At 73.6% G+C, this 56957-nt stretch carries 49 protein-coding genes, 1 pseudogene and 1 riboswitch (1 of these 51 only partly in view); of the genes and pseudogenes, 24 read left to right on the top strand and 26 right to left on the bottom strand.

The genetic code is table 11. The annotated features are described in order from the left end of the window. Positions 1-159: 159 nt before the first annotated feature. The 4 genes from ACZ6RC_RS17985 to ACZ6RC_RS17970 all read left to right on the top strand — a co-directional run bounded on the left by ACZ6RC_RS17985 (position 160) and on the right by ACZ6RC_RS17970 (position 5378). A complete protein-coding gene (locus ACZ6RC_RS17985; protein ID WP_391137026.1) occupies positions 160-387 on the top strand; it encodes a DUF5133 domain-containing protein in 228 nt (75 codons plus the stop codon). Positions 388-643: 256 nt separating this feature from the next. After that, a complete protein-coding gene (gene bdeA, locus ACZ6RC_RS17980) occupies positions 644-1606 on the top strand; it encodes a bis(hydroxyethyl) terephthalate hydrolase (protein WP_391137029.1) in 963 nt (320 codons plus the stop codon). Positions 1607-1723: 117 nt separating this feature from the next. Beyond that, positions 1724-4786 (top strand): LuxR C-terminal-related transcriptional regulator, encoded by a 3063-nt coding sequence (locus tag ACZ6RC_RS17975; protein WP_469584027.1) that lies wholly within the window; start codon positions 1724-1726, stop codon positions 4784-4786. 151 nt (positions 4787-4937) lie between these two features. Beyond that, complete coding sequence (locus ACZ6RC_RS17970) at positions 4938-5378, top strand: ATP-binding protein (RefSeq protein ID WP_469584024.1); 441 nt, start codon at positions 4938-4940, stop codon at positions 5376-5378. A gap of 205 nt (positions 5379-5583) precedes the next feature. On the opposite strand, the gene ACZ6RC_RS17965 is transcribed toward ACZ6RC_RS17970, so the two are convergent. After that, a complete protein-coding gene (locus ACZ6RC_RS17965; RefSeq protein WP_469584021.1) occupies positions 5584-5745 on the bottom strand; it encodes a DUF5670 family protein in 162 nt (53 codons plus the stop codon). A gap of 215 nt (positions 5746-5960) precedes the next feature. On the opposite strand from ACZ6RC_RS17965, the gene ACZ6RC_RS17960 reads away from it, so the two are divergent. From ACZ6RC_RS17960 to ACZ6RC_RS17945, 4 genes are all read left to right on the top strand, one after another. Then, positions 5961-6134, top strand: a complete 174-nt coding sequence (locus ACZ6RC_RS17960; RefSeq protein ID WP_391137042.1) for a CsbD family protein — start codon at positions 5961-5963, stop codon at positions 6132-6134. Between the two features lie 162 nt (positions 6135-6296). Further along, a complete protein-coding gene (locus ACZ6RC_RS17955) occupies positions 6297-7565 on the top strand; it encodes a PP2C family protein-serine/threonine phosphatase (RefSeq protein WP_469584378.1) in 1269 nt (422 codons plus the stop codon). Positions 7566-7567: 2 nt separating this feature from the next. Next, a complete protein-coding gene (locus ACZ6RC_RS17950; RefSeq protein WP_469584016.1) occupies positions 7568-7921 on the top strand; it encodes an STAS domain-containing protein in 354 nt (117 codons plus the stop codon). 135 nt (positions 7922-8056) lie between these two features. Continuing rightward, positions 8057-9556, top strand: a complete 1500-nt coding sequence (locus ACZ6RC_RS17945; RefSeq protein WP_391137050.1) for a bifunctional phosphatase PAP2/diacylglycerol kinase family protein — start codon at positions 8057-8059, stop codon at positions 9554-9556. Positions 9557-10026: 470 nt separating this feature from the next. Here the strand turns inward: ACZ6RC_RS17945 and ACZ6RC_RS17940 are convergent, their stop codons facing one another. Together ACZ6RC_RS17940 and ACZ6RC_RS17935 are read right to left on the bottom strand one after the other, a co-directional pair. Continuing rightward, a complete protein-coding gene (locus ACZ6RC_RS17940) occupies positions 10027-10293 on the bottom strand; it encodes a DUF3885 domain-containing protein (protein ID WP_469584012.1) in 267 nt (88 codons plus the stop codon). Next, positions 10196-10423 carry a hypothetical protein gene (locus ACZ6RC_RS17935; RefSeq protein WP_469584009.1) on the bottom strand — a complete coding sequence of 76 codons (228 nt, stop codon included), beginning with the start codon at positions 10421-10423 and terminating at the stop codon, positions 10196-10198. The genes ACZ6RC_RS17940 and ACZ6RC_RS17935 overlap by 98 nt, the downstream gene beginning before the upstream one ends. A 217-nt stretch (positions 10424-10640) precedes the next feature. Between ACZ6RC_RS17935 and ACZ6RC_RS17930 the strand changes: the two are divergent. Further along, positions 10641-10998: pseudogene (locus ACZ6RC_RS17930) on the top strand (transposase); the annotation flags it as partial. A gap of 489 nt (positions 10999-11487) precedes the next feature. Here the strand turns inward: ACZ6RC_RS17930 and ACZ6RC_RS17925 are convergent. From ACZ6RC_RS17925 to ACZ6RC_RS17895, 7 genes are all read right to left on the bottom strand, one after another. Beyond that, on the bottom strand, positions 11488-12441 hold the full coding sequence (locus tag ACZ6RC_RS17925; protein WP_469584006.1) for an aldo/keto reductase: 954 nt from the start codon (positions 12439-12441) through the stop codon (positions 11488-11490). A 96-nt stretch (positions 12442-12537) separates the two neighbouring features. Then, positions 12538-12717: a hypothetical protein gene (locus ACZ6RC_RS17920; RefSeq protein WP_391137056.1), complete on the bottom strand. Its 180-nt coding sequence runs from the start codon at positions 12715-12717 to the stop codon at positions 12538-12540. Positions 12718-12891: 174 nt separating this feature from the next. Continuing rightward, positions 12892-13338: a DUF6328 family protein gene (locus tag ACZ6RC_RS17915; RefSeq protein WP_453617115.1), complete on the bottom strand. Its 447-nt coding sequence runs from the start codon at positions 13336-13338 to the stop codon at positions 12892-12894. Positions 13339-13676: 338 nt separating this feature from the next. After that, a complete protein-coding gene (locus ACZ6RC_RS17910) occupies positions 13677-14267 on the bottom strand; it encodes a VanZ family protein (RefSeq protein ID WP_469584003.1) in 591 nt (196 codons plus the stop codon). 125 nt (positions 14268-14392) lie between these two features. After that, positions 14393-17071: a hypothetical protein gene (locus ACZ6RC_RS17905; RefSeq protein ID WP_469584375.1), complete on the bottom strand. Its 2679-nt coding sequence runs from the start codon at positions 17069-17071 to the stop codon at positions 14393-14395. A gap of 458 nt (positions 17072-17529) precedes the next feature. After that, entirely contained in the window at positions 17530-18270 is a 741-nt protein-coding gene (locus ACZ6RC_RS17900; protein WP_391137061.1) for an NPP1 family protein, read from the bottom strand. Positions 18271-18544: 274 nt separating this feature from the next. Further along, positions 18545-18727: a DUF6381 family protein gene (locus ACZ6RC_RS17895; protein WP_391137064.1), complete on the bottom strand. Its 183-nt coding sequence runs from the start codon at positions 18725-18727 to the stop codon at positions 18545-18547. 544 nt (positions 18728-19271) lie between these two features. On the opposite strand from ACZ6RC_RS17895, the gene ACZ6RC_RS17890 reads away from it, so the two are divergent. After that, positions 19272-19496, top strand: coding sequence for a hypothetical protein (locus ACZ6RC_RS17890; protein WP_453616773.1), 225 nt, complete (start codon positions 19272-19274; stop codon positions 19494-19496). Positions 19497-19859: 363 nt separating this feature from the next. Here ACZ6RC_RS17890 and ACZ6RC_RS17885 read toward each other — a convergent pair whose 3' ends face one another. Next, on the bottom strand, positions 19860-21017 hold the full coding sequence (locus tag ACZ6RC_RS17885; RefSeq protein WP_453616775.1) for a baeRF2 domain-containing protein: 1158 nt from the start codon (positions 21015-21017) through the stop codon (positions 19860-19862). A 512-nt stretch (positions 21018-21529) separates the two neighbouring features. Here ACZ6RC_RS17885 and ACZ6RC_RS17880 point away from each other — a divergent pair. Next, the gene (locus ACZ6RC_RS17880; RefSeq protein WP_469583997.1) at positions 21530-23650 is read left to right on the top strand and encodes a SpoIIE family protein phosphatase; all 2121 of its coding nucleotides are present in this window, start codon (positions 21530-21532) and stop codon (positions 23648-23650) included. Between the two features lie 108 nt (positions 23651-23758). Here ACZ6RC_RS17880 and ACZ6RC_RS17875 read toward each other — a convergent pair whose 3' ends face one another. Next, on the bottom strand, positions 23759-24550 hold the full coding sequence (locus ACZ6RC_RS17875; RefSeq protein WP_469583994.1) for a VOC family protein: 792 nt from the start codon (positions 24548-24550) through the stop codon (positions 23759-23761). Positions 24551-24980: 430 nt separating this feature from the next. On the opposite strand from ACZ6RC_RS17875, the gene ACZ6RC_RS17870 reads away from it, so the two are divergent. Further along, the gene (locus ACZ6RC_RS17870) at positions 24981-25895 is read left to right on the top strand and encodes an AurF N-oxygenase family protein (protein ID WP_391137079.1); all 915 of its coding nucleotides are present in this window, start codon (positions 24981-24983) and stop codon (positions 25893-25895) included. A 79-nt stretch (positions 25896-25974) separates the two neighbouring features. Beyond that, positions 25975-27624: an FAD-dependent oxidoreductase gene (locus ACZ6RC_RS17865; RefSeq protein WP_469583988.1), complete on the top strand. Its 1650-nt coding sequence runs from the start codon at positions 25975-25977 to the stop codon at positions 27622-27624. 112 nt (positions 27625-27736) lie between these two features. Here ACZ6RC_RS17865 and ACZ6RC_RS17860 read toward each other — a convergent pair whose 3' ends face one another. Next, positions 27737-28504, bottom strand: a complete 768-nt coding sequence (locus ACZ6RC_RS17860) for a class I SAM-dependent methyltransferase (protein WP_469583985.1) — start codon at positions 28502-28504, stop codon at positions 27737-27739. A gap of 206 nt (positions 28505-28710) precedes the next feature. Here ACZ6RC_RS17860 and ACZ6RC_RS17855 point away from each other — a divergent pair, with 206 nt between their 5' ends. Beyond that, a complete protein-coding gene (locus ACZ6RC_RS17855; RefSeq protein WP_469583980.1) occupies positions 28711-30069 on the top strand; it encodes a cytochrome P450 in 1359 nt (452 codons plus the stop codon). A gap of 216 nt (positions 30070-30285) precedes the next feature. On the opposite strand, the gene ACZ6RC_RS17850 is transcribed toward ACZ6RC_RS17855, so the two are convergent. Together ACZ6RC_RS17850 and ACZ6RC_RS17845 are read right to left on the bottom strand one after the other, a co-directional pair. After that, positions 30286-32460 carry an elongation factor G gene (locus ACZ6RC_RS17850; protein WP_469583977.1) on the bottom strand — a complete coding sequence of 725 codons (2175 nt, stop codon included), beginning with the start codon at positions 32458-32460 and terminating at the stop codon, positions 30286-30288. Positions 32461-32868: 408 nt separating this feature from the next. Continuing rightward, the gene (locus tag ACZ6RC_RS17845) at positions 32869-33249 is read right to left on the bottom strand and encodes an ATP-binding protein (RefSeq protein ID WP_453616796.1); all 381 of its coding nucleotides are present in this window, start codon (positions 33247-33249) and stop codon (positions 32869-32871) included. Positions 33250-33526: 277 nt separating this feature from the next. Here ACZ6RC_RS17845 and ACZ6RC_RS17840 point away from each other — a divergent pair, with 277 nt between their 5' ends. Further along, on the top strand, positions 33527-33760 hold the full coding sequence (locus ACZ6RC_RS17840) for a DUF397 domain-containing protein (protein ID WP_391137110.1): 234 nt from the start codon (positions 33527-33529) through the stop codon (positions 33758-33760). Positions 33761-33845: 85 nt separating this feature from the next. Further along, the gene (locus ACZ6RC_RS17835) at positions 33846-34748 is read left to right on the top strand and encodes a helix-turn-helix domain-containing protein (RefSeq protein ID WP_391138523.1); all 903 of its coding nucleotides are present in this window, start codon (positions 33846-33848) and stop codon (positions 34746-34748) included. Between the two features lie 67 nt (positions 34749-34815). On the opposite strand, the gene ACZ6RC_RS17830 is transcribed toward ACZ6RC_RS17835, so the two are convergent. Next, positions 34816-35625: an SAM-dependent methyltransferase gene (locus tag ACZ6RC_RS17830; protein ID WP_391137113.1), complete on the bottom strand. Its 810-nt coding sequence runs from the start codon at positions 35623-35625 to the stop codon at positions 34816-34818. A 252-nt stretch (positions 35626-35877) separates the two neighbouring features. Between ACZ6RC_RS17830 and ACZ6RC_RS17825 the strand changes: the two genes are divergently transcribed. Beyond that, complete coding sequence (locus ACZ6RC_RS17825) at positions 35878-37239, top strand: NAD(P)/FAD-dependent oxidoreductase (RefSeq protein WP_469583972.1); 1362 nt, start codon at positions 35878-35880, stop codon at positions 37237-37239. 34 nt (positions 37240-37273) lie between these two features. Here ACZ6RC_RS17825 and ACZ6RC_RS17820 read toward each other — a convergent pair whose 3' ends face one another. The 3 genes from ACZ6RC_RS17820 to ACZ6RC_RS17810 all read right to left on the bottom strand — a co-directional run bounded on the left by ACZ6RC_RS17820 (position 37274) and on the right by ACZ6RC_RS17810 (position 41497). Next, complete coding sequence (locus ACZ6RC_RS17820; protein WP_469584371.1) at positions 37274-39283, bottom strand: prolyl oligopeptidase family serine peptidase; 2010 nt, start codon at positions 39281-39283, stop codon at positions 37274-37276. Between the two features lie 119 nt (positions 39284-39402). Continuing rightward, the gene (locus ACZ6RC_RS17815; RefSeq protein ID WP_469583969.1) at positions 39403-39756 is read right to left on the bottom strand and encodes a hypothetical protein; all 354 of its coding nucleotides are present in this window, start codon (positions 39754-39756) and stop codon (positions 39403-39405) included. 238 nt (positions 39757-39994) lie between these two features. Continuing rightward, entirely contained in the window at positions 39995-41497 is a 1503-nt protein-coding gene (locus tag ACZ6RC_RS17810; RefSeq protein ID WP_469583966.1) for a carboxylesterase/lipase family protein, read from the bottom strand. Between the two features lie 302 nt (positions 41498-41799). On the opposite strand from ACZ6RC_RS17810, the gene ACZ6RC_RS17805 reads away from it, so the two are divergent. Further along, positions 41800-43839, top strand: coding sequence for a phosphocholine-specific phospholipase C (locus ACZ6RC_RS17805; protein WP_469583963.1), 2040 nt, complete (start codon positions 41800-41802; stop codon positions 43837-43839). A gap of 54 nt (positions 43840-43893) precedes the next feature. Here ACZ6RC_RS17805 and ACZ6RC_RS17800 read toward each other — a convergent pair whose 3' ends face one another. Both ACZ6RC_RS17800 and ACZ6RC_RS17795 read right to left on the bottom strand, forming a co-directional pair. Continuing rightward, positions 43894-44466 (bottom strand): hypothetical protein, encoded by a 573-nt coding sequence (locus ACZ6RC_RS17800; protein WP_469583960.1) that lies wholly within the window; start codon positions 44464-44466, stop codon positions 43894-43896. Beyond that, on the bottom strand, positions 44463-44909 hold the full coding sequence (locus tag ACZ6RC_RS17795; RefSeq protein ID WP_453616807.1) for a PadR family transcriptional regulator: 447 nt from the start codon (positions 44907-44909) through the stop codon (positions 44463-44465). The genes ACZ6RC_RS17800 and ACZ6RC_RS17795 overlap by 4 nt, the downstream gene beginning before the upstream one ends. A 383-nt stretch (positions 44910-45292) precedes the next feature. Then, positions 45293-45452: riboswitch (cyclic di-AMP (ydaO/yuaA leader) on the top strand. 2 nt (positions 45453-45454) lie between these two features. On the opposite strand from ACZ6RC_RS17795, the gene ACZ6RC_RS17790 reads away from it, so the two are divergent. After that, positions 45455-46357, top strand: coding sequence for a LysM peptidoglycan-binding domain-containing protein (locus ACZ6RC_RS17790; RefSeq protein WP_469583956.1), 903 nt, complete (start codon positions 45455-45457; stop codon positions 46355-46357). 67 nt (positions 46358-46424) lie between these two features. Here ACZ6RC_RS17790 and ACZ6RC_RS17785 read toward each other — a convergent pair whose 3' ends face one another. The 5 genes from ACZ6RC_RS17785 to ACZ6RC_RS17765 form a co-directional block, all read right to left on the bottom strand. Further along, a complete protein-coding gene (locus ACZ6RC_RS17785; protein ID WP_469583953.1) occupies positions 46425-47195 on the bottom strand; it encodes a hypothetical protein in 771 nt (256 codons plus the stop codon). 216 nt (positions 47196-47411) lie between these two features. Next, positions 47412-47990 carry a Type-2Aa cytolytic delta-endotoxin gene (locus tag ACZ6RC_RS17780; protein WP_469583949.1) on the bottom strand — a complete coding sequence of 193 codons (579 nt, stop codon included), beginning with the start codon at positions 47988-47990 and terminating at the stop codon, positions 47412-47414. Positions 47991-48125: 135 nt separating this feature from the next. Next, complete coding sequence (locus ACZ6RC_RS17775; protein ID WP_469583946.1) at positions 48126-49457, bottom strand: phosphoribosyltransferase family protein; 1332 nt, start codon at positions 49455-49457, stop codon at positions 48126-48128. Positions 49458-49630: 173 nt separating this feature from the next. After that, positions 49631-50545, bottom strand: coding sequence for a phosphatase domain-containing protein (locus ACZ6RC_RS17770; protein WP_469583944.1), 915 nt, complete (start codon positions 50543-50545; stop codon positions 49631-49633). A 3-nt stretch (positions 50546-50548) separates the two neighbouring features. Further along, complete coding sequence (locus ACZ6RC_RS17765; RefSeq protein ID WP_469583941.1) at positions 50549-51763, bottom strand: RNA ligase; 1215 nt, start codon at positions 51761-51763, stop codon at positions 50549-50551. Positions 51764-52183: 420 nt separating this feature from the next. Here ACZ6RC_RS17765 and ACZ6RC_RS17760 point away from each other — a divergent pair, with 420 nt between their 5' ends. The 5 genes from ACZ6RC_RS17760 to ACZ6RC_RS17740 form a co-directional block, all read left to right on the top strand. After that, positions 52184-52798, top strand: coding sequence for an ankyrin repeat domain-containing protein (locus tag ACZ6RC_RS17760; protein WP_469583938.1), 615 nt, complete (start codon positions 52184-52186; stop codon positions 52796-52798). Further along, entirely contained in the window at positions 52795-53973 is a 1179-nt protein-coding gene (locus tag ACZ6RC_RS17755; RefSeq protein ID WP_469583935.1) for a YncE family protein, read from the top strand. The genes ACZ6RC_RS17760 and ACZ6RC_RS17755 overlap by 4 nt, the downstream gene beginning before the upstream one ends. A 228-nt stretch (positions 53974-54201) precedes the next feature. Continuing rightward, positions 54202-55152 (top strand): endonuclease/exonuclease/phosphatase family protein, encoded by a 951-nt coding sequence (locus ACZ6RC_RS17750; RefSeq protein WP_469583932.1) that lies wholly within the window; start codon positions 54202-54204, stop codon positions 55150-55152. A 93-nt stretch (positions 55153-55245) separates the two neighbouring features. Next, positions 55246-55962 (top strand): flavodoxin family protein, encoded by a 717-nt coding sequence (locus ACZ6RC_RS17745; RefSeq protein ID WP_469583929.1) that lies wholly within the window; start codon positions 55246-55248, stop codon positions 55960-55962. Between the two features lie 46 nt (positions 55963-56008). Continuing rightward, on the top strand, positions 56009-56957 hold the 5' portion of the coding sequence (locus tag ACZ6RC_RS17740) for a VWA domain-containing protein (RefSeq protein ID WP_469583926.1). 329 nt of this gene lie beyond the right edge of the window; only the first 949 of its 1278 coding nucleotides appear in the window; its start codon is at positions 56009-56011; its stop codon lies beyond the right edge, outside the window.

Raw genomic sequence — 56957 nt, 5'->3', positions numbered from 1 at the left:
ACTCCCCCCGTGATCGTCCAGAGGGAGACGGTAGTGAATCACGGAAGCGGACCGACGCTATCCGGACCCCTCCCTTCGGCGCGCATGGATGCCGGAAGCGGGGGTACGCGGCGGATCGAACCGGGCGGTCGGCGCCCTGACGGCGAGGGGAGACCCACAGTGTTGATGGCCCATCCCGCGGTCCTGAGCAACCTCATCGAGCAGTACACGACGCTGAGGATGCTCCATGCCGAGGACGGGAGCGAGGAGGTACGGCAGCGGATGGACGACATCGCGTACACGCTGTGCGTCTCCACCGGCACGCGAGATGTGGACGCGGCGCTGATCGCCGCCCGGCACCGCCTGCCGGGCGCGCGCACGAAGGACGACTCGGTGCTGATGGCCTGAATCGGGCGGACCGAAGCCGGCACACCCTGAGCGGGGGGTGTGCCGGCTTCGTGGTGCACGGGGTCTTTCGAGGACGGGGGGCGCCTCTCGGCCTCCGGCCGGGGGGCTGACAGTCGGATTCATCACATGAACGATCGCTCGCGTCGCGACACGGGCGGTCGGCTTCGTTGCACGAACGCTCGGCCGCGTCCCGTCACGGGCGGTCGGCTTCGTCCCCGCGTGTGGGCGGTGACACCGGAGACCGGTGATTCTGCCGATGTCTTCGTCTCTCGTGGCCCGGACAGTGACCGGGCCAGTCACTCCACGGCCGCTCCCGTCTCCCCGGCGGCGGCCGTACACGACACGAGAGGACGACTCCGTCGTGAAACGACACCTCGCCGCCGCCGCGGCCGTCTGCTGCCTGACCGTGCTCACCGCCCCCGGCGCCCGGGCCGCGGACAACCCCTACGAGCGCGGCCCCGCCCCGAGCGTCGCCAGCATCGAGGCGCTGCGCGGGCCCTACTCCGTCTCCGAGACGAGCGTCTCCTCCCTGGCCGTCACCGGCTTCGGCGGCGGCACCGTCTACTACCCCACCTCGACCGCCGACGGGACCTTCGGGGCCGTGGTGATCTCGCCCGGGTTCACCGCGTACCAGTCGTCCATCGCCTGGCTCGGGCCCCGGCTCGCCTCGCAGGGCTTCGTCGTCTTCACCATCGACACCAACACGACCCTCGACCAGCCGGACAGCCGCGGCCGGCAGCTCCTCGCCGCGCTCGACTACCTCACCCAGCGCAGCTCCGTGCGGGGCCGGATCGACAGCACCCGGCTCGGGGTGATGGGGCACTCGATGGGTGGCGGAGGCACGCTCGAGGCGGCCAAGAGCAGGCCTTCGCTGCAGGCCGCGATCCCGCTCACCGGCTGGAACACGGACAAGACCTGGCCCGAGATCTCGACGCCGACGCTCGTCATCGGCGCGGACGGCGACACGGTGGCGTCCGTCGGCTCGCACTCCGAGCCGTTCTACGAGAGCCTGCCGAGCTCGCTCGACAAGGCGTACCTGGAGCTCAACGGCGCCACGCACTTCACCCCGAACACGGCGAACACGACGATCGCGAAGTACAGCGTCTCCTGGCTCAAGCGGTTCATCGACAACGACACCCGCTACGAGCAGTTCCTCTGCCCGGCACCCCGGCCCAGTCTGACGATCGAGGAGTACCGGGGCACCTGCCCGCATTCCTGACGTCCCGTCCGCCCGCTGTGCGGGCTCACAGAGCCGCGCCCCCGGGTGTGGGCCGGGAACCACCGGTCCGCGCCCGGGGGCTGTGCCCGTAGGCTACGGCGCAGTAACGTGACGGCTGTGAGCGGAGGGACGAGCCCGGCGGCCACCGGTCTGCACGGCCGCACGCACGAACTCGCCGCCGTGGAGGCCCTTTCGGCCCGTATCGGCGCCGGGGCGAACGGTGTTCTGCTCGTCACCGGCGGCCCGGGCACGGGTCGCACGGCCCTGCTGCGCCACGCGGCGCGGTGTTTCGCCGGTACGGCCCTGCTGGTCCTGTCGCCGCCCGGCAAGCGGGTGCCGTGGAGCGGTGTGCGCTCGCTGCTGGCAGCGTTCGGCCCGGGCCCGTCGGCGGCCCGGCGGGCCCTGCGCGTCGCCCGGGGGGAAGAGGGGGTCGGCGCGGCGGTGGCGGAGCTCGCGCCCGGGCGGCCCCTGCTGCTGTGCGTGGACGACCATCATCTGTGGGACGCCCACTCGCGCGCCGCGCTGGCCTCGGCGTTGCGGGGCGGCGGGGAGCCGGCGGGTATGGGCTGGCTCGTGTCCTACGCCCGTCATCACCGGCCCCCGGACGTGCCGGGCGCGCCGGTGGTACGGCTGGGGCCGCTGGGCCCGGAGGGCGCGGGCCGCCTCCTCGACGACCTCGGCCGCCGCGCGGTGGCTCCACCCGTGCGGGCCCGGCTGCTCCGGGAGGCCGAAGGCCATCCCGGTGTCCTGGCCGCCACGGCCCGGCGGCTCTCGGCCGCGCAGCTCGCCGGGGAGGCTCCCCTCCCCCGCCCCCTGATCGACGGCTCGGTGCTGATCGAGGTCTACGGCGGGCTCCTCGACTCGTTGCCGGTCGAGAGCAGACGGCTGCTGTCGCTCGTGGCCGTCGCGGGCGAGGCGGCCGGCCCGGACGCCTCGGCGCGGCCGACGGTGGAGGCGGACGCCGTCCTGGCCTCCGCCCGGGCCACGCGCACGTCGCCGGAGGCGCTGGACGGGCTCCTCGCGGACGGGCTCCTCGGCGGTGCGCGTTCCGCGCTGCGCTTCGAGGACCCCTTCCTGCGGTCCGCGGTGCTCGCGGTGGCACCGGCGGCCTGGCGCCGCTCCGCCGGAGCGCTGTTCGCCCCTCCGTCGGACGCGGCGGAGGCGCGCGGGGCCGGAGGCGGCGCGCGCCGGGCGGCGGGGCCGGAGGCCTTCCCCCTCCTGCGGGCGCTGAGTCACCGCCAGGACCGCCTGCACGCCGCCGAGGAAGTGCGCGCGCTGCCGGACGTCGTACGCGGCCGGGCCGAACTGCTGCGAGGCCTGGCCGACCTCGCCGACGGCCCGGTGGGCAACGCTCACCAGGCCCTGCTCCTGGCCTCCGACCTGCTGCGCTCCGCCGCACCCCTGGAGGCCGCCGACGCCCGCTTCCTCGCGATGGAGGCCGCCTGGGCGGCGGGCGATCCGGCCGCCTGCCTGACCGCCTTGGCCGCCGATAGCGTCGGGGAGACCACGGGCCCGCACGACACCGGCGACGACTGCGACAGCAGCGACAGCAGCGGCAGCAGCGACGACGGCGGGGCGTGGGTCGCCGCCCCCGCCCCGGACGGTGGCGGTGCGCTCGGGCGGCACGGCGACGGCGACGGCGACGGCGACGGCGACGGCGACGGCGACGGCGACAACGGCCACGCTCGCCGGGCCGGCACGGAAGACGGACACGCTCGCGGGCCCCGCGCGGAAGACGGCCACCGGGGCGACACCCCGGCCGGCGGCTCCGGCAGGGTCTCGGCCGTCAACCGGGACGTCGACGGCCGGCGGACCTCCGGCCGGGGCGGCCACCACCTCGCCGTCGACCCGGACACGGGCCGCGACCCGGCCGCCGACGCCCCGTACGGAGGTCCTATCCCGGTCGCCGTCCGCCCCCCGAGGGCAGCCCCCGGCAGCGCCTCGGTGAGCGGCCCGGAGTGGTCCGACGACGGAGAGCGGGATTTCACGGAGGGGATGCGGGCGGCTCTTTCCGCCCGGTTGGGTGAGGCCCGAGGGCCGCTCGCCCGGGTCGTGGCGCGGGACGGCGCCGCGGACGAGCCGCGGTCGCTGCTGCGGGCGGGGTCGGCCGCTCTGGTGATCGGGGACATGGCGGCGGCGGCCCGGGTCTATGGCCGGGCCCTCGCCCGGGTCCGTGCCGAGGGGCGCGACGCCATGATCCCCCGCGTGCTGGAGCACCTCGCCTATGCGGAGTTGCGGGCCGGGCGCCACGGCCGGGCCGGTACGCACGCGCGGGAGGGGCTGCGGGCGGCGGAACTGACCGGTCAGCACAATGTCGCCGCCCACCAGCACGCCGTCCTGGCCCTGGTGGCATCGGTCGCCGGCGATGTCGAGTCCGTCGAGGACCACGCCGGGCGGGCGCTGGCCGTGGCGCGCGGCCACGGTCTGGCGCAGGCGGCCACGCTCGCCGAATGGGCCCTGGCCCGCGCGGAACTGGGCCGGGGTCTCGCCGCCCAGTCCGCCGCGCGCCTGGCGCACCTGGTGCTGCCTGGCCCCCGCTCCGGTCACTTCGCCCTCCGTATGCTCGCCGTTCCGTGCTTCGTGGAGGCGGCCGACTCGACGGGCCGGTCCGCCGAAGCCCGCCTCGCGGCCGAGGAGTTCGCGGTGTGGGCGGCCCAGGGGGTCGACCCGCAGGCGCCGGCGCAACTGGCCCGCTGCCGTGCGCTGCTGACCGCGCCGGAGGACTCGGCGTACTGGTACGGCGAGGCGATGCGCCGGCACGACGCGTCCGGCAACGACTTCGAGCGGGCCAGGACCCTCCTCGCGTACGGCAAATGGCTTCGTCGGCGCAGGCGTTCGCTGGAGGCGCGTGGGCCGCTGAGCGACGCGCTCGTCACCTTCGAGCGGGCGGCCGCCGGGATCTGGGCCGACCAGGCACGGGCGGAACTGCGGGCCACGGGCGGGGCGGCGGCGGGTGCGAGCGGGGCGGCGGCGCCGGAGGAGCTGACGCCCCAGCAGCAGCGCATCGCCGCGCTGGCCTCGGAGGGGGCGACCAACCGGGAGATCGCCGACCGGCTGTCCATCAGCCCCAGGACCGTCGACCACCACCTGCGGAACGTCTTCGCCCGTCTGGGCGTCCGCTCGCGCGTCGAGCTGTCGGGGGTGCTGAGCCGGGCGGCGAGGGGGGTGGAGGGGCGGTGATCCGGGGGCCCGATGCGGCGGGGAGCGGGGCGTCCCGGCACCCCCTGCCGCGGCCCGTCCTCGCATACGGCCGTACGCTCGTGTGTCACCTCGGCCACGGCGGGAAGGCGATCGGGGAGCGAATGCCTGGAAAACGGGAGGAAGGGGAACCATGATGCAGCCTCATGACGAGGCCTGGTCCCATACGACGACCCGCACGCGTACCCAGGGAGCCTTCGCCGGTGACTCCGGCGGGGGTGGCGGGGTGCGGACCTCCGCCGAGGCCCGGGAGGCGACCCGCCGAAGGCTCGCGCGGATCCGGCCGGTGGACCGAGCGCAGGTGGACGATCTGCTGCTCGTGGTCTCCGAGCTGGTGGCCAACGCCGAGCGGCACGCCGGCGGGGCCACGGAGTTCCGGCTGGACCTCGGGCGCGACAGCGTCACGGTGTCCGTCACCGACCCCAGCGACGAGCCGCCGGAGAACCGGCGCGGCGAGGCGCTGACGCCGGGTGGTTACGGCTGGCCCATCGTTCTGCGGCTGTGCCGCGAGGTGACCGTCTCGGTCCACGAGGGCGGGAAGACGATCCGCGCGGTCGTCCCCTTGGAGCAGTAGATGGGGCGCGCGTGTTCCCCCGGGGCCGTGGCCCCGGGGGAACGAAGGCGTTGCGTCGAAAGGCCCGGTGCAGACAACGCCCGGGCGGTTGCGCCGAAAGGCCCGGGGAAGACAACGCCCGGGCGAGGGGTGGCAGGCCTGTGGGCGCCACCCCCGAGGGGGTGGCGCCCACAGGCCCCGCGTTCCGCGCGTTCTTCTGACGCCGCTACCAGCGGTACCAGCGTCCTGAGCCGCCCTTCGGCCGGGCCACGAAGCCCAGCAGCCAGAGCACGAGCACGATGACGGCGATCCACCAGAGCGCCTCCACCGCGAAACCCGCGCCGAAGAGGATCAGAATCAGCAGAAGTACCAGCAGAAGAGGAACCATTCCTATCAACCTCCCGGCAGCCGCTTACCCCCCGCCCTGGGGAACATCCCTTCGAATGCGCGCGTTTTTCCCTGTCGATCCGGGGAATTGAAGGGGGTTTTACCGGGGCGGTCTCCTTTCTCTGGAAGCAGCGTCTTTCTCGCTGGTTTAGCGTCGCGAATCCCGGTCAGGCGCCTTGTTGTCAGACATGCCTAGCGCACAGGGAGTGATCGGTTGTGTCCGGTGAGCAGAAGATGAAGGCCAAGGGCGAGCAGGCCAAGGGCAAGCTCAAGGAAACGGCCGGGCGGATGACCGGCGACGAGCGTCTCGAGGCGGAGGGCCAGGCCGAGCAGGCCAAGGGCGACGCGCGTACGGCCAAGGAGAAGACGAAGGACGCCTTCAAGCACTGACCTCGTCCGCGCAGAGAGGGGCGGCTCCGCTGACCGGAGCCGCCCCCTCCGCCGTGTCGGCCCGCGCCGGGTCGGCCGCTTCAGGAGCCTTCGATGAACCACGGGACCACGCGCCACGACCAGCCCGGCCTCCGTTCGCCCGCCGTCGCCCTCGAGTCCTACATGGCCGTCCTGGAGGACAGCGCCGAGGAGCTGTACGACACCGCGCCGTGCGGGTACGTCTCGATCCTGCTGGACGGCACCGTCGCCCGGGTCAACACCACTCTGCTCCAGTGGCTGGGGATCGACCGGGGCTCCGTGGTGGGCCGCGTGGAGTTCGGCGAGCTCCTGACCCCCGCCGGGCGGCTCTCCTACGAAGCCCAACTCGCCCCCGCCCTGCGGCTGAACGGCGAGGTGGGCGGCGTCCCCCTGGAGCTGGCCTGCGCCGGCGAACCACTTCCGGTCCTGGCCAGCGCCATAGTGCGGTCGAGCCCCGACGGACGGCCGCTGCTCGCCCGGATCACACTGACCGACGCGCGGGACCGGCGCGCCTACGAGGCGGAGCTGCTGCACAACCGCAAGGAGGCCGAGGCGGCCCGCCGCACTGCGGAGGCCGACCGGACCCGGCTCCAGGACGCCCTCGCGGTGCTCCAGCGCAGCCTGTTGCCGGCCCGGCTGCCGTCCGTACCCGGCCTGGACGCCGCTTCGTACTACCACACGGCCTCCCCCGACCGTCTCGGCGGCGACTTCTACGACCTGTTCCCGCTCGACGGGAAACGGTGGGCGTTCTTCCTCGGCGACGTCTGCGGCAAGGGACCCGAGGCCGCCGCCCTGACCTCGCTCACGCGGTACACGCTGCGGGCGGCCGCGCTCCACGACCCCGATCCCGTCGCCGCGCTCCGTACGCTCAACACCGCGCTCACGGAGCACTATCCGGCGGGAGAGACCTGCTACTGCACCGCCGTTTTCGGGGTGCTGGAGCCGGCCGGGGACGACGGGTCCTACGCGCTCGAACTCGCCTCGGGCGGCCATCCGCCGTCCCTCGTCCTCCGCGGCGACGGCCGGACGGAGTTCCTGTCCACGCCGGGCGGACTGCTGGTCGGCATCCTGCCGGACGCCCGGTTCGTCGCCGCCCGAACGACCCTCCACCCCGGGGACAGCGTGCTCCTCTACACCGACGGTCTCACCGAGGCCCGCACGGGAGCCGCCCGTGACCTGTTCGGCGACGAGGCCCTGCGGGACTTCGTCGCCGCCCGCACCCCCGCCACACCGGCGGGTATCGTCACCGCCCTGACCGGACTCCTCGAAGGCTTCGGCGACGGCCTGGGCGACGACACCGCGCTGCTCGCCCTCGGGGTGCCCGCCGACGCCTCCTCCGGCGACCGTTACGCCCGGGACCCCACCCCGGACGGGCCGGCGCCCCCCGCCCTGCCGTCGACCCACCGAGACTGATCATGACCATGCTGGACATCACCACACGCACCACGCCCGCGGCCACGGTCCTCGCGCTGACGGGCGCACTCGACTACGAGACCGCCCCGCACCTGCGCGAACAGGTGCGGGCCGTCGATCTCTCCCCCGGCCGCCTGCTCGTCCTCGACCTCGCCGGTCTGGACTTCTGCGACTCCAGCGGGATCAACACCTTCCTCACCGCCCGCAACGCCGTCACCGCGGCGAACGCCTCGATCGCCCTCGCCTCCGTGCCCTCACCGGTGGCCCGGGTCCTCGGCATCGTCGGCCTCGACCTGATCTTCGCGATCCACCCCGACAGCGACGCCGCCCTGGACGCCCACCCGGCCGCGTCCTGACCGAGACCCGGCGGGACGGCGCACGGAGGCACGACGGGTGGTCCCCGGCGCGACGCGCGTGTCATTCCGGCTCGGGCGGGTACGTTGGCGCTGGCCGGGCGCGTGTTCGACCCGGACCGACGACGAGGAGATGTGATGAGCCAGGTCGCCAGAGGACGCATGACCGGCGCGTTCGGACGACTGGACCGCAAGGTCTTCGCGCACGTGGCGAAGCGTTCCTGGCCCGGCGCCGAGCCCGTCCTCCCCCGGCTGAGCCGGAGCGCGAACCACGGTCTGCTGTGGTTCGGCGTCGCCGCCGGGATGTGGGCCCTCGGCGGGCCGCGCGGCCGGCGGGCCGCCGTCCGCGGGATGACGTCCCTGGCTCTCGCGTCGGCCACCGTCAACACCCTGGCCAAGGGGGCCGTGCGCCGCGAGCGTCCGCTGATCGACACGGTGCCGCTGGTCCGCAGGCTGCCCCACCAGCCGTTCACCAGCTCCTTCCCCTCCGGGCACACGGCCTCCGCCGCCGCCTTCACCGCGGGCGTGGCCCTGGAATCGCGCGGTCTGGCGGCGGCCGTGCTGCCGGTGGCCGCCTCGGTCGCCTTCTCCCGCGTCTACACCGGCGTCCACTACCCCAGCGACGTCCTCGTGGGCGCCGGTCTGGGCGTGGGCGCCGCGTTCGCCGTCCGGGGCCTCGCCCCCACCCGCGATCTGGTCCCGACCCCCGCCCGCCCCCGGGTGGAGGCCCGAGCCCTCCCCGAAGGCGACGGGCTCGTCGTCTTCGTCAACGCGGCTTCCGGCGCCCAGCCGCAGCTCCTCGATCCCGTACGCCAGATCAGGACGCTCCTCCCCCGGGCCGAGATCGTCCTGTACGACGACGAGGCGGGGCCGCTGCCCGAGGTGCTGGACGCGACGGCCGCCGAGGTGGCCGAGCGTGGGGGCGTGCTCGGTGTCTGCGGCGGTGACGGAACGGTCAACGCGGCGGTGGAACCGGCCCTCCGGCACGACGTGCCCCTGCTCGTCGTACCCGGCGGCACCTTCAACCACTTCGCGGTGGACCTCGGCGTGGACACGGTCGCCGACGCCTGCGCGGCGCTGGCCGAGGGACACGCGGTCCGCGCCGACGTCGGCCGGATCACCAGCGAGGAGGACGACTCCCGCGCCTACTTCCTCAACACCTTCAGCCTGGGCGTCTACCCGGAGCTCGTACGGCTCCGCGAGCGGTGGTCGCCCCGTCTCGGCGGGCCGCTGGCGTCAGTGCTCGGCGTGGTCCACGTCCTGCGGACGTCCCGGCCCCTGCGCGCCGAGGTCAACGGCCGGCCCGAGTCGCTGTGGATGCTCTTCGCCGGCAACGGCGCGTACCGCAGCGCGGGGCTCGCCCCGCTGCGACGCCACGACATGGCGGACGGCGTCCTGGACGTCCGCATCGCCCACGGCGGCCGGTTCGCCCGCACCCGCCTCCTCGCCACGGCGGTGGCCGGCGGGCTGGCACGGACCCGGCTCTACGCGGCGGCCCGGCTCACCACCCTGCGCGTCTCCGGCCTGCCCGAGGACACGCACATGGCCTACGACGGCGAAGTGGTCCCGGCCCCGGCGGCGTTCCGTCTGGACAAGCTGCCCGACGCACTGACCGTCTACCGCCCGCTCACCGACTGATCCTCCGGGCCGGACGGGGCTCTTCGAGCATGCTCGTGCCATTCAGCCTCGGCGCGAGACGAGTCGGGCGAGTGCCTCTGTAGGCCGGCAGAGCCATCCGAGAAGTGGGCTCGTGGCCACGAACCAGTGGACGCTGATGCGGCCTTGCTCCTTGTCCAGGATCGCTGGAGCCGCATCCCGGTGGACGTAGCGGAGGTATCGGCGGCGGATGGGTGCACCGGCTATCAGGAGCACCGGTGAGCTGAGAAGGATGGCTGCCGGGGCCAGGGCTCTCGCGGCGGTGAGCCGTGCCTTCTCCTCGTATCGCATGTGCTCAGTGTGCTGATTCTCGATGCGTCCTGTCAGCTTGCTCTGCGGGGTTGGGCGTCAAGGCTGTGGTGGACGGGTCGGGGATACGCCTCGCCGGGGGCGAGGACGCGTCCGAGGATCACCGATCGCAACCGGCTACCGCTGTTCCCTGGGTATCTCCGTCAGAGCCCCGACGGGTGACGGGAAAGCCCATCGGCATGCCGAGCGCGCGTCTGTTCCCGCTCCTCTGGCGTGGCGAGGAAGACATCGGCGCCACCGTCATAGGGGTAATAAATGCGTCCCATCTGGGTGTCGGTGATGAGAACTCCCGCTACCTTCTCGTCCGCGATGTCACGGAGCAGTTTGTCGAGGCAGCCGTACCGCCAGGGCCGGCGGACGGCGAAGAGGTGGCAGTAGGTACGGAACTCCGGGTCTGGATCGTCCCGCACCAGCAGGGTCTGCCAGTAGCCGGCACCTGGCTGGAATGGCGCAACCTCGGCTTCGGTCGCCCACGGGGGTGATCACGTAGACATGCCTACCGGCGAACAGCTCATCGAGGACGGTGTTGTGCCGCTCCAAGACGACGGTGTACTCGCTCTCGTCCTCCGCGTACCGCTTCGACTCCGGCAGGGCGCCCTCTCACCAAGAGAAACGATTTCTCAAAGAACGTTTTATCCCGTCCGGGGTACTTCATCACCGTTCAGGTGGCAGACCGTTTCGGGTCGGCTGGGGCAGTAGACGTTTTTTGTGGCAGGTGAGGCGGATGACAGCCGTCGAAGGTCCGTTTCGATCCCTTCGCACCGGGATCCCCTGGCGGTACCTGCCACACGGCTTCCCTCCATCGGAGACGGTTTACGGCTACTTCGCCGCCTGGCAGAAGGACGAGATCTTCGACCAGCTCAACGGTCTCCTGCGTCGCCTGGTCCGGAAGGCGGAAGGCCGCGATGCCGAGCCGAGCGCCTGCGTCCTCGACGCTCGCCGCGACCCTGCCCGGAAGGGCTTCGAGGTGTCTCCGCGGCGCTGGGTCGTCGAGCGGACCTTCGGCTGGCTCATGCATAACCGCCCGCGACTACGAAACCCACCCCCACCGCTCCGAAGTCATCTTGATGAGCCGCAGACCTACCCGAGAATCGACTCCGAACTGGAAGAACTCATGGCCGCCGAGCCACACTGACCCGCGCGTCCTCACCCCTCCTCGCCCGAGGCCAGCGGTCATCGATGACACCCGCCGCTTCCCGACAGGCACCACAGGCGTCTCCCCGCTCCGACTCCCACTTGTGGTCGAATGACGGCGACATACTGGCTTCCTGGATCCCGCACAGCGTCCTGCCGGAGCTACCGAAGGCGTGGGACAAGTCGGAGGGAAGGCCGTCCGCGACCGCCAGGTCCCAACGCTTCTGCACGGGCAGGTATGGCGACCGCACCACCTCGAACCACTCACCACCCATATACGTGGTGGCGTGGCACCAGGAGCAGGACCAGATCTCCGAGTGCGTCACCGCCGGCAGCGCCGGCCATCGCCACATCGCCCGTCCACACACATCGCACTCCACAGGCGCATCCTCACACGCCTCCATACGCGGACCCAATCCGCTGACACCATGCGACTTAATAACAACACCCCCTTCGGGGCGAAACGCTCTTTAAGGCAAGGCGGCGCCCCGCGCCGAGACCCAGAGGGTGTACCACTCGTCGTGGGTCAGGTCGGGTTCGTGCAGGGCCGCGTCGCGGCAGGCGCGGATGCGGGGCGGGCGGGACGAGCCGATGACGGGGGCGATGCGGGCCGGGTGGCGCTGCAGCCACCAGAGCACGATCGTCTCCGGTGTCGTGCCCTTGGCCTCGGCGAGGGAGGAGACGAGCGCGGCCGTGGCGGTCTCCGCCGGGCTCTGCTGGGCCCCGGTGTAGCGCCCTTGGGCGAGCGCGCCCCAGGCCTGGAGTCCGATGCCGTGGGTCAGGCAGTGCTCGACGGTGCCCGCGGGGAAGCCGTTGGCGGCGGACTCGGGGGTGTTGACGAGGACGCCGTCCTCCAGCCAAGCCCGCCGGTGGAGGCTCATCTCCAGCTGGTCGGCGACGATCGGCAGGTCCAGGTGGGCCTGGAGCCGGGCGATCTGGGCGGAGTTCATGTTGGAGACGCCGAACCGGCGGACAAGCCCCTGGCGGTGGAGCGAGGTGAGGGCCCCGGCGATGTCGGCGGGGTCGGCGAGCGGGTCGGGGCGGTGCAGGAGCAGGACGTCGAGGACGTCGGTGCGCAGCCGCAGCAGGCTCTCCTCGACCCGGCGGACGAGGGTCGGGCCGCGCAGGTCGTACAGGCCGGGGCGGTCGCCCTCGGCGAGGCGGATCCCGCACTTGGTCTGCAGGGTGATCCGCTCGCGCAGTCCGGCCGAGCGGGCCAGCACCTCTCCGAAGACCGCTTCGGACTTGCCGTGCCGGTAGATGTCGGCGTGGTCGAAGGCGGTGATGCCGCTGTCGAGGGCCGCCTCGACGGCGGTCTCCGCCGCGTCGATGTCGGCGGCGGTGTGGGGGCTGGTGTCCCAGGCGCCTCCCAGGCCCATGCAGCCGAAGAGGAGGCGGTGGTCGGTCTTCGCGGGCGTGGTCACCGGTTCACCTTCGCATGCGTACGGCCGACCGGACCGGCGGCGCGTCCCCCTCAGGACGGGCGCCGTCGGTCCGCTCGGCCGGGCCGGGCGACGAGTTCACTCGCCGGTCGAGGACTCCTGCTCGACGTCGACGGTCTCGCTGATGTGGATGGATCCGACATGGACCTCGAAGGTATGGCTGTACTCCGTCTCCCGTTCCTCGGCGGCGGCGGGGACGGCCGACGCGAGGGAGAGCGCGGCGAGGGCGAGAACGGCGGTGACGGCAAGGCGACGCATGGGTTCCTCCTCGGTGTTGCGGACTGGTGGGGGACGCATTCCACGCCCCGCGCCGGTCACACGGCGCTTCACCCGAACCGGTACCGTCCTCGGCCTGTCGGCGGGGACCGCATGCGATCCGGGCGCCCGCCGGTGTAAGGCGGGCGCCCGGAGGGCAGGACGGCGGTCGGCCGGTCAGTCGCCGCTGGTGTAGCGGATGCGGACCCACACGGGCAGCACGAACCAGCAGAGCAGGTACCAGAGGAGGACGCCGGAGACGAGCCACGGCACGTAGGGGTCGTGGGTGGCCACCCGCAGGATGAGGAAGAGCGCCGACGTCAGGGTGGCGAGGAGCAGCAGGAGGCCGGTGAAGGTGAGCCGCGAGGCCCAGGCGACGGCCTGGTGCTTGATCCGCCGACCGGAGACGATCCGGTGGAAGGGGACCGGGCCTATCAGGGCGCCGGTGGCGAGGGAGCCGAGGACGACGGTGACGATGTAGATCGTCTTGTCCGTCTGCTCCAGCCCCTGGAAGAGCGGGGTGAAGGCCACCGTGAGGAGGAAGCCGAGGAGGATCTGGACGCCGGTCTGGGCGACGCGGATCTCCTGGATGAGCTCCTGCCAGCGGCGGTCGGCGCGCTCCACCTCGGTCTCGGCCCGCCCGTCCGACCCTGCGTCGGGCCGGTCGTCGGAGCGCGTCGCGGGGCGGCCGTCGTCGGCCCGGGCGTCGGGCCGCCCTGCCGGGGAGTGCTCGGCGGACCGCGTTCCGGGCCGGCTCTCCGGCCGCTCGTCGGTCCGTCCGGTGGACCCGCCGGTCCGCTGTCGCAGCGGCCCGCCGGATCTCTCGACGGCAGGATCGCCATGCCGCTCGGGCGTCGGCGTCGCGACGTTCTTTCCTTCGTCCATTGGAAGCCTCCTCGGGGAGATGCGGTCGGTCAGGGGCACGTGCGCCGGGGGGGCGGGTGCATGGGGGATGACGAGTGTCAGGTGCGGCGCGGTGTCCACCAGTGGCGCTTGCGCCGCGGGTGGACGGCCCTGCCCAGGCGGCGGCCCACCAGGGCGTAACCGAGGAGGGCGCCCGCCGTGTTGAGCAGCACATCGTCGATGTCGAAGGCGCGGCCGGTGATGAGGGCGCCCTGGACCAGCTCGACCAGGAGCATCGTCGCCACCGTCAGCAGCGCGATCCGTACGAACCCGCGGGTGCGGGGGGACACGACCGGCAGCAGCAGGCCGAACGGCACGCCCAGCAGGATGTTTCCGCCGAGCTGCTTGAGGGTGTCCCGGAAGGCGGGCTGCGAGAGGTAGGCGCGGATCGAGTCGCCCGGCCGGAGGTTCGAGTGGGTGAGCGCCTCGGAGGCCGGCGACGGCTGGAGGGTCAACCGGGCGAGGACGACGGCGAAGGCCACCATCGCCGCGAGGGCCAGCACGGTGAGGACGAAGCGGAAGAAGGGGCCGGGCCCGGTTTTCGGGGTCGGGGCCGGGGAAGTCTCCTCCGCCGGCTTCGTGGTCGGCTTCAGGGCCGCCTGCCGCGGTGCCTCGGCCGTGGCGCGGCGCCATCCGATGCGTGTCCTCATGGAACCCCCCAAGTGCGTCGTGCTTCAGGAAGGTTGCGCGTACCCCGGATGCGCGTTCGGACACGCGTCGGCGCACGGCCCCCGGCGAGGTTCCGTGCGCCGACGGCGGGGCGGTGTGCCGAGGGCTACGAGGCGTCCCGTACCGATCCGGTGAACTCGGGTCCGGGGCGCGGCTCCCCGGCCTCCGCGTACGCGATCAGCCGTCCCCGCATCGACTCCTTCGGCTCACGGAGCCGGTCGGTGACGGTGGGGACGGTGATCTCGATGCCGGTCCTCCCGGCCGGTATCGTGACCGGCAGCGACGGCTGTTCCGTGATCCGGGACAGGGGCCGCGCGGGGTTCGGTACCTCTCCGAACCGCTCTTCCAGCCAGCCGCGGTCGACATCGGCCGTGGACAGTTCCGCGCCGGAGGCGACGGGCAGCAGGGAGAGTTCGGCGTAGATCTCCGCGTCGGCGACGGCGGAGAGGCTCACCTTCCAGGTCAGCGGCTTCCCTTCGGTGACGTCGGCGGCGACCGGGGTCAGCGTGACCGCGGGCATGGGGTCGTCGTCGCGGGCGGTCACGCCGCCGTGGTGGGCGCCGACCGCCGCGCCCCGTACCGCCTTCACGAACACCTCCTGGGAGCCGCCGTGGCCGTAGCGGTCGTTGCCGCGGACGGTGAAGGGGACGTCGATGGCGCGGCTGCCCGGGCGGACGGTCACGATCCGGTGCGCTACTTCCTCCGTGCCCGGCCGGGGGACGAAGACGCGGACCTGACCGCTGCCGCTCCCGGTGACGTGCACGGGGACGCGGTACGTCCGGACGCCCGCGTCGCCTTCGGCGACCGTGAGACGGCCGATGTCGACGCGCGGCATCGCGGCCGGGCGGACGGCCGGTGTGCCCGGGCGCCATCCCCAGGCGTCCATGAGCCAGGCGCTGCCGGTGCGGGTGCGCGGGGTCAGTTCCAGGGCCTTGACCCGCTTGAGGTCGAATCCGGAGCGGGCGGCGGCGGCCAGCGGGACGCGGATCTCGCGCGCCCAGTGGGAGGCGGTCCGCTCGCTGCCCGGGAGGCCGTCGGCCTTGGCTTGGCCGAGGTGGGCGCGGCGGCCCGAGGTGTCGACGAGCGCGATGTCGAGCAGCGTGCCGGAGGAGCCCGGCGGCACGATCAGCCGGAGGGCGAGGTCCTGGCTGCCGGCGAGGGAGACGGGGTGTACGCCGCGGACGACGGTCGGGGAGCCCGCGCTCGTCCACCGCATCGCGATCGCGTCCCGGCCCGGCTCGGGGGACGCCTCCCAGGAGGCGAAGTGCGGTGACGTGCCGCCCGCGTCGAGCGGCAGGCAGGCGCGTGCCGGGTCGGGGTCGACGTGGGCGCAGGTCCGGCCGCCGGAGACGGTGACCGACGGGCCGGGCAGGAAGGCCGGGACGCGGTGCGCGCCGACGGCGTGGGTGAGCACCTGGGCGGGGCCGGCGGAAGGGGCCCGGCGACCGGTGCCGTCGAGCAGCGGGCGGACGCGGTCGTCGCCGGCGACGAACAGGCGGGCGGACGCGGCGATGTAGGTGGCGCCCGCGGCCTGCTGCTGGGTGGCGGTGAGCCGGGTCTTCGTCCCGGGCGTGCAGACCGGGTCCGGGGTCTCGTCGGACCAGAAGTCGTCGTCCGCCGGTGCCTTGGCCTGGCCCGGGGTCCACTCGCTGTTGAAGAAGTTGTGGTTGGCGCCGATCATGTACACCGCGCTGTGCAGGGCGGTGCCGCGGCTGACACCGCGGGTGCCGTCGACATAGATCTCGCCCTGGAGGTCGGACACGTCGCCGTCGCAGCCGGGCAGGAGCGTGGTCGAGGGCACGTCGGGGACCGGGTTCTGTCCGAAGACGGTGGGGCCGATGAGGACGTTGCCGCGGATGGTCCAGCGCACGGGTCCGCGGTGGCCGTCCTGGTCCGCGGGCGGCCGGGAGAGGCTGTCGAGCGCGGCCCGGTTGACGCCTTCCCCGCCGCGCGAGTGGCCGACGAGCAGGACCCGGGAGAGGTCGGCGGGCACAGCCGCGCGGACGGCGGCCGGGGCACCGGAGCGGTGGGCGGCCCAGTCCGCCCAGCGGGCCAGGTGGAGCCGGACCAGCGACGAACGGGCCTGCGCGCCGCCGTCCTCGGTGAGGTGGTCCTGGCCGTTGATGCCGTTGGCGGCGATGGACACGGTTACGTATCCCTGCGAGGCGAGGAGGCGTTGGGCCCGCAGATAGCCCTGGTGACTCGGGATCGGTCGGGCTCCGGCGGCGCAGGGCCAGTCGCCGGTGACCTCTCCCGCGGTGTCGTAGCAGGTGGCGTGACGGCCGTGGAGGAAGAGTGCCAGCGGGCGCCGCCCGGGCGCGTCGGCCGGTCCGACCACGGTGGCGCGCATCTCGACGGGGGCGGGCAGGCCGGGAAGGCGTACGGCGTCGAGCGCGTATTCGCCGGTGACCGGGCGGAAGCGGCCCGGTACTCCGGGGTCGACGGGGTTGGCGGGCGGCTCCTCCCGGCGCGCCGATCCCGGGCCGGTGGCCTCCGAGCGGACGGCCCCAGGACCGGTCGCCTCCGGACGCACGGACCCAGGACCGGTCGCCTCCGGACGGGCCGCCTCGGGGCGGGCGGACGGCGGCGGTGTGGGCGGGCTGTGCGGGGCGCGGTCGGCGCCGGCGGCGTCCAGGCGGCGGCCGCCGGCCGTCACGCGCAGCTCCGTGGCCGCGCCCAGCGGGGTGTCGCCGAGAGCGAGCCGGTACGTCCGCCGGTCCCGCGAGGCATCCGGCCGGCCGAGCAGGCGCTCGCCGGCGTGGAACTCGATCCGCGCGTCGCCCATGGGCACGGGCTCGGGCGCGGTCCAGACGAGCTGCCGGGTGGCGCCGGTGCCGCTGAACCGCCAGCCCGCCGGCAGGGTTTCGCCGTCGGGGAGGGCCTGGAGGCTCCGGGGCGCCGTCGGCCGGGGGCCCGGGGAGGGCTGGGCATGCGCCGGCCCCGGCGCCGCGGCGGTCAACGCCAGTAACGCCAGGGCCGTGGTCACCACGCGTGTGACACGTACACGTATCAAAGCGGTCGTCCTCATCGTCGGTCACGTCGAGGCACCGCGGTCCCCCCGGGGCGCCTCCCTCGCCCCCGGAGGACGGCAACCTACGGGCGGGGGTTGCCTGGTGTGACGCACGTCGGCGCATGTCGGCGCATGTTGGCGCGTGGTGCGGCGCGTTGACGCGTGTGGGCGCGGAAACGACGGAACGCGGGCGGGCGGCGGGGGGCTCCCCCTGCCGCCCGCCGCGGAAGTCGTCAGGCGTACGGGTCGAAGGGGATGCCGGACGGCTTCGCCTCGGCCAGGTGGGAGGCGAAGCTGCCGTCCTTCAGGCCGAAGTGCGCGCTGCCGAAGTCGGCCTGGACGAGCTTGTCGCGGAGGCCGGGGGGATAGCCGTTCCAGCCGATGAGGGTGGGGAACTGCCAGGCGCGGTCGTGGTTCTCGGGCGGCTCGTCGTTGGTGTTGGCGGCGCGGAAGCAGTGGGTGCCGATGCCGTCCTTGTGGTAGACGATCTTGGGGTGGGTGCCGTCCCAGCGGATCCGGTCGCGCCCGTGGATCACGAAGGAGCCGTGGGCGGAGGTGGCGACGTAGCGGGCATCGTTGTCCTGCACCCACACCACGACGTGTTCCCAGTCGTGGCGGTGGCCGCCGAGCCCGATGCCGGGGACCGCCTGGTCCTTCTCGAAGTAGAGGCCGTAGAGGATCGCGCACCAGCCGTTGTTGCACAGGGAACGGGCGTAACCGTTGGTGTTGCGCAGGTCTCCCGCGTCACGGCACTGGCCGTTGAGGGCCCCGGACGGCTTGAGGCCGCCGTTGAGGGTTCCGTCGGGCCCGATGGCGGGAGTGGGGTAACAGCCGTCGGTGTCGTAGTCGTAGGCGGGTTGGAAGGTCCGCTCCAGGCCGTCCGCGTTGCCGGGCAGACCCGGCGGGGGCGCGGCGAACGCGGTGCCCGGCACGGCCACGACCAGGGCGACGGCCGCGCCCAGGGTGAACGACACCTTGCGGAGCCGCGAACGGGTTCTCGGGCGGGGCGATTTCGGGCGGAGCGCTGCCAGGCGGCTCTTCGAGCGGGGCGACTTCTGCCCGGGCGATATCGGTCGGGGCGGCTGCAACGGGGCCTCCGGTGGGGAGCGGCGTGATGCGTCGCGGCTGACATGCCCAGATCAGCCTTGTCGAACCGCGTCGCCCCGTGCCGTTCCGGGGGCCTCCGCACAACGGCCGGCCGGTGGCCGCCCCCTCGGGGCTGCCACCGGCCGGTTCGGGCACGAGACGTCACATGGGGTCCGTCATGCCCATCTCCGACTCGCGCCTGCTCTGCTCCTCGAGCCGGCGGGCCCGGTCCTTGAGTCGCTGACGCTCGTCCGGGTCCGAGGCACGTTCGGCGGCCTGCTCCATCTCCTGCGCCTTCTGGCGCAGCTGCTGCACACGACCGCCGGACTCTCCTGCAACGCTCATGATCACTCCTTGATCTGGGGGTGAGCGGACGCCCTCAGAGAAGCAGCGGCGCGGCACGCCCGCATCCCAGAGCGTCACCCACCGTCATCGCGGCAGTACAGCGCGGCGGACTCGGGTGAGCCGGCAGGGAGTCGGGCGCGGCGGCGCGGGCGGTGAGCGCCAGGATCTCCCGTACGGGCGACAAGGCGATGCCGGCGAAGCGGGACGCCTTCGGGGGGGGCAGAGGCGCGGGCGCGGAGGCAGGGGCGGAAGGAGGATGCGTCTTGCGGGGAGGGGAAGGCGGGTGCCTGACCAGGGGTCCATCGAGCCCTACTCCCCTGCCCGGCAGGCGACTTGTCCGGTGGCCCGGTGCGCCCGACTGCCCGGCCGACGGAGGCGGGGCGACGATCCGCGCGGCGGGAGGCGGTGGCCCGCCGGATCGCGCCGGCGCCGTTACGACACGTACCACCGCCTCCGCCGAACGGAGCAGCGGGCGGCGTCGCGGCGGGAGCCCCGGGTGGGCGGTCGGGCTGCGCGGACGGCGGACGCGTGGTCCGATCTGCTCATGGAGCGAGCAGAAGGCAACGAGCGGACCCCGTCGACCACGGCCGCCCAACGACGTGCCGCCCGGCTGGCCGTCGCCCAACGGGCCACCGGGCCCGACGATCTGGCGCGGCTCCTCGACATGCTCGACCTGCGCCAGGAGGGCGACCCCCGCTACTTCGGCACCGACGCCGACCGACCGCTCTCGGCGACCGATCCGGCGTCGACCGACGGCCGCCCACTCTGAGGCACGTGCGCCGGAGAGGAAGCCGCGGCGCCGGACCGGAGCGATGGCCGGGAGCGTCGGCGGGTACGCGGCGGGTCAGCGGGCGCGCGGCGGCTCGGCGGGCGCCGACGAGTACGCGGCTCGCCTGCCGGCGCCGGCCGGCACGTCACGTGTCAGCGCCCTGCCGGTGCGTCACGCGTCGGCGCCCGCCGGCCGGGGCGCGGCGTGTCGGGCGCCCGCCTGCCGGTGCGTGGCCGTGTCGGGGCCCCTCTGCCGTCGACGTACCGGCCGCACCCACCGCCGGTGCGTGGCGTGTCGGCGCCATCTGCCGGTAGGCGGCCGGCCACATCCACCGCCGATACGCCGCCCGCCGGGCGATCGCGCTCAGAGGGCGTAGCGCAGCACCGCTCCCAGCCCTCCGGCCGGTCCCGGCATGTCCTCCGGGACGAGCAGGACCTCGCCGCCCGCCGCCGCGGCGGACCGGAGCAGGGCGTCGTCCGCCCGCGCCCGTTCGGGCTTGGCGACTCCCATCGCCAGCGCCTCGCCGCGCTGCACGGCGACGTCGTCCACGCCCGGCCCGATCCACACTTCGCGCCGGGCGTCGGAGGCGTCCGGCGCGAGGAGCAGGGTCGCGACCTGGTGGTTGCGTACCGCGTCCACGACGGCGGGCATGCCTTCGGCGGCTTCGCCGGGCCCGGTGTCGACGGTGGAGGCGCGGTGCTCCCCCGGCCTGCCCCGGCCCTGACGGAACCGTTCGAGGGCGCCTTCGAGCCGCTCGCGCGCGAACTGCCGCCGTACGCGCGCGATCTCCTCGTCCACCGGGCCGCGCGCGGCGCCCTGCGCCCTGCTGCCCGCGACCTCGACGGCGACGGCCCGCAGGGGTTCGGGCAGCCGCTGGTGAACGGCCCTGCGTTCGCGGGGATCGCCGGTCAGCACGACGAGATCCGCCTCGCCCCCTGTCCACCGGCGGGCGAGTTCGGCCGCGATGACGTCGGCGGTCTCGTCCCAGGCGTTCTCCACTTTGTTGCGGTAGTGCCACTCGTGCCGGTCGGCGGGGACTCCGCGATGGCCGCGGCCCTGGTCCTCCTTGCCGTGGGCCTCGCCCAGGGCCTCCCGGTGGAGGGCGTCACACCGTTCCAGATCGGCGCCGGTACGGTCGATGTACGCCACGAGGCAGCTCGGCTCGTCGCCGCGCAGCCGGGCCAGCGGAGAGACGTGCGGGAGGAGCGACCAGGTGGCCTCGACGGTGGGCGGGCTGATCGCGAGCGGGAGGTCGAGCACCACCTCGGCGCCCGAGGCGAAGAGCGCACGGCCGGGCGGCGCCCCGGAGGCCGGTTCGCGGGACAGTCGCTCCATGACCGCCCGGGTGGTGTAGCCGTCGGCGCCCGCGTCGATGAGCTGGGAGGCGACCGAGCGCTCGCGCAGCTCCTGGATCTTCAGCGCGTCCTCGGTCGCGCGGGAGGTGTCGATGTAGACCGAGGCCCAGGGGCCCAGCCGGGTGAAGAGTGGGCGGAGGAAGCCGAGTTCCATGATGTTCCCCATGCCTTCCGTGACGGATGCGCAGGGCGTGAGCAGGTCGGGACCGCTTGCGTCCGTACCCGTGCGGTGCCCGTGCGCCCTTCCCGCAAACCGGATGCTCCGCTTCCACAAGCCGTGGCCGGGCGGGTACGCGCCATAATGGGCTCCAGGAGTCCGGCGGTCCTTCGGGACGGCGGGAAGGGGAGGAAACCGGCCGCGACGCTGGAGGTGCCTCCGTGACGCATACGAGCGATCCGGCGGATGCCGCCGATCCTCACGGCGGGGCCGCTCCGGACGGCGGCGCCCCCCGCCCCGGCAGGGGTACGGAAACCGGACCGGCCGCCCGACCCGGCGCGGCGCCGGACGCCCTCCCAGCCGCCGGCGCGGGGCCCGGATCCGACGCCCTCCCGCCCACCGGCACCGGGCCCGGATCAGCCCCGCCGCCCTCCGGCACCGGGCCCGGGTCCACCGCCCTGCAACCCCCCGGCACCGTTCCCTCCGCCGACAACGATCCGTCCGTCGGCGCCCCTCCGCCGGTGGCACCGGCCGCCGCCGCCAACCCGGCGGCCGCCGCCCTGGACGAGGCGCTCGCGGAGACGACCCGCAGGACCGGGGCCTCCATCGGCGCCGTCTACCTCCTCGCCCCGGACGAGCAGGTGCTGTGCCTGGAGACGCTGTGCGGTGCCCCGGTGGACTTCGCCGCTCCCTGGGCGCGGGTCCCCATGACCGCCCCCGCCCCGGTGGCCGAAGCGGTCCGGGACGGTCACATGGTGTGGGTCGGCAGCCAGCAGGAGATGGCCCGCTCCTACCCCCGTACCGCCATGGCGCTGCCGTACCCGCTCTCGCTCGCCGCCGCTCCGATCACCGGCAGCCGGTCCTGGGGGTCCCTCCTGCTGATGTGGCCGCCGACCCGGCCCGCGCGGATGAGCGACCGGGAGCGCGGGCACATCGCCTCCCACTGCCGGCGCCTGGCCCGGCTCCTCGACGAGGCGGTCGAGTCGGGCAGGCCGCTCGACGGGAGCGCCGGGCCCCGAGCCATCCCCGTGGAGGCCGGGGGCAGGCCGGCGAGCCCGGTGCGGGCGGCCGCCGACTTCGCCGAGCGGCTGCCGGGCGGCTCCTGCGCCCTGGACCTGGAAGGGCGCATCACCTACGTCACCTCCGGCGGCTGCGAGCTGCTGGGGCGCGATGCCGCGCACCTGCTGGGCACGCTGCCGTGGCAGTCCCTGCCCTGGCTGGACGACCCGACCTACGAGGACCGCTATCGCGCGGCGGTCATCAGCCGCGAGCCCGTCTCCTTCACCGCCTGCCGCCCGCCCGACCGCTGGCTGGACTTCCATCTGTACCCGGACTCCAGCGGCATCAGCGTCCGCATCGTCCCCACCGGGGCCCAGCCCCCGCCGTCACCGGCCCCGCCGCTCTCCGAGCACACCGCCACCCCGGCCCGCGCGGGGCAGCTCTACCAGCTGATGCACCTGGCCGCCGCCCTCACCGAGGTCGTCGGCGTCCAGGACGTCGTGGACGTGATCGCCGACCAGATCATGCCCGCGTTCGGCGCGAGCGGTCTGGTCCTGTCCGCCGAGGACGCCGGGCGGCTGCGGATCACCGGACACCGCGGCTATCCGGCGGAGGTCATCGAGCGTCTGGACGGCCTGCCGCTGGACACCGCCTTCACCCCGGTGGGGCGGACGCTCGCCACCGGGATCCCTTCGTTCTTCGCCGACCCGGAGGAGATGCGGCGGATCTATCCCGAGGCACCCCAGGTGAGCGGGAAGCAGGCTTGGGCGTTCCTGCCGCTGATCATCTCCGGCCGGCCGGTCGGCTGCTGCGTCCTCACGTACGACCGGCCCCACACGTTCTCCGCCGAGGAGCGCTCCGTGATGTCCTCGCTCGCGGGGCTCGTCGGCCAGGCCCTGGACCGCGCCCGGCTCTACGACGTCAAGCACCATCTCGCCCACGGCCTCCAGGAGGCGCTGCTGCCGCACACCCTTCCCCTGGTGCCGGGCCTGGACGTCGCCGCGCGTTACCTGCCGGCCACCCGGGGCATGGAGATCGGTGGCGACTTCTATGACCTGATCCGGCTGGGCGGCAGCGCCGCCGCGGCCGTCATCGGCGACGTGCAGGGGCACAACGTCGCCGCCGCGGCGCTGATGGGGCAGGTCCGGGCCGGGGTCCACGCCCACGCCACCCTGGGCACGCCGCCGGACATCGTCCTGTCCGCGACGAACCGGCTGCTGACCGACCTCGATCCGGGGCTCTTCACCAGCTGCCTCTACGCCCACCTGGACTTCGCGCAGGGCCGGCTCTGCGTCGCCAGCGCGGGACACCCCCCGCCGCTGCTGCGCCGCGCGGACGGGCGTACGACCCCGATGGCGATCACCCCCGGGCCGCTCCTGGGCATCGACCCCGACGCGGTCTATCCCGTCTCCGACACCCCCCTCACGCCGGGACTGACCCTGGCGTTCTACACCGACGGTCTCGTCGAGACGCCGGGGACCGACATCGACGTCTCCCTCGCGCGGCTCGCCGACAGCCTCTCCCGGGCCTCCGGCACGGATCCGGACGTCGTCATCGACGCGCTGCTCCGGGAGGTCCGCCCCACCCGGGACCGTACGGACGACATCGCCCTGATGCTGTTGCGGATCCGCGACGACGCCTGACGGACCGCCCGCCCGCGTACCGCGGACCGCCCGCCGCCGCCCGGTGCGCCCCTTACCCCGTACCGCACCACGCCGTACCGCACCACGCCGGAGTGCGCGCCACCCCGCTCACGCGTCGGGCGACTCGTCGAGGGTGAACAGGGCGCCCTCCGGGTCCCGCAGGGTGACCTTCCGCCCGCCGCCCCACTCGGCCTCGGCGCCCGTCACGATGCTCCCGCCGTACTCGACGGCAACGGCCGTCGCCTCGTCGAGGTCCCGGACCTTGAAGTGGACCAGCCAGCGGGGCCGTCGCTGCGGCGTGGGCGCGCCCTCTTCGACGGGTCCGCTGTTCAGACGCGCGACGGGTTCTCCGGCGCGTCGCAGGACGACCTGGTCCTCCTCGTAGAAGACGTCGCAGCCGGGCCCGTCCGAGTCGCCCCACTCCAGGACCTCGCCGTAGAAGACGGCGGCGTCGAACGCGTTCCGGGTGTGCAGCTCCAGCCAGGACGGTGCCGACCCCTCGCCGATCTTCCAGTCGGAGTGGACGCCTCCTTCCCAGATGCCGAAGACCGCGCCCTCCCGGTCGGCCACCAGGGCGGCACGGCCGCGGGGCGGATAGGAGACCGGGCCCACCCCGATCGTTCCGCCGCGTTCCCGGACCCTGGCGACCGCCGTGTCGGCGTCCTCGACGGCGAAGTACGCCGTCCACGCCACCGGGACGGCGAGCTGTCCGGCCACCGCTCCCATGCCGGCGACGGGTACGCCGTCGCGCTCGGCGACGGAGAACGCCCGCCCGAAGCTGCCCTCACGGAAGGTCCAGCCGAGGACGGCGCCGTAGAAGCGCTCCGCCGCGTCCAGATCCCGCGCCACCAGGCTCAGCCAGCACGGCGCGCCCAGCACGTCCGCGGCCATCAGCACCATGGCCTGTCTCCTTCCGTCGCCCCGTGCGTACGGGCACACCCAGGGCGCCCCACAGGTCTCGCGTGCTTCGCCCGTTCCCCCACGGCGGGCTTCTCATGCCCCGCCACAGGGCCGGAAAAGGCGTTCGACCAGCGAGGACACCGGCCGGGCCCCTGCCCCGGCGGCGACGACCGCGACCGGGGCGCCGAACGTGCCGCCGCGCGGGGCTCGTCGGCTTCCGCCGTGAAGAGTTCCGGCGAATTTCCTACCGGGGGGTAGGCCCGCCCCCGCGCCTTGTTATACGTTCCGTCTAACAGCTTGCTAGATGCGACATCTAACAAGCGAGGTGGCATGCGTGCGCCCGATCGTCCGCGCCACCCGAGCCACGCGTCATGAGCCCACGAGCCACGAGCCACGAGCCACGTGTCATTCGAGTCAAAGGAGCCGCAGCATGGCAAGCAGCACCGTCCGGCCGGAGGACCAGGACCTGCTCCGCGAGCAGGACGTCGCCCGCCGGCTGCTCGATTCGGCCGCGAAGCTGTCGTACGACCCGGCCGTGGAGGTGGACTGGGACACCCCGCTGGACAAGGACTTCCACGGTGCAAGCCCCGAGTGGAGCACCCTCTACGGCACGGCGTACTGGAACGAGCTGACCGACGCCCAGCGCAAGGAGCTGACGCGGCAGGAGGCCGCCTCGGTGGCCAGCACCGGCATCTGGTTCGAGATGATCCTGCAGCACATGGTGCTGCGCGACATGTACACCAAGGACCCGACCGACCCGCGGTTCCAGTGGGCCCTCACCGAGATCGCCGACGAGTGCCGGCACTCCATCATGTTCGCCCGCGGCGCCGCGAAGCTCGGCGCCCCCGCCTACCGCCCGCCCCGGATGGTCGTCGAACTCGGCCGGGCCTTCAAGACGCTCGCCTTCGGCGAAGCCGCGTACGCCGCGATCCTGGTCGCCGAGGAGGTCCTCGACGTCATGCAGCGCGACTGGATGCGCGACGAGCGCGTGGTGCCGTTCGTCCGCACCATCAACAACATCCACGTGGTGGAGGAGTCCCGGCACATGAAGTTCGCGCGCGACGAGACGCGCAAGCGCCTGCGGCGCGCCGGCCCGGTGCGCCGTCACATCCACGCCTTCGTCATCGCGGTCGCCTCCTACTTCATCGTCACCAGCATGGTGAACCGGGGCGTCTACGCGAACGCCGGCCTCGACGGCCGGCGCGCCCTCGCCGAGGCCAAGGCGAACGAGCACCACAAGTCCCTGATGCGGTCCAGCTGTTCGGGGCTCATGGAGTTCCTGGCCTCCGCCGGCCTGCTGACCAGGCCCGCCCTGGCGTTCTACAAGCGCGCCCACCTGATCTGACCCCCGGCCCCGACCGGCCCGCACCGTCCTCCTCCACGGTGCGCCCCCTCGACGACGACCCGAGCCGACGGATGACGAGATGACCTACGCCATCACCCAGACCTGCTGCAGCGACGCGACCTGTGTCGCGGTGTGCCCCGTCAACTGCATCCATCCGACCCCGCAGGAGCGGGAGTTCGGCAGTACGGAGATGCTCCACGTCGACCCGAGGGCGTGCATCGACTGCGGAGCCTGCGCCGACGCCTGCCCGGTCGACGCGATCTTCCCGGTGGACAGCCTGTCGGGACCGCAGAAGGAGTACGCGGCCATCAACGCCGCGTACTTCGCGGACAAGGAGCCGGCGCCCGTCGAGGAGGGGCCCGTCTTCCACTCCTGGGGCAGCCCGTCGTTCGAGCGCAGTCTGCCCTCCGACTTCGCGCCGATCCGGGTCGCGGTCGTCGGCACGGGGCCGGCCGGCATGTACGCCGCCGAGGACCTCCTCCTGCACACCAACGCCGAGGTCACGCTCGTCGACCGGCTGCCGGTGGCCGGCGGGCTCGTCCGGTACGGCGTGGCGCCCGACCACCCCGACACCAAGCAGGTGGGGAACACCTTCGCGCGCTTCCACGCCCATCCCCGGGTACGGATGCACCTCGGCGTGGAGGTCGGCAAGGACGTCACCGCGCAGGAGCTGGCCGCCCACCACGACGCGGTGATCTACGCCGTCGGCGCGGCCGCCGACCGCAGGCTCGGCATTCCGGGCGAGGAGCTGCCGGGCAGCGTCTCGGCGACCACGTTCGTCTCCTGGTACAACGCCCACCCGGAGGTGGCGCCGGACGCGATCGGCCTCACCGGCGAGCGGGTCGTCGTGGTCGGCAACGGCAACGTCGCCCTCGACGTCGCCCGGCTCCTCGTCATGGATCCGGCGGAGCTGGCCGGCACCGACATCGCCGACCACGCGCTCGCGGCCCTGCGCACCTCCCGGGTGCGCGAGGTGGTGCTGCTGGGGCGGCGCGGGCCGGAGCACGCGGCGTACACCGCCTCCGAAGTGCTCGCGCTCGGGCATCTGCCGGGGGTGGACCTCGTCGTGGACGACCACGATCCCCGCACCGGCGCGGCGATCGACGGCGCGCGGGACGGCGACAAGGCGGCCCTGCTGCGCGGTGCGGCCCGCGAGGCGATGGACTGGTCCCGGGCGCCCGCCCCGGGGCGGCGCATCGTCCTCCGCTTCCACTCCGCACCCCTGGAAGCGGTCGGCGAAAGCGCCGTCGAAAGCGTGCGGGTGACAGGCGGCCAGGAGGAGCGGACACTTCCGGCGGGCATGCTGCTGCGGGCGGTCGGCTATCGCGGGGTTCCGGTGGCGGGTCTGCCCTTCGACGAGGCGACCGGAACCGTGCCGCACGAGCGCGGCAGGGTGGCCGGGCTTCCCGGGACGTACGTCGTCGGCTGGATCAAGCGCGGCCCCTCGGGCGGCATCGGGGCCAACCGCGGCTGCGCCGCAGAGACGGTCGGTACGCTCCTGGCCGACGCGGTGGCCGGCGCCCTCCCCTCGGCCACGCGCACCGCGAGATCGTTCCAGCGCCTCGCCCGGAGCCGTACCCGCCAGGTGGTCGACGCGCGGGGCCTGGCGGCGATCGACCGCGCCGAACGCGCCCGCGGCCGCGCGGACGGCCGGCCTCGGGTCAAGCTCGGCACCCTGCCCGAACTGGTCGCGGCGGCCAAGGGCGGCCTCCGCCGGCTGCCGGGCTGATCCCCCGGCGACGGGGCCCGGTGCCTGGGCCGGGGTCCAGGGGCCGGCTCCGGGTCTACGGTCCGGCTCCGGCTCCGGCGCCCGCTCCAGGGGTCCGTGCCCGGGTCCGGCTCTACGATCCGGGCTTGCGGGCCTCGATGAGGAAGCGAGCCGTATGGGCCACGAAGGGGCCCTCGGATTCGATCCGGTCGTGCAGCTCGCGGAGCCGGTCGCGGTACGCCTCGACGGTGAAACCCGGGACCATCCAGATCACCTTGCGCAGGAAGTAGACGACGGCGCCGATGTCGTGGAACTCGGTGCGCAGCCGTTCCGAACGCACCTCGACGACCTCCAAACCCGCGGCCTCCGCCTCGGCGACGGCGTCGTCGGGGTGCCGGGCACGCCGCCCCTCCTCCGGCTGCGGACCCAGGAAGTACTCGACGAGCTCGAAGACGCTCGCCGGGCCGACGTGCTGGGAGAAGTAGACGCCGCCGGGGGCGAGGACGCGGGCGATCTCCCCCCACCACGCCCTGACGGGGTGGCGGGAGACCACCAGGTCGAAGGCGCCGTCGGCGAAGGGCAGCGGCGGCTCGTCGGGATCGGCCACGACCACGGCGCCGAGGGGATGCAGCAGGGCGGTGGCCTTGGCGACGTTGGGAGGCCAGGACTCCGTCGCCACCATCGTCCTCGGCAGGACGGGAACGCCGGCGAGGACCTCCCCGCCGCCGGTCTGGATGTCGAGCGCGGCCGCGGCGCGGGCCAGGCGCTCCCCCATCAGCCGCTGATAGCCCCAGGACGGCCGCTGCTCGGTGGCCCTCCCGTCGAGCCAGGAGAAGTCCCATCCGTCCACGGAGACCGCGTCGGCCTCCGCCACCAGTTCCTCGAACGTCCTGCGCTTCATTCGGGCCATTGTGCCGGTTACGGACGGCCACGGGCTCGGGACCGGGCCGCCACGGCCCACCGTCCGGGCCGGCATCCGGGCCCGTCCGGGCCGGCATCCGGGCCCGTCCGGGCCGGTATCCGGCCGTCACGAGCCGCCGTGCGGGCGGGCGTGATCCTCCGCACACACCGGCGGAGCCCGCGGCGGGCTCGTGTTAGCGTCCGGCCGTGATCTTCCAGGCCGTGACCGCACCCGCCCCGCAGACGGGAGCGAGCGGCGGCTGCCCGTACGACCCCGGCGCCGCGGCGCCGGCCCTCGACGGACACGGCCTTCTCGACCTCTTCGGGGACGGCTTCGTGCGCGACCCCCATCCGCGGATGGACCAGCTCCGCAGCGAGTCGCCCGTGCACTTCGACCCCCTGACGGGGCTGTGGCTGGTCAGCCGCCACGCCGACATCCGTACGGTGCTGCTCGACCAGGAGGCCTTCCTCCCCGACAACGCGCAGCACGCCGTCACGCCGCTCGGGGTCCCGGCGCTGCGGGTCCTCGCCCGGGCCGGGTTCCGGGTACGGCCGGCCCTCGCCAACAACAGCACCGACAGCCACTCCGGGCTGCGCCGGGTGGTCACCCGGTTCTTCAACGCCCACCGGGTCGCGGCCGCGGTGCCGGTGATCGAGCGGATCGCCGACGACCTCCTCGCCGGAGCACGGGAGCGCCTCGACGCCACGGGCGGCTGCGACCTCTTCACCTCCTTCGCCCAGGTGCTTCCCTGCCGGGTGATGATGGAGCTGCTGGGCGTCGACACGCTCGACGCGGCGACCCTCACCCGCTGGAGCGACGCCTCCCTCGAGCTGTTCTGGGGACGTCCGACCCCCGAGCGGCAGCTCGAACTGGCCGAGCTGGTGGGCGAGTTCCACCAATGGCTCACCGCGACGGTGAGCGGCGGCGCGGTCGCGGAGGACAGCCTGATGGGCGCCCTGACGCGGCACCGGCTGCCGGACGGACGGTTGCTGGACGTCCAGACCGCCGTGGGCGCGTGCTTCTTCGTCTTCGTGGCCGGGCAGTCGACCACCGGGCAGCTGATCTCCACGGTGCTGCGGCGCGCGCTGGCGGAACCGGGGCTCTGGCCCCGGCCGGCCCACGACGAGCCACTGACCCGGGCCTGGGTGGAGGAGGTACTGCGCCACGAACCGCCGGTCACCTCCTGGCGCCGGGTGACGTCGGGCCCGGTGGAGCTGGGTGGAGTACGTCTCCCCGCCGGCGCGCCCCTGCTGCTGATGCTCATGGGGAGCGGGTCCGACCCCGAGGTCTTCGACGAGCCGGCGCTGATGCGCACGGACCGGCCGGAGGTCCGCCACCATCTGGCGTTCGGCGCGGGCCGGCACCGCTGTCCCGGCGCCTCCCTGGCGCGTACGGAAGCGGCCGTGGCCCTGCGCGCCGCCTGCCGCCTTCTGCCGGACGTCCGGCTCGCCCCGACCCCGGCGGATCCGCCGATGCTCGGGCTGCTGTCCTTCCGGGCCCCGCTGCGCATCGACGTGGTGGCCGGACCGGCCCACGCCGGGCGGGGCGTCGACACCTGCGCCTGAGCGCGGGGCAGGGGGCGCACGAGCCACTCGCCGCCGCGCATCGGTCGCCGTTCCCGGAGTACGTGATCGCCCCTGCCTAGGCCAGGGCGGGCCGACGGGAGACGGCGCACGGGCCCGCCCCGAGGTGGGACAGGCCCGTGCGCCGCGTGACCGGGCGACCGGGCGACCGGCGGTCCCTGCCACCCGGTCTTCGGCCGAGGCGGCCGCCGGGCCCGGCTAGCGGTCGGTCGTCAGACCGGCCGGGACCGGTGCGTAACCGGCGGGGCGGGTGGTGAAGGTGCCCCTGCCCTGGGTGCGGCCGCGCAGCCGGGAGGCGTAGCCGAAGAGTTCGGCGAGCGGCACCAGGGCGGTGACCACCGCGGTACCGGCCCGGGCGGTGGAGCCCGAGACGCGGCCGCGGCGGGCCGCGAGGTCGCCGAGGACTCCGCCGACCGCGCTGTCGGGCACGGTGACGGTGACCTCGACCACCGGTTCGAGGAGCGTCATCGCGCTGGCCCGCAGGGCCTCGCGCAGCGCGAACCGGGCCGCCGTGCGGAACGCCATCTCCGAGGAGTCCTTGGGATGGGTGGCCCCGTCGGTCAGCGTGACCCGCACCCCGGTCACCGGATGACCGCCGAGCGGCCCCTCCTCCAGAGCGTCCCGGCAGCCGGCCTCGACCGCGCGGACGTACTCCTGCGGCACCCGGCCGCCGGTGACGGTCGAGCGGAACGCGAACTCCTCGACACCGGACGTACGACCGCCACCACCGGCACCGGAAGCACCACTCGCGCCGCCCGCGCCACCGGCAGGCACAGCACCCGGAGCGCCCTCGTCCGCCGTCTCCAGCGTCCCCACGTCGAGGACGACATGGGCGAACTGTCCGGCGCCTCCCTCCTGCTTGACGTGCCGGTACACATGTCCCGACACCCCGCGGACCACCGTCTCCCGGTAGGCCACCCGCGGTCGCCCGACGGCGACGTCGACGCCCTGGTCACGGCGGATCTTCTCCACCGCGACCTCCAGGTGCAGCTCACCCATCCCCGAGAGCACGGTCTGCCCGGTCTCCGGGTCGGTCCGGACGGTCAGGGAGGGGTCCTCCTCGGCCAGCCGGGCCAGCGCGGACGCCAGCCGCTCGGTGTCCAGGCTGCTGCGGGCCTCGACCGCGACGGAGACCACCGGCGTCGCCGGCACGGGCGGTTCGAGGAGCAGCGGGGCACCGGGCGCGCACAGGGTCGCGCCCGGGCGGGCCGCCTTGAGCCCGATGACCGCGACGATGTCGCCGGCCCCGGCCCGGTCCACGTCCGTGTTCCGGTCCGCCTGGACGCGCAGGATCCGTCCCACGCGTTCGGTGCGGCGTGCGGCCACGTCGAGCACGACGTCCCCCTTCCGGATGGTTCCCGCGTAGACGCGCAGGTAGGTGAGGCGCCCGGTGGCGGCGGAGTGCACCTTGAACACCAGGGCGGCGAAGGGCGCCGCCGGGTCGGCGGGCCGCTCGGCCTCCGCGCCGTCGGCCGTCCCGCGGACCGGCGGGACGTCCAGCGGCGACGGCAGATAGGCGACGACGGCGTCGAGAAGCGGCTCCATCCCGCGGTTGCGGTAGGCCGAACCGCACAGGACGACGACGGCCTCGCCACCGCGGGTCAGGTCGCGCAGCGCCGTGGCCAGCGTCCGCGCGTCCAGGGCGGACTCCGCGCAGAACTCCTCCAGCGCGGCCGGATGGAGTTCGGCGACCGCCTCCTCCAGGGCGCGGCGACGGTCGTGGGCCTCCTCCCTCAGCTCTTCGGGCACGGGACCCTCGGTGTACGTGTCGTCGCCCGCGGCCCAGACGAGGGCGCGCATCCGCAGGAGGTCCACGACGCCGGTGAAACCGTCCTCCGCGCCGATCGGGAGCTGGACGACCAGCGGTACGGTGCCCAGCCGGTCCCGGATGGAGGCGACCGCCGTGTCCAGGTCGGCGCCCGCGCGGTCCATCTTGTTGACGAAGGCGATGCGCGGGACGCGGTGGCGGTCGGCCTGCCGCCAGACCGACTCGCTCTGCGGCTCGACGCCCGCGACGGCGTCGAAGACGGCGACGGCGCCGTCGAGCACGCGCAGCGAGCGTTCCACCTCGTCGGCGAAGTCGACGTGCCCGGGGGTGTCGATGAGGTTGATCCGGTGGTGGTCCCAGTCGCAGCTGACCGCCGCGGCGAAGATGGTGATGCCGCGGTCGCGCTCCTGCGGGTCGAAGTCGGTGACGGTCGTGCCGTCGTGGACCTCGCCCCGCTTGTGGGTGGCGCCGGTGAGGTAGAGCATCCGCTCGGTGACGGTGGTCTTGCCGGCGTCGACATGGGCGAGGATGCCCAGGTTCCGGACGTGGTGCAGAGCGGTGGTGGGGGTGACGGTGGTCGTTTCGCGTCGAACGTCGGTACGCACGGCCCAAGGCCTTTCGCTGTCATGCGGAACAGGGCGGCGCGATTCCCGGACGAAGGGGGCCTGAAGCGGGCCGACGGCGCCCCGGCAGGGGGCGCGGGTGTGCGTCGGGTCGCTCTTCCGCGTGACGCCGCGTCGGGTCGATGCCGACGGGGCCGCTGACGGGGTCAGGAGTTCGTCACGGGCTTCCGGTGGCGGCCGCGCGGCCGGCACCGGGTGGACGAGGACACAAGGATCACGTCGTACCGTGACCGGGGGACGACGACATCGGTGCGGCAGCGCACGGTCGGTCTCCCCTCACTGGTCTCGGGCGCGGGCCGGGACGTCGGCGGCGCGTGCTGCGAGTGTAGGGAGCGTGCGGGAGCCGGCGACACCGGTTTTCTCCGGTGCCGGGGGCGGGGTGAGCGGCGGTCAGGCGCTGCGGGCGGTCGGCAGGGTGAGGGCCGCCCAGACCGTCTTCCCGCGCGGCGCGGCGGGCTCCCAGGACCAGCTGTCGCTCAGCGCCTCGATGAGGTGCATGCCCCGGCCGCCGGTCCCCAGGTCCTCCACGGGACGCGGTCGGGGCGGCACCGGGCTGGGGTCGGTGACGGCGGCGACCAGGTGGCGGGAGTGCAGCGAAAGCCCCAGCCACACGGGGTACTCGCTCTCCTGCGGGGCGCTCCCGGGACAGCCGAGCGCGTGCCGTACCGCGTTCGTGACGAGCTCGGTCACGACGAGCTCCAGATCCCCCGCCAGCGAGGGCAGGACCCAGCCCTCCAGCGTGAGCAGGACGAACCGTCTGGCGCGTGACACGTTCTGTGGGCGCCCGTCGAGCCCGCACGCGGCGAATCCCAGCGGAAGATCCGCTTCACCTCGTGCGGGGGCGGACACGGGATCGAGCGCTAAGGCCGACCTGTGAGTGATCACCTGTCATGTCTCCCTGCGAGCCCCGAAGTTCGATGCTGCGGCGGTCTATGAGGAACGAGTATTGTCGAGGGCACACCGAAAGTGCAATTGCATCTGGGATTGCAGTCGTGCGATCTCGTGGACGGATGTACGGATGCCGTACGGAACAGGAGGGCCCGTGGCCATGGAGTCGTTCAACGGGATGAGGGCGAGCGCGCTGGCTCCGGTCAGCTGGGTCAAGAGCCGCCACAGCAACGCCACGGGCAACTGTGTGGAGGTGGCCGCCCTCCCCGACGGCGGGGTCGCGCTGCGCAACTCGCGGGACCCCGAGGGCCCCGCGCTGGTCTATACGCGCGACGAGATCGCGGCGTTCATCGCCGGTGCGCGCGACGGGGACTTCGACTTCGCAATCGGCTGAAAACCGCCGCTGCGATCCGTCTCCCTGGCCACGAATCGCCCCTCCCCGCTAATCTCGTCCCCTCATGAAGATGCGGGAGCGCGTGATGGCCGGAGCCGAACCGAGTTCGCCCCTGTTCGTCCCTTCCATCGGGACGGTCGAGAACAACCCCACCGCACTCAAGCTGATCCTCGGCGGCAAGCTGCGCGAACTGCGTGCCGCGGCGGGGCTCGAACCGGCCGACGTGGACGCGCGGCTGGGCTTCTCCCGCTCCAAGACGAGCCGTATCGAGCTGGGGCGGCACGGGTGCAAACCGGCCGACGCGACGGCCCTGCTCACGCTGTACGGCGTGACGGACGGCGCGCGCACGGAGGAGTTCCTCCGGCTGGTGCGGCAGTCCCGGCAGGCCGAGTGGTGGCGGTCCTTCAGCGATGTGTTGTCGGACTTCTTCGCCCCCCTGGTCGCCCTCGAAGGGGCGGCGGCGCTCATCAGGTCGTACGAACCGTTCTACGTCCCGGGCCTGCTCCAGACCTCGGCCTACACCCGCGCCGTGGTGCGGTCGGGGCCCGGCCGGCTCCTGCCCCACGAGGTCCAGCGCCGGATCGAGCTGCGCCAGGAGCGGCAGCGGCAGCTCGACCGACCCGGCGGCCCCCGGCTCTGGGCGGTGATCGACGAATCGGTGCTGCTGCGGACCGTCGGCGGCCCCGAGGTCATGCGCGGGCAGCTGGAACACCTGGTCGACCTGATGGGCCGGTCCCGGGTGACGCTGCAGATCGCGCCGCTCGACGTGACGGCGGCGATCGGTGTCGGCACCGGCGTGACGTATCTGCGGTTCGCGCTGCGGGACCTGAAGGACGCCGTCTACATCGAGCACCTGACGGACAGTACGTTCAGCCAGAAGCCGGCCGACGTGGAGCAGTACCGCGACATGCTCGACCGGCTGGGCGCGTGCGCGCTGACGCCCACGGAGTCGCTGGAGAAGGTCCAGGAGCGCCTCAAGCTCCTGTGAGGGGCGAGGCCCGCCCCTCGGGGCGGGAGGGCAGTGGCGGGCGGCCGGGGCCGCCCGCCGACGCGTCTCACAGCCGGGCGACGCCGCCCCATTCGAGCCATTCGTCGGTGCTCTGCACCGGTGCCAGATCGCTGTCCGGCCGCCAGGTCGACACCTCGACCAGTCCCGGCGGGAGGATGTCGAGCCCGTCGAGGAACCCGGCGACCTCGCTCTCCTCACGGACCCGGCCCCAGTGCCCGCCGGTGGCCTCCGCCATGAAGTCCGTGACGAACTTCCGGATGTCCGGCCGGTCGCTGACCAGCTGGCACACCACCAGGAAGCTGCCCGGCGCGAGCCGGTCCGCGACCCGGCGGATCAGACCGGCCGGGTCGTCCTCGTCCGGGATGCAGTGGAGCACCGAGACGAAGAGAGCCGCGACGGGCTGGTCGAAGTCGATCAGACGCCGCGTCTCCTCGTGACCGAAGATCCCGTCGGTGTCCCGCATATCGGCCTGGATGACGGCCGTCCGGTCGTTCTCCTCCAGCAGGGCGCGCCCGTGGGCGAGGACGATCGGGTCGTTGTCGACGTACACCACCCGTGCGGACGGGTCGACGGCCTGGGCGACCTGGTGGACGTTGTCCTGGGTCGGCAGCCCGGACCCGTGGTCGACGAACTGCCGGATCCCGTACTCGGTCGACAGCAGCCGCACGACCCGGCGGAGGAAGCGCCGGTTGTTCACGGCGAGGACCTTGGTGCTGGGGACCTGCTCCAACAACTGCTCGCAGGCGTCGCGGTCCGACTGGTAGTTGTCGTCGCCTCCCAGGAAATAGTCGTACATACGCGCCACACTCGGCACGTTGGTGTCGATGGCGTCCGGGCGCCACGACTTGCCTCGCATCCAGTCCTCACCCGTGTCTTCACTCGCAGGGAAACCGAGGTCGACCATGCTAGGGACCGGCCGTACGACCGGTACAGAAGTCCGTCAGGACCGGCATCCCGAAGCGCGGGTTCCGGCCAGGGTCGAAACCGAGCCGTACCGGCGCAAACGCGTGCGCCCGGCCGTCACTCCATCGGCGGGCAGCACGGGTTTCCGTTTCCCCGATGCGGTTACTGGAGATCCAAGGACTCCCCATCCCGAAGGACGGACACCGTGACCCGACCGAGGATCCTCGTCGTGGGCGCCGGCTTCGCCGGAGTCGCCTGTGTACGGCGGCTTGAACGGCGACTGGCCGGCCGGGAGGCCGAGATCTCGCTGCTGACCCCCTTCTCGTACCAGCTCTACCTCCCCCTGCTGCCGCAGGTGGCGGCGGGCGTCCTGACGCCGCAGTCCGTCGCCGTGTCGCTGCGCCGCAGCGAGCGGCACCGGACCCGGATCATCCCCGGTGGCGCGATCGGTATCGACACCAAGGCCAAGGTCTGCGTGGTCCGCACGATCACCGGTGAGACCGTGAACGAGCCGTACGACCATCTCGTCCTGGCGCCCGGCAGCATCACCCGGACCTTCGACATCCCCGGTCTCCGCGAGCACGCCCGGGGGATGAAGACCCTCGCCGAGGCGGTCTTCATCCGTGACCACGTGATCGCCCAGCTCGACCTGGCCGACGCGGGCCAGGACGAGGCGGAGCGGGCGGCTCGCCTGCAGTTCGTGGTGGTCGGCGGCGGGTACGCCGGGACGGAGACGGTCGCCTGCCTGCAGCGCCTCACCCACACGGCCGTCAAGCGCTATCCGCGGCTCGACCCGAAGCTGATCAAGTGGCATCTGGTCGACATCGCGCCGAAGCTCATGCCCGAGCTGGGCGACAAGCTCGGCAACGCCGCCCTGGACATCCTGCGGCGGCGCGGGATCGAGGTCTCCCTCGGGGTGTCGGTCGCCTCCGTCGACGAGAACGACGTCACGCTCACCGACGGCCGCGTGCTGCCCTGCCGCACGCTGATCTGGACGGCCGGCGTCGCCGCGAGCCCGCTCATCGGCACGCTGGACGCGGAGACCCACAAGGGCCGCCTCGTGGTCGGCGCGGACATGACGGTGCCCGGGTTCGACGGGATCCACGCCCTCGGCGACGCCGCCGCCGTGCCGGACCTGGCCAAGGGCGACGACGCCGTCTGCCCGCCCACCGCGCAGCACGCGCTGCGGCAGGGCCGGAAGGTCGCCGACAACCTCGTCGCCGCCCTGCGCGGCCAACAGACCTACCCGTACGTCCACAAGGATCTGGGGCTGGTGGTGGACCTGGGCGGCCGGGACGGGGTCTCCAAGCCGCTCGGCATCGAACTGCACGGCATGCCGGCCCAGGCGGTGGCCCGGGCGTACCACTGGTCGGCGCTGCGCACCAACGTCGCCAAGACCCGGGTCATGACGAACTGGCTGCTCAACGCCATCGCCGGCGACGACTTCGTGCGCACCGGTTTCCTGGCGTCCAAGGCCGGGACGCTGCGGGACTTCGAGTACACCGACGCCTATCTCACCCCGGACCAGGTCCGGGCCCACACCGCCTCCCTGCGCGCGGGCGGCTGATCCGCCGCCCGACGCCCGTCCGGAGCCCGGAAGGTCAGGCGGGCCGGAGGGTCCGCCAGAGGAAGGTGTGCTCCAGGGCGTCGTTGAAGGCCGTCTGCTCGTGGTCGGTCGCGCCCGCGTGGCCCCCTGACAGCGTCTCGTGGAGGAGCACGCGGTACCCGAGCGCGCGCAGCCGGGCCGCGGTCTTGCGGGCGTGGGCCGGATGGACGCGGTCGTCCCGGGTCGAGGTGGTGAGCAGCACGGGCGGATAGGGGCGGTCGGCGCGCAGCCGGTGGTACGGCGAGATCCCGGCCAGGTGCGGGCGGTCGGCGGGATCGTCGGGGTCGCCGTACTCGGCGGTCCAGCTGGCCCCGGCGAGCAGCCGGTGGAAGCGGAGCATGTCGAGCAGCGGTACATGGGCGACGATCGCGCCGAACAGCTCGGGGTATCCGACGAGCATGGCGCCCATCAGCAGACCGCCGTTGCTGCCGCCGGTGATGCCGAGCTGCTGCGGGGTGGTGATGCCCCGGGCGTGGAGGTCGTGGGCGACGGCGGCGAAGTCCTCGAAGGCGCGGTGCCGGTCGGCCTTGAGCGCGGCCCGGTGCCAGTCGGGGCCGTACTCCCCTCCCCCGCGGATGCCCGCCACCACGTAGCTGCCGCCGCGCGCCAGCCAGGCCCGGCCGCGGACGGCGTCGTAGTGCGGCGTCAGGGCGACCTGGAAGCCGCCGTAGCCGGTGAGGAGGACGGGCCCGGGGCCCGTCCGTTCCGGGCCGACGACGGTGTACGGCACGCGGGTGCCGTCGGCGGAGGTCGCGAAGTGGCGGCGGACGGACAGCCCGGAGGCGTCGAACCGCTCGGGCGACCGCTTGATCGTCTCGCTCGCTCCGCCGATCTCGCCGCGGTGCAGGGTGGTGGGCCGGAGGTAGCCGGTGATCGCGAGGAAGTACTCGTCGCCGGTGTCGGGGTCCGTGTCGGTGAGGGTGGCGGACGCCATCGGCGGCACGTCGGCCATCGGCCGGCGCGCCCAGCCGTCGGCGCCGGGCGTGAGGACGTGGACGCGGCCCTCGACGTGGTGCAGGGTCTCGAGGACCAGGTGGTGGCGCGTCCAGGCGTGGCCGATCAGGGCGGTGTCCGCGTCGGGGGCGTACAGCACGGTCGGTTCGCGTGCGCCCGCCATGAAGGCGTCGACGTCGAAGGCGAGGAGCGTGCCCGCCGGGTGTCCGAGCCACGGCGACGTGGGGGTGACCAGCAGCCAGCGGCGGTGGACGGACCGCTCGGCGTCGTCGGGCACCTCGATCTTCCGGAGGGTGTCCCCTTCGCCCAGCAGATAGGTCTCCTGGTTCCAGAAGTCGATGTGGCGGGCCACGAAGTCGCGCTCGAAGCCCGGTGTCGGGTCGTGCCAGGCGGAGACGGACAGGTCCGTTCCGGCCGCTTCGTAGAGGAGTTCGGCCTCGGCGGGTGGGGTGCCGCGCCGCCAGCGGCGTACCGTGCGCGGGTAGCCGGAGGCGGTCATCGTGCCGGGCCCGAGGTCGGTGCCGAGGAAGACGTGGTCGTGGTCGATCCAGGCGATGTCGGTCTTGGCCTCGGGGAGCCGGAAGCCGTCGTCCACGAAGCGGCGGGTGAGCAGGTCGAATTCCCGGACGGCGACGGCGTCGCCGCCGCCGCGCGAGAGGCTCAGCAGCGCGTGGCGGTGCTCGGGCGCGAGGGTCCGGGCGCCGCCCCAGGTCCAGTCCTCGCCCTCGGCGGCGGCCAGCGCGTCGAGGTCGAGGAGGGTGTCCCACTCCGGTTCGTCCTTGCGGTACTGCTCCAGGGTGGTGCGGCGCCATACGCCGCGGACGTGGTCGGCGCTCTGCCGGAAGTCGTAGAGGTACGGGCCGCGGCGGGTGGTGTACGGGATCCGGTCGGGGGCGTCGAGGATCTCGCGCAGCTCGGCCGCCATGGCGGCGAAGCCGGGGTCCTCGGTCAGCTCCGCGACCGTCTCGGCGTTGCGTTCCCGGACCCAGGCGAGCGCCGCAGCCCCCTCGGTCTCTTCGAGCCACCGGTAGGGGTCGGCGTCGGTGCCCACGTCGGTGGCCGTGTCAGTGGCCGTGTCAGTGGCCGTCTCCGGAGCCGGGTCCGTCTGCGGGTCCGTCTGCGGGTCCGTCTGCGGGGACGGGTCCGCGGGGGTGTCGGGTCGGATGTCGGTCACGCGTCGGTGCCGACGCCGGCGGCGGAGGTGTCCAGATCCCACGAGTGCCGCTTGAACTCCCGGAGGAAGTCGGGGTGGTCCTCCCAGTGGCGGGCGACGCCGCGCAGCACGTCCCAGTTGTGCTCCAGGGCCTGGTCGATGATGTCGCGGGTGGCGCGGTCGGCGGTGGCACACTGTGCGGCGAGGCCCTTGACCGCCGCCGCGGCCTTCACGGTGTTGAGGAGTGCGCGCAGGGCGCGGGAGGTGTCGTCCATTCCGAAGCCGTGCTCGCTGCCGGTCTCGGCGTCGAAGAGCGGGCGCAGCCGCGCCTCGATGAACGCGGTGACGCGCTCGAAGTGCTGGGCGTCCATCAGGTCTTCCTCTCCTGGGGCGGGCGGGGTCGGCCCGTCCTCCCGGGTGGTGCGCGGCTGGGTCACGGCGCGCGGGGCCGACGCCGGTTCCCCGTCGTCGGTACGCGCGTCGCGATTATCGCGCGTCCCGGCCCCGGCCCGGTGAAGGGGGCCGAACGCGCGGCGGGCCGTGGGCGCTCCTCCGGTCCGCCCTCGGCGGGCGCTCCGTGAGGGGCGGCGGGCGCGGCCGGGCGCCGGGTCAGAGGCGCAGGACCGCGCGTACGTCGTGCCAGAGGGCGTGCGCGGGTGCCGGGCCCTCCTGCCGGTCGGCCGGGACGGCCCAGACGTGGACCGGGGCCCCGGTCGCGCCGTCGAGCGGCTCCCAGCCCGGGTCCCCGCCGGTGGCGAAGGCGGCCCAGGCGCGGATCATGCGCCGGGAGAGGGCGTGGTCGTCCGCGTCGGCGGGGCCGCCGGTGAGGAAGTCGACGCCGGGTGCGTCCAGCGTGCCGAGGGCGAAGGGGGTGTCGGCGGCGTGCCAGGCGCGGACCGGCGTGCCGTCCGGGCGGGTGCGGCGGCGGTCGAAGCGGGAGAGGTGGGTGCGGCCGCCGGCCCGGGCGTGCGCCCCGGCGAGGCGGGCGGTGTGGGCGGCGAAGAACCCGTCCCCGGCGAGCGCGAGGTACACGTCGAGCACGGGCGCTCCCGGCATCAGGGTGCGGTAGCGGTCGACGAGGTCGGCGGGGAGTTCCCAGTGGGCGGCGAAGCGCGCGAGGTCCTCCTCGGTCGTGGCGGGGGGCATGGTGCCGACCTGGTGCATCAGCCGGTACTCCTCGGTGGTGTGGCAGGCCAGGAGGTCGACGCCGCGGCCGGCGCCGGCGGCGAGGGCGTCGAGCGGGTCGGCGGTGAGGAGCGCGCCGTCGAGGACGGGGCCGTAGATGACCGTGTCGTAGTGGAGCGGGCCTGAGTCGGGGTCGGCGGCGTACCGTGCGACGACGCGGTCCGATGCCTCGACGAGCGTCTGCGGGGACGCGGAGAGCAGGCCCTCGGCGGTGGGTGGGACGCCGGCGGCCTCGGCGACCAGGCGGGCGAGTCCGGCGGCGAGGTCGGGGGAGAACGTGGCGTCGGGGACGCTGTGGACGATGGCGCGGCGGAAGAGGCCGGCGGCGCGTCGGCTGGTCATCAGGCAGACGACCGCTCCGGCACCGGCGGACTGCCCGGCGAGGGTGACCCGGGCCGGGTCGCCGCCGAAGGCGGTGATGTGCTCGCGCACCCACTCCAGTGCGGCGATCTGGTCGAGCAGGCCGCGGTTGTCCGGGAAGCCGGGGACGTGCCCGAACCCCTCGAAGCCGACGCGGTAGTTGCAGCTCACCACGACCAGGCCGGCGCGGGCGAGTGCGGCCCCGTCGTGGTCGGGCTGGGCGGAGGAGCCGAAGGTGTAGGCGCCGCCGTGGAGGAAGAACAGGACGGGGAGCGGTCCGGGGGCGTCGGCCGGTGCCCAGACGTTGAGGGTGAGGACGTCCTCGTCACCGGGGCGCCAGGCGGGGGCGCCGGGCAGCTCCGCGGACTGCGGGGCGACCGGCCCGAAGCGGGTGCCGTCCCGTACCCCGTCCCAGGGTGCGGCGGGCTGCGGCTCCCGGAAGCGGGCGGCCCCGAACGGCAGGGCGGCGTAGGGGATTCCGAGCGTGACGCGCAACCCGTCGGTGAGCGTTCCGCCGACCTCGCCGGTCTTCGTCGCGACGGTCGTACGGGCCACTGAGGCACCCACAGGCGGTCCCCTTCGGTTCGCCGCCGGACGGTCCGACGGGCAGCACAGGCTCCCATGGGCGCCGGGGCCGGGCAATCCGATATCCCGCACGTCGGCGACACCCCCGCCTCGCCCGGCCCGCCCGCAGGCACCGGGGCATTGGTCGTCCGGCAGACCAATCCGGGTGGCGGAGTGAGCCGCACCGCAGCGGCCGACTCGTATGTTCACCAAAGACTTACCGCACGGTCGTATACCTTTGGGCGGCCCTCCCCCATTCTTTCCCCGGTGTGCCGCTGGGGCACCCGGGGACCGAGAGGCGGGGCATGACTCCCATCAGCCGCAGGGGATTCGTCGGGATCGGAGCGGGGCTCGGCGCGGGCCTGGTGGCCGGCGCGGGGGCGCCGGGGGCCTCGGCGTCGACGGCCCTGGCCGCGGGCGCCACCGGCACCATCACGGACGTGAAGCACGTCGTCGTCCTCATGCAGGAGAACCGCAGCTTCGACCACTACTTCGGACGATTGCGCGGTGTCCGCGGCTTCGCCGACCGGGCCGCGGGCAATCTGCCCGGCGGCTGGGGCACGTTCAACCAGCCCAACTGGGGCGCCCGGCAGTATCCGTGGAAGCTCAGCGCCACGCCGCCCGCCGGGGGCGTCGACGGCGAGACGCTGGCCCAGTGCAACGGCGACCTGCCCCACAGCTGGACCTCGCAGCACGCGGCCTGGAACAAGGGCCGGATGGACAACTGGGTGCTGGGGGTCGGCAACACCCGCACGCTGGGGTACCTCGACCGGAGCGACATCCCCTTCCACTACGCCCTCGCCGACCACTACACCGTCTGCGACGCGTACTTCTGCTCGGCGCTGAGCGCCACCGGCCCCAACCGCACCTTCCTGTGGAGCGGGCGGATCGACGCCTCCAGCAAGGACGGCGGGGAGGAGTCGGGGCTCACCTGGGAGACGTACGCCGAGGCCCTGCAGCGCGCCGGGGTGACGTGGAAGGTCTACCAGAACGCGCAGGACAACTACGGCGACAACGGCCTGGCCTACTTCAAGAGGTTCACCGACGCCCGGCCCGGCGACCCGCTGTACGACCGGGGCATGGGGTCCGTGCCCAAGGTCACCGGTTCGACGCCGGACGACATCGCCGCCGCCATCCGTGCGGATGTCGTCGCCGGCACGCTCCCCCAGGTGTCCTGGGTCGTCGCGAGCGAGGCGTTCTCGGAGCACCCGTACGCCCCGCCCGGCGACGGCGCGCACTTCGTGGACCTGGTGTACCGCGCCCTGGCCGCCGACCCGGAGGTCTTCGACGGGACGGTCCTCTTCCTCAACTACGACGAGAACGACGGCTTCTTCGACCACGTGCCGCCGCCGGTCGCCCCGCCGGGGACGCCGGGCGAGTACCTCGACGGCGTGCCGATCGGCCTCGGCTTCCGGGTCCCGATGGTCGTCATGTCCCCGTGGACGCGGGGCGGCTGGGTCAGCTCGGAGGTCTTCGACCACACCTCCGTCCTGCGCTTCATGGAGACGTGGACGGCGGCCATCGGCAAGCCGGCCGCCTGTCCGAACATCAGCGCCTGGCGCCGCAAGGTGACCGGTGACCTCACGGGGGTCTTCGACTTCGCCCGGCCGGTGTACGGGGTGCCGTCGGGGCTGCCCTCGACCGCCAAGGTGATCGGGCAGTCCACGTGCGGTCCGCTGCCGAACCCGGTTCCGCAGGACAACGCGCTGCCCGCGCAGGAGCCGGGCACGCGTCCGGCGCGCGCCCTGCCGTACCAGGTGAACGGCAACCTGGACCGGTTCGAGTTCGGGACGGGGGGCAAGATCCTGGCCTGGTTCTCGATGACGAACCAGGGCGAGCAGGCCCGGCGGGCCGCGCACTTCACGATCCACCCGCACCAGCACCGGGACACGGCGGCCTGGCAGTACACCGTGGACCCGGGCTCGACGTCGTCGGACTACTTCAACATCGGGACGGGCTCGGGGTCGGGGAAGTACGACATCTCGATGATGGGCCCGAACCGCTTCCTGCGCCGCTTCATCGGCGACGCGTCCAAGGCGGGCCGGGCGGTCGAGGTCGCGTCCCGCTTCGCGACGGAGCCCGGCACCGGGAAGACCGCCGTCTACTTCAGGCTGACCAACAGTTCGGCGGGCCCGGTGACGTTCACGATCCGGTCGAACGCCTACCGCTCGGACGGCCCGTGGACGTACACGGTCGCGGCGAACTCCTCGCGTGAGGACCACTTCAACGCGGTGGCCTATCACGGGGGTTGGTACGACTTCACCATCCTGGCGGACATCGACGGCACCTGGTCCCGCCGCTACACCGGCCACATCGAGACCGGCGCGCCGAGCGTGACGGGCTAGCTTGGGCTCGGCGCGGGGCTCGGGCATCCGGGTACGGCGCCGGGCTCGGGCGGGTCAGGTGTGGGCCGGGGCGAGCGGCGCGCGCTTCTTGTTCCGGGCCTCCGCGACGGCGTACGCGCATCCCGGCAGGACCAGCAGCACGCTCGCCCACAGGGGCATCCGGAACAGCGGGTCGACGCCGGCGAGGCTGTCGGTGATCACCAGCGCCGGCAGGCCGACGACGAGCGCGACGAGCCAGCCCTTGCCCAGCCCCAGGGAGCCTCGGCGCAGCTCCAGCGCGACGGTCGTCACGGCGATGGCGCCCCAGAAGGCCGTCCGGCCCGGGGTGACGTCCACGCCCGCCGTCCAGTGGCGCAGGTGGGCGAGCAGCAGCAGGAGGCCCGCCATGAAGGTGATCATGGCGGCGAGGCGCGCCGCGCGGCGGTGGAGCGGCCTGCGCGCCCGGGCCCAGGAGGCGGCGAACGCCGTGACGTCCTCGCCGACGACGTCACGCGGCGTGCGCCCGGCGGCCTCGGCGTCCTGGAGGTGCGCGGCCAGCTCGGCGAGCATGTCGCGGAGGGTCGCGTCGTCGATGCCCCGGTACTCCCAGTTGCTGCGGCATATCGCGAGTACGCGTTCGGTTGTCATGTGGTCTTCTCCCCCGTGGGTGCGTCGGTGTCGGGCGGCTCGCCGGTCCCGGCCGCGGCTTCGGCCCGGGCCTCGGTCGGGGCCCGGTCGGTGGTCGCGGTCAGGATGCGGCCTGCCTGCGCGGAGAACTCCCGCCAGACGGTCCGCCCACTGTCCAGTTCGGCCCGGCCGGCGCCGGTGAGCCGGTAGTACTTGCGGGGCGCGCCGCCGCTGGAGGACGGCGCGCGATAGGACTCGACGAGCCCGGCCCGCTCCATCCGGGCGAGCAGCGGATAGATGCTGCCCTCGCTCACCAGCTCCAGGCCGCTCTCCGTGAGCGCTTCGACGAACTCGTAGCCGTAGCGCGGCCGTTCTCCGATCAGGGAGAGCAGGCACAGGTCGAGCACCCCGCGCAGAAGCTGACTGCGCCGCTGGTCACCGGCGCCCGGCAGCTCCTTTGTCATGCGGTGCATGGTAGTGGTGACTACCTTGCGCCGCAAGACAGCCCTTTCCAGGTCCACCACCCCCCTGAACTATCGCCCCAAAAGGGATATTCAGGTTTATTGGCCGCATTACCTTATTGTTTGCACACTCCGGAGAACAAGCGATAAAGAACGACATTACTGACTCAGTGACGTGAATCACGACGATGCGTGGAACCGTGCCCACCCACCCGTCGACCCCGTACCGCGCAAGGAAGTTCGGCACCGCCCGACGCCCGATCGAGGGCCACGTCACACAAGGCGCGCGCATTCCGCAATTAACCGCGTCATCGGAGACTTGTTTTCGCCGACATTTCTCGCCTACGGTCACCTGCATTCGGACGGATCGCCGAATCCTGCCACCGCCCGAAAGACCACCTATTCACCCGTCGGCAGGAGCGGGGGACCCACTTTTCTCTCCGGTTCGGGATTCCGGATCGGATCGGGGTGAAGTCGCACGCGTGCGGCCGGGCATCTCCAGCCCGAACCCGACAGCTCACCCCGCAGGCGCCGGAGAGGAACCCATCATGCCTGCACACGGTAAGCACCGGCGCCCCAAGCACCGAACCCTCACCCGCGGTCTCACCCTGGCCGGCACCGGCGGCGCGGCCCTGGCCCTGCCCCTGGTCGCGACGGCCGCCGCCCACGCCGCGCCCGCCCCGGCTTCCGCAACCCCCACCGCCATTGCCGCGGAGAGGACCGTTTCCAGCGCCGCGGAAAAGATCAAAGAATCGATTCCCGCCGCTGCCGCTTCGACCGCCCGCACCTATACGGTCGCGTCCGGTGATTCCCTTTCCTTGATCGCACAGGAACAGGGCATCCGGGGCGGCTGGAAGGTTCTCTACACCACCAACCGAAGCGTTGTCGGTGACAATCCGTCACTTATTCACCCGGGTCTCGAACTGACGATCCGCAAGCAGGCGGCCGCCGCGCCCAAGGCCCCCGCGAAGGCCAAGGCGACGCAGCCCAAGGCGAAGGCCAAGGCCAAGCCGAAGAGCGCGACGAGCACGAGCACCGAGCGCGCCAGCCGCTCGCAGGAGCGCGGCGCCGCCCCCGTGAAGGCTGCCCAGCCGGCCGCTCCCGCCGCCGCGCCCGCCGCCCCGCGCTACAGCAACGACCTCGACGGCTGGATCCGCGAGTCGCTCGACATCATGGCCTCGTACGGAATCCCCGGCAGTTACGAGGGCATCCAGCGCAACATCATGCGGGAGTCCTCGGGCAACCCCCAGGCCATCAACCTCTGGGACTCCAACGCCGTGAAGGGCACCCCCTCGAAGGGCCTGCTCCAGGTGATCGAGCCGACCTTCCTGGCCTACCACGTCCCCGGTACGTCGATGGACCTCTTCGACCCGGTCGCGAACATCACCGCCGCCTGCAACTACGCGGCCGACCGCTACGGCTCGATCGACAACGTCAACGGCCCCTACTGATCCTCCCTTCGGGGGCGGACACGGCAGGGCTCCCGGCCGCTCGGGGGCCGGGAGCCCCGCCGTCCGCTCAGCGCGCGATGTCCGCCGCCGGGCCCATCACGATGACCGGCTCCTTCATCGGGTCCAGGGCGCGCAGGAGCTCGGGCATCACCTCGCGGGCGAGCGAGACGCACGCCTGGGTGGGCCCGCCGTGGTCGACGTGGATCCACACCCCGCCGCCCTTCGCCGCCCCGAGGGGCCGCTTCTTGTTCAGCGGACTCGTCCCGGGGATCCGGTTGTAGTCGATGGCGATCACATAGTCGAAGGAGCCTTCCAGCGGCTCTCCGGCGAAGCCCGTGCCCTGGAGGGCGAACTCCTCGTCCTGGTCGTACGGCAGCAGTGAACCGGGGTCCGGGAGCCGACCGCCGGCGTCCCCGATGCGGAACACCCCGATGGGTGACCGCAGATCGCCGGCCACGTGCTCGTCGGTCCAGCCGCGCAGCGCGTTGTGGGCGGGCCACGGTCCTGCGACGCGGTTCCACCGCCTGCTCGGGTCGCGTTCGTAGAGGACGGCCTCGGCCTCGTTGGTGGTCGTCGTCGCGCCGAGCACGACCAGGGCCTGGGTGGTGCCGGCGGGGAAGGCCGCACGCGTGGACGGACCGACTCCGGGAAGGCGGTCGACCCAGGCGGGTTCGGGCCTCGGGGCCGGAGGGCGATGGGGTACGGAGTCGCGGTCGCCCGGCGGTCCAGCCGCTCCCCCGGCGGGTGGCGGGGGCGGGGCCCCGGTACAGGCGGCGAGGAGCAGCGCCGCGCACAGGGTGGTCGTCAACGCTCGTACGGCGGCCTTGCGGACAGGCATGGGACAGCATCCTCCGAGGCGGGGGGAGCAACGCAGCGATCCGTACCCGATCCGCGTCCGACTCTGTCCCCGGTCCCGCACACTCACCCGTCCAGGGCACGCGGCCGGCCGACGCGCCTGGTGAGGCCGCGGATCTCTGGCCTCCGGCCGGGACGGTCGGCTGCTTCCGGCCCGGGACGGCGGGCCGGGGCGGGTGTCCGCCGATTCCTCGGAGGGTCAGGCGGCCAGGCCCAGTTCCTGGCGTACCACGATCGCGTTGAGGCGGATCGCGAACGGGACGATGTCCTCGATCCCCAGCGTGCCGACCCGTGCCTTGTCCAGCCCGAGCGTCACGTCGATGCAGAAGGCGATCGCGTACAGGTACGCACCGGTCTCCTCGTCCTGCAGGGCGAAGAACAGGTCGCGGTAGTACGACGTGCGGTCCTCGGTCTCCTCGTAGTACGACAGCCCCGGCTCGCCCTCCTGCGCGGCGAGGCCGGTGAAGGCGTGGACCAGCTCCTTCTCGATGGTGTCCCAGAAGGAGGCGTCCGCGAACTCCTCCGGGAGCGCCTGCCGGACGGCCTCCTTGAGGGAGAGCACCATAACGAGGACGGGGGCGTTCTCCTGGAGCCCCCAGCCGCGGACCATCTTGACGATGGCGCTGTCCGGTATCGCGGCGGCGGCCTCCCTGATGTTGTCGAAGTCGAAGTTGACGGTCGCCGGGGCGATCGCCTCCTGGAACAGCCGGTCGACGGCCCGGGCCTGGGCGAGATGGTCCGGGCCCACCTCGATGACGGTCTTGAAAGCGGCGGCCATGACTCCTCCTGTGGTGTGGCGGTGATCAAGAGGCGTCAGTATGCCGAGGGGAGGGGCGCCGGGTCGAAGGCGTCCCGCCGTGCGGACGCACCGGGTCGACGGCGCCGCCCTAGGGCCACGGGGCGATCGGTCCGCTCACGCGCCGGGTGCGGCCGGGGGCCGGCGGGTGAAGTGGGCGGCGAACCAGCGGGCGGCGAGGTCGCCGACCCGTTCCAGCGCGCCCGGCTCCTCGAAGAGGTGGCCGGCGCCGGGCACGACCTCGAGCCGGTTCTCGCAGCGGAGTCCCGCTCGGGCCTCTTCGTTCAGGTCGAGGACCAGCGGGTCGGCTCCGCCCACGATGAGGAGGGTGGGGGCGCGGACCGAGGCCAGGTGCGGGCCCGCCAGGTCCGGGCGGCCGCCTCGGGAGACCACGGCGGCGACGGAGGAGGAGGGGTCGGCCGCGGCGCGGAGGGCGGCGGCCGCGCCGGTGCTGGCGCCGAAGTAGCCGAGCGGCAGCCCGTCCGTCGCCTGTCGTTCCGCGAGCCAGGTCGTGGCGCGGGCGAGCCGGTCGGCGAGCAGGGCGGTGTCGAAGACGAGGGCGCGGTCGTCCGCCTCCTCCTCGGTGAGCAGGTCGAAGAGGAGCGTGCCGAGACCGGCGTGGTTCAGGATGTCGGCCACGGCCCGGTTGCGGGGGCTGTGCCGGCTGCTGCCGCTGCCGTGGGCGAAGAGGACGATCCCCGCGGCCCCGCCGGGGACCACGAGGCGGCCCGTGAGCGCCGCCCCGCCCAGGGGGACGCGTACGTCGGTGTCCTCCCGTGGGGCCGCGGCGGGCGGGTCCTCGCCGACCGCCTCGGCGGGGCGGCGGCGGTCCAGGCAGGCGAGGACCTCCTCGTCGGGGGTCTGGGAGAAGTCGCCGTAGAACTGGCCGATCGCGTAGAAGGACTCGGGGTCGTGGACGCAGACCGTCTCCTCCGCCTCTCCGTGGACCCGGCCGGACCAGCCGCGCGGAGCCACGGGGACGGCGAGCACGATCCGTGCGGCGCCCCGGGCCCGTACCACCCGGCAGGCGGCCAGGGCGGTGGCTCCGGTCGCCATGCCGTCGTCCACGACGAGCACCGTCCGCCCGTCCACGGGGAGCGGCCGGCGGCCCCGGCGGTAGCGGTGGCCGCGTTCCTCCAGGACCGCCCGCTCGCGTTCCTCCACCACGGCGAGGTCGCGCTCGGACGCGCCGGTCTCGCGCAGCACCCGCTCGTTGACCACGCGGACGCCGCCCTCGCCGATGGCCCCCATGGCCAGTTCGGGCTGGTAGGGCGCCCCCAGTTTGCGTACGAGACAGATGTCCAGGGGGGCGCCGAGGGCGTCGGCGACCTGCGCGGCCACCGGCACTCCACCGCGCGGGAGCCCGAGCACCACGACGTCCCGGCCCTTGAGGTGGTCCAGTCGGGCGGCGAGCTGCCGGCCCGCGTCGGTGCGGTCGGTGAAGTACACGGTGGTCGCCTCCCGGGTCTGGAGGAGCGGACGCGCGGGCGGCCTGGAGCCACGAGCGGCCCCCGCCCCCGGCCGGACGTCGGATGCCCGCCGAGGGGCGGGGCGGCCGGGTCGGCGCCCATGCGTCCAGGGTAGACGCGCTGGGAGGTGGCCCGTGGTCCCGTGAGTGCTTCCTAGAAGTTGCCGTAGTTGACCTGCCAGGTCGGCAGACCCATGCGCCGCCAGACGGCCACCACCCGGTCCCGGTCGTCCAGGGAAACCCGTACGGCGTACCGGTGGCGTACATGCCGGTCGAAGAGCTCCGACTTGACCAGGTCGTCGGGGCGGCCGTCGCCGGACGGCCGCATCCACAGCTCGTCGTAGGGCACGCCGTGGTGGCGCAGCCAGGCCTCCGTCATCGGCCGGTGGTCCTCGCTGCGCCCCGACAGGAGCACGATCGTGTCCCGGTGCGCCCCCTGGAAGGCGTGCAGGGCGTCCCGTACGGATCCGTTCAGCAGGTCGAGGTCGCAGCGGGTGAAGTCGTACGGGCCCCGGTCGCCGCGCAGGGCGAGCGTGCCGTCGATGTCGCACAGCACCGCCGACGGGAGCGCGAGGTCGGGAACGTACGGCTCGACGGGCGGCTGGTCGTTCAGCCAGGCGTCGGTGAGGCGCCAGCCGCCGCGGGTCGCCTTCGCGTGCTTGTCGGCCAGGATCCGGATGATCTCCTCGCCGACCGGCCTGGCCCGCTCTCCGTCCCGGCGGACGCACTCCTCGAGGGGCACGTCGGTGTGGTCGTGCACGACGAAGGTCGCCCGGCCCGCGACCGCCGCCTTCAGCCGCTTGGGGATGTGGGGGGTGAGGTGCGTGTTGTCGACGACGACGTCGAAACCACCGTCGACGGCGGCACGCACGGCGGCGTCCTGGATGCCGAGGACGGTCTGCTCGTGCGCGTGCGAGCGGCCCCGGTCGTCGGAGGGGAGGTCCAGCATGGTGCGCAGGTCGTCGAGGTTGACGCGGCGCATCCGGCCGTCGGCCCGGGCCTGCAGCTCCCTCGCGGCCGTCGTCTTCCCCGAGGCGGGCAGCCCCGTCATGACGTGTACGACAGGCATGTCTCAGTTCTCCTCGTCGGTCGCGAAGGGGTCGGATGCCTCGGGGCGCACGGCGCGCCAGACGAGGATGTCGGTCGGGCGGCCGTCGAGGCGGAGGAACATCGCCGCCCGGAGGTCGTGGGGCAGATCCCGCACGGCTCGGGCAAACGCTCCCCGGTCGTCGGCCAGGTGCACGACGGTGCGGTACGCCTCGTCGATGGCGTGTTCGCGCGCCGCGGCCTCGTCCTCCAGGCGCGCGATCACCCGGCGCACCCACGTGTCGAACTCGTCCGGCACCTGCTCCAGCAGGGCGTCCAGGGGCCGGCCGCCGTCCGCGCGCACGCCGCCGAGTTCGGCGACGGAGAGGCCAAGCCGCTGGGCGAGCCGCTTCGCCGACACCCCGGCGAAGCGCTGCACGCCGTGGCTGCGCCAGATGTCGCGCTCGGTGACGCCGGTCAGGACCTTGTGGAGGCGCACGTACTCGGAGAGCTTCGCCTTCGCCCGGACGCCCGACGCGAAGCGCAGCACGAACCCCTCGGCGTCGGTGCCGGTGGCGGCGCGGCCGCCCGGCAGGGTGTTGGACTCGGTCAGCTTGACCAGCTCGTCGATGTCCATGGCCGGCCAGACCGTGACGACCGATCCGACGCCCTGCCACCGGGGGGCGGCGTCGGCGAGCGGTATCTCGGTGCCGTCGGCGGCGAAGGCGGCGAGCAGGACCAGGTCCCGGCGGTCGCCGTAGTCGACGACGATACGATTCTGCGGGTACAGGATCTCCGCGAGGTAGGTCACCCCGGGGATCAGCGCCGACGTGTCGGCGGTGTCGATCCGGCGCTGCGCCCAGGTCGCCTGCGCGCTGATGAAGGACCCTTTGGAGGCGACGCGCCAGCGGCCCGCGTAGTGGAAGACCACCGCGAGGCTGCCGTCGACCTTGTCGTAGACCTCGAACGGCTCGTCCGGCAGCGCGGACGCGTAGGGCTGACCGGTCGCGTGCTCACCGATGTTGAAGAACTTCGGCAGCGGCAGGGCGACGATCTCGCCGGTGACGTCGTCGGCGACGAGGCCGCGGCAGCGGGTGGTGACCCGGTTCCAGATCCGCTCGTACTGGCAGACCCGGGTGTACGTGTAGATCGAGAGCGGCAGCTCGGGGTGCGCCTTGCGCGTGACATGGCCGGCGTCGAGCGCGGCGGCCAGCTCGGCGGCGGGCAGCAGTGCGTGAAGAGTCAGGGTCCCCTGGCTCATGGATTCCTCCTGGCGTGTGGTGACTCATTGTCACGTACGGGAGGCCGCCTCCGACACCGAATTTGCCCTGGCCGGAGCCGTCGTCGGCACGGGGCGGTCGTCGGCACGGAATCGTCGTCGGCACGGGGCCGTGCCGGTGCCCCGGAGGGCTCGGGGTCAGCCGATCGGTGGACCCGGGGGTCAGCCGTCCGGTCCTCCGTCCCCAGCCGCCGGGCCGACCCCGGCGGGCGTGGGGCGCCCCCAGGATGGAGACCGCGAGGCCCCACGGCCCCACGGCCCCACGGCCCCACCGCCCCCTCGCCCAGGGCCCCGCACCGCGCGGGGACCGACCGGGCACCGCCACCGCTGCCGCCACCGCCACCGGCCGTTCCGGCAGGCCTCGCCCCAGGAACTCGGCCCGAGGAACGCAGGAGGACGCCCATGCATCCGAACGACCGGCCGCTCCTGGCGGCCGCGCACCAGGGGGACGCCTCGGCGGTGCGCGGCGCGCTCGCCGCGTGCGCGCACGTCGAGAGCCGCGACGACGAGGGCCGTACGCCGCTGCTGCCGGCCGCCCTTGCCGACCGGGTGGACGTCGCGGAGCTGCTGATCGCGGCGGGAGCCGACCCGAACGCCAGGGACGTCGCGGGCGATACACCGTGGCTGGCCCCCGGCGTCACGGGCAGCATGCCCATGCTGCGCGCCCTGCTGCCCGCCGGTCCGGACCTGAGCCTGACGAACCGCTTCGGCGGCACCTCGCTCATCCCCGCCGCCGAGCGCGGTCATGTCGCCTACGTCCGGGCCGTGCCGTGCGAGACGGACACCGACATCGACCACGTCAACCGGCTGCGGTGGACCGCGCCGCTGGAGGCGGTGATCCTCGGCGACGGCGGCCGCGCCCACCAGGAGACGGTCGAGCTGCTGATCACCGCCGGGGCGGATCCGCTGCTCGCGGACCACGACGGCACCACGCCGCTCCAGCACGCGAGTCGACGCGGCTTCGACGCGATCGCCGGTCTGCCGGCGGCCACCACCCGGCGGGTGACCGCCCGATGAGGACACGTGCGCCGGCCCTCGCCCTCGCCGCCGCGGCCCTGCTCGTCGGGTGCGCGCCGGGCGGATCCGCCGAGAGCGGCGGCACGTCCCCCGGAAGCGGGAGCCGCGCCTCCGCCCCGCCGCCCCCTTCCGCCCCGCCGTCCTCCGCCCCGCCGTCCTCCGGTGTGGCGCCTTCCCCGGGCGCCGCGTCGACGGTCAGGACGCCCGAAGGAACCCTGCTCGTGGCCGACTTCGGTTCGGACACCGTCACCTTCGTCGACCCGGTGCGGGGCGCGATCGGCTCCGTCGAGGTGGGCACCGCGCCGTACGGCCTGGCCGTCGGCGAGGACGGGCTCGCCTGGGTCGCCACGGCCGAGGGCGTCGCCGTCGTCGACACCCGCCTGCGCAGACGCCTGGGCCTCGTGCCGTACGAGACGGAGACCGGGCCCGTCACCACCGGCGAGTACCGGGGTGGCGGCATGGGTGTCGCACTCTCCCCCGACGGCACGCGGGTGTACGTCGGCGTCAACGTCCCCGGCGGGAACGGGACCCTGGAGGTCGTCGACACCGCGAGCCGCGCGGTGACGGAGACCGTGCCTGTGGGGCGTCGCCCCTTCGATGTCGACGTCTCGCGCGACGGCTCCGAGGTGTACGTGACGAACCACGACTCCTTCGACGTGACCGTCGTCCCCGCGGGCTCGCTCACACCGCGACGCGTCGAGGTCGCCCCGTACGGCACCGAGGGCGGGCTCGGCTCCTGGCTGAAGCCGCACTACGCCGTCGTCCGGCCCTCGGATGGCAGGCTGCTGCTCCCCTTCGAGGGCGAGCGCCTGGTGGTCGTCGACCCGCGCACCGGACGCTCCGAGATCGAGCCGATGACGGCGAACACCCACCAGCACGGCGCGACGACCGCGCCGGACGGCACGCTCCTCGTCGTCGGGACCGGCCCGATCGACCCGTCCTCGGACCGGGGTCCGTCGCTCACCGTCCGCGCTCCCGACGGCGAGGAGCGCGTGTATCCGCTGGACGGCGCCCACGAGGACGTCGCGGTCTCCGACGACGGCCGGACGGCGTACGTCACCGGCGGCTTCACCCGGGACGGCTTCTGGAACGGCATCACCGTCGTGGACCTCGCCACCGGGGACAGCCGCCGTCTCGCCGCGGGCGAACGGCCGCTGGGCATCGCGGTCCTGTAGCCGCCGCCGGGCGCCCGTCCACCGCTGGGGTAGACCGGGACGTCCGCCGTGGTGCCCCGGGCTGCGCCCTCCGGCCGACCGGAACGCCCGCCCCAGGAGTCGGGACGCGAACCGTGCCCGGCCGCCCGCCTCACCTCCCGCAACCGGGTCCCCCTCCCCCGCGTCCCCCTTCTCGGCGCACCCGCCCCGCGCCGGGACCGTGAGGGCGCCGGAAGAGAAGGAACGATCTTGCGAGAGCGCACGACCGCCCCCAGGGGGCTACGGCGGCCCGGCCTGGTGACCGTCGCGCTGATGGGCGCGACCGCCTGCGCGCTGCTGTTCCACGCGGCCCTGCCGGGCCTGCCCGGCCATCCCGTCAGCCTGCTGCAGACCTTCCTGCCGTGGCTGGGACTCGCCGTACCGGCCGGGCTCGTCGTGGCGGCGGTCCGCCGGTCGCGTACCGCCGCGGTGGCCTGCGCGGTGGTCGCGGCCGTCTGGGCGGGCGTGTTCCGGCAGACGCTGCTGCCCGCGGCCCCCGACACGTACGACATGACGGTCGTGCAGCACAACGTCAGCGACGAGAACCCCGATCCGGGCCGCGTCGCGCGGGTCGTGCTCGGCGCCGACCCCGATCTCGTCGCCCTGGAGGAGGTCACCCCGGCCCGGCTGCCCGCCTTCCGCTCCGCGTTCGCCCGCACCCATCCCCATCACGCGCACGTCGGCACGGTGGCCCTGTGGTCGACGTACCCGCTGAAGGACGTCTCCCGGGTCGACATCAAGCCCCGGGCGGTGGGCCCCGGGTGGGACCGCGGGCTGCGCGCCGTCGTGCGCGGCCCGCGCGGGGACATCGCCGCCTATGTGGCGCACCTGCCGTCCGTACGGATCCGCCCCACCGAGGGGTACGCCACGGGATGGCGCGACGAGAGCGCCGCTCGGCTCGGCCGCTCCCTCGCCGCCGAGCGGGAGGCCACCGCGCTGGTCCTCGGCGACCTCAACGGCACCGCCGCCGACCGGGGTCTGCGCCCGGTGACCGACCTGGCGCGGGGCAGCCGGGCCGAGTGGGCGTTCAGCTGGCCGGCGAGCCTGCCCCTGGCACGCATCGACCACGTCCTGGCGCGGGGTGCGACGGTGGTCGAGACGTGGACCCTGCCTGCCACCGGGAGCGACCATCTGCCCGTCGCCGCGCGCGTCCGGTGGTGAGGCGGCCCACCCGTTCAGCGCTCCCGGGTGGCCCCGGCGCCCGGGGCTGAGGAGGCTTGCGTCCGGTGCCCCCATCCCGCGAGGAGACGGCCGATGCCGGCGACTGCGTACCGCTACGACGATCTGCGCGCCCTGTACCTCAACTGCACGCTCAAGCGGTCCCCCGAGACGAGCAACACCGAGGGGCTGATCGAGCGCAGCCGGGCCGTGATGGAGGCGCAGGGGGTGGCGACGTCGCTGGTGCGGCCGGTCGACCTCGACCTCGCGACGGGTGTGTGGCCGGACATGACCGAGCACGGCTGGGAGACGGACGCCTGGCCGGAGCTTTACGAGCGGGTGATGGGCGCGGACATCCTGGTGCTGTGCGGTCCCATCTGGCTCGGCGACAACAGTTCCGTGATGAAGCGGGTCGTGGAGCGGCTGTACGCGTGTTCCAGCCTGCTCAACGGCGAGGGACAGTACGCCTACTACGGGCGGGTCGGCGGCTGTCTGATCACCGGGAACGAGGACGGGGTCAAGCACTGTGCGATGAACGTCCTGTACAGCCTCCAGCACCTGGGCTATGTCATCCCGCCGCAGGCGGACGCGGGGTGGATCGGCGAGGCGGGCCCCGGGCCGTCCTACCTGGACGCCGGGTCGGGCGGCCCCGAGAACGACTTCACCAATCGCAACACGTCGTTCATGGCGTGGAACCTGATGCACCTCGCCGCGATGATCAAGGCGGCCGGCGGCATCCCCGCGCACGGCAACCAGCGCACCGCCTGGGACGCGGGCTGCCGGGCCGACTTCCCCAACCCCGAGCACCGCTGAACCCTCGCGTTTGGATTGTCGGACGATCATCCCTACGATCCGGCAGATGATCACGAGAAAACGGCTGGCGACCGGGGCTTGCGCGCTGCTCGCCGCCCTGGCCGTCGGGCTCGTCCCCTCCGGCGCGGCCGCCGACGAACCGGCGGCCGAGGCATCCCCCAAGGTCGAGCTGGTCCTCGACGTCAGCGGCTCGATGCGGGCCCGCGACATCGACGGCCAGTCCCGGATGGCGGCCGCCAAGCAGGCGTTCAACGAGGTGCTCGACGCGGTACCGGAGGAGGTGCTGCTCGGCATACGCACGCTCGGCGCCGACTATCCCGGGCAGGACCGCAAGAAGGGCTGCGAGGATACCCGGCAGCTCTACCCCGTCGGCCCGCTCGACCGGACCGAGGCGAAGACGGCCGTGGCCACCCTGGCTCCCACCGGCTGGACGCCGATCGGGCCCGCCCTGCTGGGCGCGGCCGAGGACCTCAAGGGCGGTGACGCCACCCGCCGGATCGTGCTCATCACGGACGGGGAGGACACCTGCGCCCCGCTCGACCCCTGCGAGGTGGCGCGGGGCATCGCCGCGCAGGGGATCCATCTGACCATCGACACCCTCGGCCTGGTGCCGAACGCCAAGATCCGCCAACAGCTCACCTGCATCGCTGAGGCGACCGGCGGCACCTACACCTCGGTCCGCCACACGGAGGAACTCTCCAAGCGCGTCCGGCAGTTGGTCGACCGCGCGGCCGACCCGGTGGTCACCCCTGTCGCCACCGAGGGCGCCGACAGGTGCGCGGCCGCACCGCTGCTCAAGCCCGGCCTCTACACCGACCGTGAGACCTTCGGCCAGCACCGTTGGTACCGCGTGGACGTGCTGCCCGGTCAGGAACTGCGCGCCTCGGTCAGCATCTCGGCCGACCGCGCGGTGAACGACGACTACGGCGTGCTGATGCGCGCGGTGACCGTGCACGGACGGGAGATCGTCCGCGGGTCGGAGGCGGGCGACGGAC

It is taken from the genome of Streptomyces sp. NPDC048353 (assembly GCF_055587165.1).
Note: the sequence above shows the minus strand (reverse complement) of the source record. Positions and strands in the feature narration are given on the sequence as shown.

Bases quoted from the DNA above. Each gene is read 5' to 3' on its own strand.
- bdeA (WP_391137029.1), top strand. From the start codon at position 644: ATGTCTTCGTCTCTCGTGGCCCGGACAGTGACCGGGCCAGTCACTCCA.
- ACZ6RC_RS17970 (WP_469584024.1), top strand. From the start codon at position 4,938: ATGATGCAGCCTCATGACGAGGCCTGGTCCCATACGACGACCCGCACG.
- ACZ6RC_RS17965 (WP_469584021.1), bottom strand. From the start codon at position 5,745: ATGGTTCCTCTTCTGCTGGTACTTCTGCTGATTCTGATCCTCTTCGGC.
- ACZ6RC_RS17955 (WP_469584378.1), top strand. From the start codon at position 6,297: ATGGCCGTCCTGGAGGACAGCGCCGAGGAGCTGTACGACACCGCGCCG.
- ACZ6RC_RS17950 (WP_469584016.1), top strand. From the start codon at position 7,568: ATGACCATGCTGGACATCACCACACGCACCACGCCCGCGGCCACGGTC.
- ACZ6RC_RS17945 (WP_391137050.1), top strand. From the start codon at position 8,057: ATGAGCCAGGTCGCCAGAGGACGCATGACCGGCGCGTTCGGACGACTG.
- ACZ6RC_RS17920 (WP_391137056.1), bottom strand. From the start codon at position 12,717: ATGCGTCGCCTTGCCGTCACCGCCGTTCTCGCCCTCGCCGCGCTCTCC.
- ACZ6RC_RS17910 (WP_469584003.1), bottom strand. From the start codon at position 14,267: ATGAGGACACGCATCGGATGGCGCCGCGCCACGGCCGAGGCACCGCGG.
- ACZ6RC_RS17905 (WP_469584375.1), bottom strand. From the start codon at position 17,071: ATGGGCGACGCGCGGATCGAGTTCCACGCCGGCGAGCGCCTGCTCGGC.
- ACZ6RC_RS17895 (WP_391137064.1), bottom strand. From the start codon at position 18,727: ATGAGCGTTGCAGGAGAGTCCGGCGGTCGTGTGCAGCAGCTGCGCCAG.
- ACZ6RC_RS17890 (WP_453616773.1), top strand. From the start codon at position 19,272: ATGGAGCGAGCAGAAGGCAACGAGCGGACCCCGTCGACCACGGCCGCC.
- ACZ6RC_RS17885 (WP_453616775.1), bottom strand. From the start codon at position 21,017: ATGGGGAACATCATGGAACTCGGCTTCCTCCGCCCACTCTTCACCCGG.
- ACZ6RC_RS17875 (WP_469583994.1), bottom strand. From the start codon at position 24,550: ATGGTGCTGATGGCCGCGGACGTGCTGGGCGCGCCGTGCTGGCTGAGC.
- ACZ6RC_RS17870 (WP_391137079.1), top strand. From the start codon at position 24,981: ATGGCAAGCAGCACCGTCCGGCCGGAGGACCAGGACCTGCTCCGCGAG.
- ACZ6RC_RS17865 (WP_469583988.1), top strand. From the start codon at position 25,975: ATGACCTACGCCATCACCCAGACCTGCTGCAGCGACGCGACCTGTGTC.
- ACZ6RC_RS17860 (WP_469583985.1), bottom strand. From the start codon at position 28,504: ATGAAGCGCAGGACGTTCGAGGAACTGGTGGCGGAGGCCGACGCGGTC.
- ACZ6RC_RS17840 (WP_391137110.1), top strand. From the start codon at position 33,527: ATGGAGTCGTTCAACGGGATGAGGGCGAGCGCGCTGGCTCCGGTCAGC.
- ACZ6RC_RS17835 (WP_391138523.1), top strand. From the start codon at position 33,846: ATGGCCGGAGCCGAACCGAGTTCGCCCCTGTTCGTCCCTTCCATCGGG.
- ACZ6RC_RS17830 (WP_391137113.1), bottom strand. From the start codon at position 35,625: ATGCGAGGCAAGTCGTGGCGCCCGGACGCCATCGACACCAACGTGCCG.
- ACZ6RC_RS17815 (WP_469583969.1), bottom strand. From the start codon at position 39,756: ATGGACGCCCAGCACTTCGAGCGCGTCACCGCGTTCATCGAGGCGCGG.
- ACZ6RC_RS17805 (WP_469583963.1), top strand. From the start codon at position 41,800: ATGACTCCCATCAGCCGCAGGGGATTCGTCGGGATCGGAGCGGGGCTC.
- ACZ6RC_RS17800 (WP_469583960.1), bottom strand. From the start codon at position 44,466: ATGACAACCGAACGCGTACTCGCGATATGCCGCAGCAACTGGGAGTAC.
- ACZ6RC_RS17795 (WP_453616807.1), bottom strand. From the start codon at position 44,909: ATGACAAAGGAGCTGCCGGGCGCCGGTGACCAGCGGCGCAGTCAGCTT.
- ACZ6RC_RS17790 (WP_469583956.1), top strand. From the start codon at position 45,455: ATGCCTGCACACGGTAAGCACCGGCGCCCCAAGCACCGAACCCTCACC.
- ACZ6RC_RS17785 (WP_469583953.1), bottom strand. From the start codon at position 47,195: ATGCCTGTCCGCAAGGCCGCCGTACGAGCGTTGACGACCACCCTGTGC.
- ACZ6RC_RS17780 (WP_469583949.1), bottom strand. From the start codon at position 47,990: ATGGCCGCCGCTTTCAAGACCGTCATCGAGGTGGGCCCGGACCATCTC.
- ACZ6RC_RS17770 (WP_469583944.1), bottom strand. From the start codon at position 50,545: ATGCCTGTCGTACACGTCATGACGGGGCTGCCCGCCTCGGGGAAGACG.
- ACZ6RC_RS17765 (WP_469583941.1), bottom strand. From the start codon at position 51,763: ATGAGCCAGGGGACCCTGACTCTTCACGCACTGCTGCCCGCCGCCGAG.
- ACZ6RC_RS17760 (WP_469583938.1), top strand. From the start codon at position 52,184: ATGCATCCGAACGACCGGCCGCTCCTGGCGGCCGCGCACCAGGGGGAC.
- ACZ6RC_RS17755 (WP_469583935.1), top strand. From the start codon at position 52,795: ATGAGGACACGTGCGCCGGCCCTCGCCCTCGCCGCCGCGGCCCTGCTC.
- ACZ6RC_RS17745 (WP_469583929.1), top strand. From the start codon at position 55,246: ATGCCGGCGACTGCGTACCGCTACGACGATCTGCGCGCCCTGTACCTC.